Source organism: Leifsonia shinshuensis (assembly GCF_031456835.1).
In the GTDB taxonomy this organism is placed as follows: domain Bacteria; phylum Actinomycetota; class Actinomycetes; order Actinomycetales; family Microbacteriaceae; genus Leifsonia; species Leifsonia shinshuensis_C.
The window spans coordinates 2,360,704-2,417,665 of record NZ_JAVDVK010000001.1 but is presented as its reverse complement, the minus strand read 5'-3'; the positions used below and the strand labels follow the sequence as shown (position 1 = coordinate 2,417,665).

The window sequence follows — 56,962 nt, the reverse complement described above, 5'->3', positions numbered from 1 at the left end:
GATCGTGAAGTCGTTCATCGAGCAGCACGCCGAATACCGGGATCTCGTCGCCGAGGACTGACTCCGGCAACACGCCGCCACGTCCGGGGACTACCGTGGGACGGTGACCACGCCAGATTCCGCCACCGACGAAGCCCACGTCGACGCCGAAGCCGCCGACGACGCGCCGACCTTCTCCTCGCTGGGGCTGGAGGGCGCCGTCCTCAAAGCGCTCAAGGACGTCGGCTACGAGACCCCGTCCGCCATCCAGGCGGCCACCATCCCGCCGCTGCTGCAGGGCCGTGACGTCGTGGGCCTGGCCCAGACCGGCACGGGCAAGACGGCCGCGTTCGCGCTGCCCATCCTGTCCCGCCTCGACCTGTCCCAGAAGAGCCCCCAGGCGCTCGTGCTGGCGCCCACGCGCGAATTGGCGCTGCAGGTGGCCGAGGCCTTCGAGAGCTACGCCACGCACATGAAGGGCGTGCACCTGCTGCCGGTCTACGGCGGGCAAGGATACGGCGTGCAGCTGTCCGCGCTGCGCCGCGGCGTCCACATCGTCGTCGGCACCCCGGGCCGCATCATGGACCACCTGGAGAAGGGGACGCTCGACCTCTCCGAGCTGAAGTACCTCGTGCTCGACGAGGCGGACGAGATGCTGAAGATGGGGTTCGCGGAGGACGTGGAGACCATCCTCGCGGACACCCCGGACGACAAGCAGGTCGCCCTCTTCTCGGCGACGATGCCCGCGCAGATCCGCCGCATCTCGAAGAAGTACCTGCACGACCCCGAAGAGATCACCGTCAAGTCGAAGACGACCACCTCGGCGAACACGACACAGCGGTACCTCGTCGTGTCGTACTCGCAGAAGGTGGATGCGCTCACGCGCATCCTCGAGGTGGAGAACTTCGAGGGGATGATCATCTTCGTCCGCACCAAGAACGAGACCGAGACCCTCGCGGAGCGGCTGCGAGCCCGCGGTTACTCGGCGGCGGCCATCAACGGCGACGTCGCGCAGGCCCAGCGCGAGCGGACGGTCGACCAGCTCAAGTCGGGCAAGCTCGACATCCTGGTGGCGACGGATGTGGCGGCGCGCGGGCTCGACGTGGAGCGGATCAGCCACGTGGTCAACTTCGACATCCCGGTCGACACCGAGTCGTACGTCCACCGCATCGGGCGCACCGGCCGGGCCGGACGCAGCGGCGCGGCGATCAGCTTCGTCACGCCACGTGAGCGTCGGCTCCTGACCGCCATCGAGAAGGCCACGCGCCAGCCGCTCACGCAGATGCAGCTGCCCAGCGTGGACGACGTGAACGTCACCCGCCTCGCCCGCTTCGACGACGCCATCACCCAGGCGCTCGCGGCGGAGGAGCGGATCTCGCGCTTCCGCGAGATCATCGCCCACTACGTCGAGCACCACGACGTTCCGGAGGCGGACGTGGCGGCGGCGCTCGCCGTGGTCGCCCAGGGCGACGAGCCGCTGCTGCTCAGCGAACGCGACGAGCTGGCGCCGCCGGCGGAGCGCGAGGGCCGGGGCGACCGGGCCGGCGGAGCCGACCGCGCGGGCGGCCGGGGAGCGCGGGCCGACCGCGGCGACCGTCCGGGTCGGCGCGAGCGGAACGACACCCCGATGGCGCCGTACCGCCTCGAAGTCGGCAAGCGCCAGAAGGTGGAGCCGCGCCAGATCGTCGGCGCGCTGGCTAACGAGGGCGGCCTGAGCCGCGAGGACTTCGGGCACATCCGGATCATGCCCGACTTCAGCATCGTCGAACTGCCCGCCGACCTCCCCGGCGACACGCTCTCGCGACTCTCCGGCACGCGCATCGGCGGCAAGCTCATCCAGCTGCGCCCCGACCGCGGTCGCGGCGGCCGCGCCTCCTCCTGGCAGAGCGACGACCGCCCGCCGCGCAAGCCGCGCCGCGGCTGACGGCGGCCGCCCCCCTCCCGCACCGTCGAGGGGTCGCGCGCCCATAACGGCGTGTTGCGACCCCTGGATGTCTGGCGGAGGATGGCCGCTCAGCTGGCTGCCGGGGGTACGGCGCCGGTGGCGAGGCCCGGGTAGTGCGTCACCACGCCCAGCTCGTCCGTCACCAGGTCGGCCGTGAAGTCGCCCGACCCGGTTCGGAAGGTGATGACGCCTCCCTGCGATGCGTAGACCTGCTCGCTTCGCACGACGCGGAGTGAAGGCACCTCGACCCACGCCGTCGCGATCCGGGTGGGTGCTACGTCGCCGCGCAGCAGCCCGAGTCGCCGGATCGGCATGGTGTTGGTCACCGGGCACAGCCCGAGATCGCAGTCGACGGCGTCGGCGAGGGATGCGCCGGGCGTGAGACCCGGCGGCTCTGCGGGGCCGCCGGTTGATCTCTCGGGGTGCGCGGCCCACGCGCCGCGCGCATCCATCGTCAGTTCGAGCGAGCGCCGCCACGTGTCCGCGGCGACAGTGACGGTGATCCGGCGCGTGATCCAGCCGGGCCCGACGTCCAGGGTCCACGCCGCCGCGTAGGCGCTCGTGAGCGAGGTGCCCTGCGCCGTCAGCGAGCTCTCACCGAAACGGAGGTCGGCGATGTCGAACCGGGATGCGTCGTCCAGCCCGATCCAGCAGTACCGTCGGGGCGGTTCCGGGCTCATCGCCTGTCATCCTGCGCCGGGACCACGGAACGGAAGCCGATCAGCCCGACCGTGTTGCCCTCGCTGTCGGTGAGGAACGCGTGTACCTCCTCCTGCCCGGCCGGCCCCAGCGTGTCGTCGTCGTGCCGGAAGATCACGTGCGGCTCCGTGGTGATCGTGGCGTGCGGCCGCATTCGTTCTACGGCTGCATCGACGTCGTCCACCTCGAAGTAGATGAGACTGCTGGGCGCGGCCCGATCGATCAGCAGCCGCATCCCGCCGCCAGTGAAGAACACGAGGCCGGGAGGGTCGAACACCGCGGCGACCGGCTGCTCGAGAAGCAGCGAGTAGAAGTGAGCGGCCCTGTCCAGGTCGACGGCCCGCTGGGCGATCTGACGGATGCGCATGACCCGATGGAACCGCGTCGTCGGGCGTGCGGCAAGAGACTCACGCCGTTGGTGGACCGTTCTCAATCATCGGTTGCACCGACGTGCTGGCGGTTGGCAGCGCGCTCGAGCAGCTCCTGAAAACTCGGGAGCGCCGCGGCGTTGCCCCACCCGGAGACGTGATCGGTGTCCACGAAGAGAGGATGGCCGTCATCGTCGTACTGACCGCACCTGTCGTGGGAATGGGGGCACAGAGCATCGAAGACGTCCCAGACCATCACCTCCGGCACTTCTCCCCGCACGGCGCCGATGTTCTGGGTGGCCGGAAGGCCGAGCTTCACTTCTTCGCTGCGCGCCATCGTCGCGGGGAGCCGACAGGCCTTGTTCGCACCGAACCACCAGTCGTCGCACATGTAGGGCGAGTGGGCGAAGAGGGGCTCTGGATTATTGAGGATCACCCTGATTCCGGCATGCGTCAGCCGTGCTGCGATGGGCGTGAACTGTTGAAGTGCCTCCTCGCGCTCCTTCGCGTTCGCCGCAGTCTGAGGAAGGTAGGTCGGCTCGAGCACGCCATTGTCCGCCAGCCGCGGCGAGCGCAGGCCGAGGAACAGGACGACGTCCCCACGCCGGGCGGAGTCGACGGCGTTGCGAATCGGGTCGCACCGGCCGTCGGAGGGCACCGGCGTCAGCAGCGTGTATCCGCAGCCGGAGCGGCTGGCGATCTCGATCGGCATGTCGAGTCTGCGGGCGGCAGTCGTGAGCATGGCCCGATAGGCGTTGGCGTGCGAATCTCCGACCACGATCAATCGCGCCGTTCCCCCAGTCTCCTTCTGCGAGGGTGCTGTATCGGCCCCGAGGTCCGCGCTCGCCCATGCGGCCCGCGCTGTCACCGAGAGGGAGATCGGCGAGTCGCGAAGGAAGCCGTCGTGGCGCCAGCCGACGGCCACGATGAGGGCGAGCGTCGCGGTAACGGCCGTCAGCCCGACCACCAGCTCGCGACGCCGCAGCGGTCGCAGGGCCATGCGTCCACGGAGGATTGGACGTTCCACGACGTAATACGACAGCGCGGCGAACCCGACCGAGACGGCGATCGCGCACGCCACGCCGACCGGCCCCGGATGCCCGAGCAGCCAGACCCAGATCACGATCACCGGCCAGTGCCACAGATACAGCGAGTACGAGACACGGCCCACCCAGCTCATCGGACGCGCCTCCAGCCAGCGTCCGGGTGCGGACCATCCGCTTGTCGCCGGAGCGAACCAGATGAGGATCACGGTCGCCGCAACCGGAAGGAGCGCGGCGGGGAAGGGGCTGTCATGACCGCCCAGGCCGACCATCGCCGCGACGATCGCCGCAGAGGCGACCCAGGCCATGGCGCGGCGGACCCCAGCGCCAGGGAAGCTGCGCGACGCCCATCCGACAGCCTGAAACGCCAGGGCGCCGGCGGCCAATTCCCAGAACCGCGTGGGGAGGAGGTAGAACGACGCCTCGGGCGCCGCCCGCCACATCCAGATGGCGGCCACCAGGGAGAGTGCGGCGAGCAGGCCGAGCAGTACCTGCCCCCGAAAGCGCCCACGCCTGGAGTGACGTGCGACGACGAGCCAGAGGATGAGAGGGAAGACGAGGTAGAACTGCTCCTCGACCCCGAGCGACCAGGTGTGAAGGAATGGATTGAACGCCGTCGTCGCGTCGAAATAGTCCCCCTGCTGACTCCCGAGCAGCACCATATTGGACACTCCGACAGACGCCCCGATTCCCGTCCAGAGAATCGTTCCGGACGAATACCCGCGCGGCTCGAAGAGCGCGAACAGCACCCCCACAACGAGCAGCATCGCCAGCAGGGCCGGTGCGATGCGCCACAACCGTCGGCTGTAGAAGGCCAGTAGCCACGTCCTCATGCGCCCGGGTTCGTCTCTGTGTGCCGCGGTCAGGGAACGGCTGATGACGTACCCGCTGATGACGAAGAAGACGTCGACCCCGAGGAAGCCGCCCGAAAGACCGGGAACGCCGAAATGGTAGAGGATGACCGCGATCACTGCGATTGCTCGGAGTCCATCGATGTGAGAGAGCCGCTGGGACGGCGAAGGGCTGTTGAGTCCCTGCTCCGTGCGCAGCCGAGCCGTCTTCATCGAGCTTCCCTCATCTTTTGAGAGTACTCGGACCACTGACGCCCCGGTCTACCCCCCTTTCCGGGGATACTCCGAGCTGGTCACACCGGCGCCAGCGCCTCCCGCTCGCCGTCCGGCAGCTCGACCCCGATCGCGTCGCCCGGCCGCACCACCCCTCCGCTGAGCACGACCCCCATCACACCCGCCCGGCGGACTGTCGCGCCGTCGGCATCCGTCCCGACCACCTGCTTCAGCAGTCCCGGCTGGAAGCGGTCGATCTGCACGCACGGGTTGCGCAGGCCCGTCACTTCGACGACGGCCTCGTCGCCGAGACGGAGGCGCGCGCCGCGGGGAAGGCCAAGCAGGTCGATGCCCTCGGTGGTGACGTTCTCGCCGAGCTGACCGGGCTCGACGTCGGGCGTGACCTCGTCGAAGAGCTCCGCCTGGATGAGGTGCACCTGCCTGAGGTTCGGCTGCGTCGGGTCGCGGCGCACCCGGGACCGGTGCTGCACGGTGGCGCCGAAGTGCGCATCCCCCTCGACGCCCAGACCGGTGATCAGGGTGATGGATGGGCGCGGCTGCTTCGAGAAGCGGTGCTCGTCGTCGCGGTTCACCGAGGTCACGCGTGCGTCCGTCATGCCACCATCGTGTCGCACGCCGGGGCGCGCATCCACCCCTGGCCGGGCGCGTTGCGCGAGTCGCCCGATCGGTGCCGCACAGCGCATCCCGGCGTCGGCAAGGAGGGCCGCGCACTCACCCCCCCCGGTTCCGTGCACGGCCCTCGCGCCGCCCCGCGGGCGAAGCCTCGGCCCCCGGGTCCGGATGCGCGGTCACCGGCTCCCCTTTTCGCCGTGCTGATCCGCGCTCCTATAGGGGAATGTCCGATACCGGCAGAATGGTTCCATTCGGGTCGGCGGACGGGGGAGAAATGACGCAGGGGAACCGACCGGACGCGTCCGGGCGCCGCTCGCGGTCGTCCGCCGTCGCCGCCGTGCTCTTCGCTCTCGGCATCGCGTGCGCGATCGTCTCCGCGATCCTGTTCGCCGTCCCGCGTACGGTGACGAGTTTCGGCTGGTACGCCTACGCCCCGCTGAGCTCGTCGTACTTCGCGCCCTCCGGTGTGGATGCCGCCCTCCAATGGGCGCTCGGTCTCGCGGCGGCATCGCTCATCCTGGTGGCCGGCACAGTGGGTTGGTGGCTCGGCCGCCGCTCACGAACGAACGCTCAGCCGCGTCCCGCCCACGGGTCGTAGTCGGCCAGCAGCGGGCCCTGCTCCGGGCGGTCGGCCTCCGGGATGTGCTGCAGGTTGATCCGCACGCGGTACCAGAGCGAGCTGGAGCCGCGCATCCCGTCGACGAGCTCGTCCGCGGGATGCAGCTGCGCGGCGGCGTCCGGATGCTCCGCCTTCCAGCGGTCGAGCGCCTCCATCGCCTCGGGCTTCGTCTTGGTGCGCGCGACCTCGATGAGCGGCATCTGCGAGACGCGGCGGCCCGCGCCGTCACCGCCCCGCGGCGGCTTCTCGGCGGGGCCGAGCTGTCGCGTCAGGTCGAGCAGCGCATTCAAGGAGCCGGCGGCGTCGTCGAGCCCGGCGTGCGGGTCGCCGCGCTCGGCGAAGCGCTGCAGCACGGTCGGAACGGTGAACTCCTCGGGGCGCCGTGAGCGGACCTCGTCCCAGTCCAGCGGGGTGGAGACGCGTGCGTCCGGCAGCGCCCGGATGGAGTACGCGGAGGCGACCGTGCGGTCTTTCGCGTTCTGGTTGAAGTCGACGAAGACGCTCTCGCCGCGCTCCTCCTTCCACCAGCGCGTGGTCGCGAGCCCCGGGGCGCGGTTCTCGACTTCGCGCGCGAGCGTCTCGGCGGCCAGGCGCACGTCGGCGAAGCTCCAGCGCGGCTCGATGCGGACCAGGATGTGCAGCCCGCGCGACCCGCTCGTCTTCGGCCAGCCGACCAGTCCGGTGTCCTCGAGCACGTCGCGCGCGATGAAGGCGACGTCGATGATCTGCGACCAGTCGACCCCGGGCATCGGGTCGAGGTCGACGCGCAGCTCGTCGGGATGGTCAAGGTCCTCCGCGCGCACGGGATGCGGGTTGAGGTCGAGGCAGCCGAGGTTGGAGACCCACGCCAGCCCGGCGGCGTTGCGCACGACGGCCTCCTCGGCCGAGGTGCCGCGGGCGTAGTGCAGGGTGGCGGTGTCGATGTAGGCGGGATGCCCCTCCGGCACGCGCTTCTGGAAGAACGGCTCCTGCGTCAGCCCTTTGACGTAGCGCTTGAGCACCATGGGCCGACCGCCCGCGCCGCGCAGCGCGCCGTCCGCCACGGACACGTAGTACCGGGCCAGGTCGAGCTTGGTCAGCCCGGGCTCCGGGAACACGACCTTGTCCGGGCTGGAGATGCGCACCTGCTCGCCGTCGACCTCCAGGAAGGTCTCCGACTTCGACGACGGGCTCATGCCGCCACGCTAACCGGGAAGCGGGTCGCGGAACAGGCCCCGATCAGGATGCGGTGCCGCGTCAGCGCCGTCAGCCGCGAGCGTCAGCCGCGCTCCTCGAGCCTGCGCTCCCAGTCGCGCGGTACGCGGTCCGCCGGTCCCGGCACGGACTGGGTGCTCGGATGGCTCTCCGGGGGAGCGAGCCGCGGGCCGTCGACGAAAGCTTGGGTGCGGTAGTCGTAGAACCAGTCCTCGCCGGGCTCGAAGCTCTGGATGATCGGATGCCCGGTGCTCTGCGCGTGCTTCGTCGCATGCGTGTTCAGCGAGTCGTCGCAGCATCCGACGTGCCCGCACTCGGCGCAGCGGCGCAGGTGCAGCCACCAGCTGCCGGTCTCGCCGCACTCCTCACACCCGGTGCCGGACGGGGCCGCCGCCGGGTCGATCCCGTCGATGCGCGCCGTGCTCATGGCATCCCTCCGCTCTTCTCGCTGCGTCTGTCTCGCGCGGCCATCGCCCGTAGACGCACGAAACGGTAGCCGATCCCGGCGGCGACGACCAGCACCCCGGCCAGGATGGACGTCGGCGGCAGAGTCGCGACCAGCACCGCGCAGCCGATCGCCCCCGCGACGGCGAGGAGGCGCGGGTACCGCCTATGGGGGCGGTCCTGGGTCCAGGCGGAGGCGTTGGCGACCAGGTAGTAGAGCAGCACGCCGAACGACGAGAACCCGATCGCGCCGCGCAGGTCGGTCGTCAGGACGAGAACGCAGACGATCAGGCCGAGCAGGAGCTCCGCCCGGTACGGCACGCGGAAGCGCGGATGCACGGCCGACAGCCACCCGGGGAGGTCGCGGTTGCGGGCCATCGCCAGCGTCGTCCGTCCGATTCCCGCGATCATCGCCAGCAGTGCGCCGAGCGCGGCGGTGGCGGCGCCGATCCGGATGACGACGCCCGGCCACGCCGCACCGCTGGTGGCCGCGACAGTGTCGAGCGGCGCCGGTGACGCGGCCAGCCCCGCCGGCCCAAGTGCGTGCAGGGCCGACACCGCGACGAGGGCGTAGACCACCAGCACCGCCGCGAGGGCGGTCGTGATCGCGCGCGGGATGGTGCGCGCCGGATCCACCACCTCCTCGCCCATCGTCGCCACCCGGGCGTACCCGGCGAAGGCGAAGAACAGGAATCCGGCCGACTGCAGGACCCCGTACAGCGTGACCTCGGGACCCGGCAGCGCGGCGCTCGCCGCGGTGTGCCCGAAGCCGATCGTGATGGCGACCGCCAGAGCGATGAGGGAGACGACGACGAGGACGCGCGTCAGCAGCGCGGTGCGCGTCACCCCGAGCGTGTTCACGACGGTGAGCGCCGCGACGGCCAGCACGGCCACCGGCTTCACCCACGGACCGGGCACCGCGTAGCTCGCGAAGGTCAGCGCCATCGCCGCCGAGCTCGCCGTCTTGCCGACGACGAACGACCAGCCCGCGACGAAGCCGGTCCACTCGCCGAGGCGCTCGCGACCGTAGACGTACGTTCCGCCGGAGGTCGGATACTGCGCGGCCAGCTGCGCCGACGAGGTCGCGTTGCAGAACGCGACGAAGCCCGCGATCACCAGCCCGACCAGCAGCGCGGCCCCGGCTGCTGCGGCGGCCGGCGCGAAGGCGGCGAAGACCCCGGCGCCGATCATCGAGCCGAGGCCGATCGCGATGGCGTCGCCGAGCCCCAGCCGGCGCGCGAGCGACCCGGCCGGAGGGGTGGATGCGCTGCTCACCGGATCCCGACCGTCCTCTCGCCTCTGCGGATGCGGCGTCAGTCTAGGGCGCGCGGGTGACGCACCGGGCACCGGAATGTCACGGGTCGCTGTCGCGTATCCTGTCAAGCCCTCGCACCCGCTGGGCCGCCGACGGAGACTCGTATCGAGCCCGCACGGTCGCGGGCGGTACGACATCGCAGGAGCCGACCATGAGCAGCATCCGCCGCATCGCCCTCCCGGGCGCCACCGACACCACCCCGACGAACCCGCTCGACCTCTGGGGCCGCCGCGTCGCCATCGCGATCGCGGTCCTGGTGGGGCTCCCGACCCTCATTGCGGGGATGGTGGCGCTGATCTCCTGACCCGTCCCGTGGATGCGGTGCATGGACCTCCCGGGCGCGGAGGGGTACCGTCGCGCGGTCAGCACCGAACGGAAGGACGACGCATGAGCGACGAGAACAAGCGACCGGACGCGGACGAGCTGCCCGACGGCTCCGGCTCCGACGGAAGCTCCCCCGAGCCCGGCGAGGACACCGTCTCGGGCGGCGGCCCCGACGAGCACAAGGACACGGACGGCAAGTAGCCGCTCCGCGCCTCCCCCCTCCGCCGAAGTGCACGTTGTTGCGGGCGACACGCCGCGCGGGTGCGCAACGACGTGCACCTCGGCGAAACGGAGCGGGGCGCCCGGCGCCCGGCGAGCGCCGCGCCGCGCGTCAGCGCCGGTGGAACGGGCGCACGCTCAGCGACTCGACCGTGCCGGCGGGCGGCATGTCGACCGCGAGACGCACGGTCGCGGCCACCATCTCGGGCGTGATCGTGTAGGCGGTGTCGTAGTCGTGGCCCTCCCGGGCGACGAGCGCGCGCTGCATGTCGGTGTCCACGCGCCCGGGGTGGATGCTCGTGACGCGCACGCCGCTGGGCCGCTCCTCCTCGCGCAGGGCGTCGGTCAGAGCGCGCAGCGCGAACTTCGAACCCGCGTAGACCCCGCCTCCCGGCCCGCTCGTCAGTCCGGAGCCGCTGTTGATCGCGACCACGAGCCCCTTCGCCGCGCGCAGTGCGGGAAGCGCGACGCGCGTCAGCGCCGCGACCGCGAAGACGTTCACCTCGAAGACGTGACGCCAGGTCTCGGCGTCCGTCTCCGCGATCGTCCCGCCGTCCTCGACGCCCGCCGAGTGCACGAGCACGTCGAGGCGGTCGGGAAGGGACGGCAGGGATGCGCCGCTCGGGTCCGCGGTCAGGTCGGCGACGAAGGGCTCAGCTGACGGCAACTCGGCGACGACCGCCTCGACCGCGGCCGCATCCCGCCCGCCGACGAGGACGTGGTGCGTGCGTCCCAGATCGACCGCGATCGCGCGGCCGATGCCGCGCGACGCTCCGGTGACGAGGGCGATGGGTCGGTCAGAGGGTGCAGCGGCCATACACCGACCCTATGCGTCTCACGCCCGCCGCATCATCCGCAGCCCTGCCGGCACCGACAGCACCGCGATCGCCGCGACGAACACGACCAGCACCGGCACCAGCGGCCACAGGATGAGCGCGACCCCGACCAGCAGCACCGGGAGCGCCAGGCCGATGTATGCGATCAGGAAGATCGCGGCGAGCACCTCGCCGCGGCGCTCCGGCGCGGCCAGCGATGCGGCGACCGCGATCGACGACCGGAACTGCAGCCCGACACCGGCGCCGGCCAGCACGCCGCTGACGATGAACACCGCGAGGGATGCGGCGAGCACGCCCACAGCGAGCCCGGCCAGGCCGACCAGCATGAGCACGAGCGCCAGCACGAGCTGGGTCCGCGTGCTGACCCGCGCGAACACGATCTGCGAGACGGCGGAGGCGGCGAACACGGCGAACGGTACGGCGCCGGCGAGCAGGTGCGACGTCTGGTGCAGGGTCCCGGCGAGGACGCTCGGCGCGAGCGAGGTGAACAGGCCGAAGACCGCGAACCCGGCGAACGCTGCGACAGCGGCCGCCGAGAAGGCGCCGCGCGCCTCCGCGGGCAGCGAGATGCGCTGCGGCCGGTACGCCGGGCGCTCCTCGGCCCGCTCGACTGTCTCGGGTACGAGTGCGACGGCGACCGCCGCGACGGCGAGCAGCACGAGGAACACCGCGTAGGGGAGCAGCAGCGGCGCGGGTAGGAACTGCGCGAACGCGCCGCCGATCAGCGGACCGAGGGCCAGGCCGCCGGTGTTCACGGCGGTGGACACCGTCCCCGCGAGCCGCGGTCCCTCCTCGGGGCGCGCGACGGCGCGCAGCTCGGACAGGTGTGCGGTCGCGCTGGCGGTCAGCGCGCCGACGCCGATCCCGGACAGCGTCCGGGCGACGATCAGGCCGGCCACGTCGTTCCAGACCAGGAAGAGCGCCGCGGACACGATCTCGATGAGCACCGCGATGAGCACCATGCGGCGGCGGCCGGCGAAGTCGCTCAGGTGGCCGATCAGGAAGAGGCTGGCGATGACGCCGACCGCGTAGGCGGCGAAGATGACGGTCACCACCCAGGTCGGGAAGCCGTCGCGCACCTGGTAGAGGGCGTACAGCGGAGTCGGGATGGTCGAGAACGCCATCACTGCGAGGAAGGCGGCGGCGATCACCCAGAAGCCGGCTCCGTGACGGAGGCGGAACGGCCGGCGGCCGATGGCGAGGGATTCGATCGTGGTGGTCATGAGTCGAATATGCTCCTCGTCCAGCATCGAGTCCAACGGAAATAGACGATGCTGAGCATCGACGGATACGATGCACGAGTGGACACGCGCCAGCTCGAATACGTCGTCGCCATCGCGGACGAGCGCAGCTTCACCCGCGCCGCCGAGCGGGTCTTCGCGGCCCAGTCCACCGTCTCCGCCGGCATCCGCGGCCTGGAGCGCGAGCTCGGCGCTCCGCTGTTCGAGCGCGACGCGCACGGAGTCCGGCTCACCGACGTCGGAGAGGCGGTGGTGGCCGAAGCCCGGGCGACGCTGCAGTCGGTCGAGCGGATGCGCGAGCTGGCCGACCGGCAGGGCCCGCTGCGGGGCACCGTCCGCGTGGGCATCTTCACGAACCTGACGACGATCGACCTCCCCGGCGTGATGGGCGAGTTCCATCGGCGCCACCCCGAGGTCGACCTGCGGCTCGGCCCGTCCCCGAGCGGTTCGACCGGTCTCGTCGAGGACGTGCGCCAGGGCCGCCTCGACATCGCCTTCCACGGCCTCCCCGATCCGGTCTCCGACCTCCTGACGCATCCGCTCGCCGACTCGCCGTACGTCGTTGTGCTGCCGGAGGCGCATCCCCTCGCCCGCAAGCGGTCGGTGTCGCTCGCCGACCTCGCCGATGAGACCTGGGTGGATGCGCGCAGCGGCTTCGGCAACCGGGTCACCCTCGACCGCGCCCTCGCGGCGCGCGGCCTGACGCGCCGGGTGCCGACCGAGCTGTCCGACCTGGGCGAGATCCCGCGGTTCGTCGCCGCGGGTCTCGGCGTCGCCGCGCTCCCCGAGCTGACTGTGATCCCCGCGCCCGGCGCAGTGGTGCGTGCTCTGCGCGAACCGGTCGCATGGCGGCTGAGCGCGATCGCGCGCCGACGGCCCGGCCGGGCGGCGGAGGCGATGCTCGCCCTGCTGGAGGAGCGGATATCCGGGCTCTGAGCAGCCGGAGGCCCGCACCGCTTCCCGCAGGGTGGCCGGATGAGCCAGACTCGTCGCCGAGGGGCAGGTGGACGATGACCGACTTCGCGGACGAATTACGGCACGAGCTGCGGCACCGGATCCGGCCGATGCCGGGCCGCGACCCGCGCGAGCGCGGCCGGACCACGACCCCGCTGGAGCTGCTCTACGACCTGACCTACGTGGTCGCGTTCGCCGCCGCCTCCGACCAGCTGGCCGAGCAGCTCGGCCACGGGGACATCTGGCCCGCGATCGGCGCCTACATCTTCGCCGTGTGGGCGGTCAGCTGGGCGTGGCTCAACTTCACCTGGTTCACGTCGGCCTACGGCAACGACGACGCGCTGCTCCGGCTGGCGACCATCGTGCAGATGATCGGCGTTCTGGTGCTGACCTACGGCCTGCCGGTGAGCTTCGAGCGGGCGGCGCACGGCGAGAGCCCCAACAACCTGCTCATGGTGATCGGCTACATCATCATGCGCGTGCCGCAGATCGCCCTCTGGCTGAGGGCCGCTCGCGAGGACCCGGAGCACCGGCGCAACGCGCTCTCGTACGTCGTCATCATCTCCGTCGTGCAGGTCTGCTGGCTGCTGAGCGCGATCGTGCCGTTGCCCACCGCGGTCACCGTCTGGCTGCTGGTCGCACTGGCCCTCTTCGAGATGGTCGCCCCGGCCGTCGCCGCCCGCTGGTACGGCTATTCGCCCTGGAACGCCGGGCACCTCGCCGAGCGTTTCGCACTCCTCACGATCATCACCATCGGCGAGGTCATCGCCGGCACCACTGCCGCGGTCGGCGTGCTCACCCAGGAGAGCGGCTGGTCGCCGGAGGCGGTGCTGATCGCGGCCTCCGGGCTCGTGACGGCCGCCTGCGTCTGGTGGACGTACTTCCTGGTCCCGTCGAGGCTGGTGCTCGAACGGCTGCGGGAGCGCGCCTACGGCTGGCGGTACGCCCACCTGCCGCTGTTCGGGTCGATCGCCGCCATCGGCGCCGGCCTCCACCTGACGACGATCGCGATGGAGAGCGGCGGCGTCTCGCTGCTCGGGATCGCCCTGGCTCTCGCCGTCCCGCTCGCGATCACGATCGTCCTGATCTTCGGCACCTGGAGCGTGCTGCTCCACTCGCTCGATCTCACCCACATCCCGCTGCTGCTGGTCACCTTGACCCCGCTCGCCGCCGCCGTCATCTTCGGCGCGGTGACGCATCCCGGCCAGTCGATCGACCTCGACCGGCCGGGCGAGCTGACCGCTCTGAGCATCGTCATCGGCCTGGTCGCGCTGGGCGCCGTGATCGAGGTCGTCGGCCACGAGCTGGTCGGCTACGGGCACACCCTCCGCGCGTGGAAGCGCGACCCCGAGGCGTCTCGGCTCAACGCTGCGCAGCCTCGCCCGTCGTGACCTCGGCCGGGCGCTCGTTGCGCGTCTTGCGCAGGCTGGCGATCGCGGCGACGGCGATGGTCGCGCCGATGAAGACCAGCGAGAACCAGACCGGGATCTCGGGGATCCACTCCACCGGCCGTCCGCCGTTGATGAACGGCAGCTCGTTGACGTGCAGCGCGTGGAAGACCAGCTTCACGCCGATGAAACCGAGGATGACGGCCAGCCCCTGCGAGAGGTAGACCAGCCGCTCGAGCAGGCCGCCGATCAGGAAGAACAGCTGCCGCAGTCCCATCAGGGCGAACGCGTTGGCGGTGAAGACGATGTACGCCTCGCTGGTCAGGCCGTAGATCGCGGGGATGGAGTCCACGGCGAAGACGACGTCGATCAGGCTGATGGCGATGATCGTGAGGAGCATCGGCGTGACGAAGCGACGGCCGTCCTTCTTCACCGTCAGACGGTCGCGGTGATACTCCTCGGTGACCGGAAGGTGGCGGCGGATGAAGCGCATCGCCCGGTTGTCGGACGGGTCGGAGTCGTGCGCGCCGAACGCCTGCCGCCAGGCCAGCACCAGCAGCAGGGCGCCGAACAGGTAGAACACCCACGAGTAGCTCTCGATCAGGGTGGCGCCGACCGCGATGAACGCGCCGCGCAGCACCAGCGCGATGATGATGCCGATCATCAGCACCTTCTGCTGGTACGCCTTCGGCACGGCGAACGCGGTCATCAGCAGCAGGAAGACGAACAGGTTGTCGACCGACAGTACCTTCTCGGTCAGGTAGCCGGCGAAGTACTGTCCGCCGAAGTCCCACCCGGAGACCAGGCCGATGCCCACGCCGAACAGCAGCGCGAGACCGATGTAGAAGGCGGACCAGCGCGCGGACTCGCCGATGGTGGGCTCGTGCGGCTTGCGCACGTGCGCGAAGAACTCGTAGACGAAGAAGGCGATCGTCACCGCGATGGTGATGATCCAGATGAGCGGGGTGACCTGCACCGGGACTCCAAGGGGTAGGCGTAGCGATTCGCCAAGGTCTCCTCCGCCCCGCGCCGTTGCGGCGTCAGGACCAGCGGCCCGGGATGCGGTGGCGCATCCGTATTGACGGGCTCGCTGCGTGCGGGAGTACTCCCCTTGTTATGTCTATCTTATCGGGACGGATCCTGAGGAAGTCCTCAGAAATCGTCGCTACCGGAGGCTCAGCCCCGTGTGCTGCGCCAGTGCATCCACGAGCCGGTCCTGGAACGCCTCGTCGAGCGCTGCGGGATGCGGCCGCTGCGGCCGCTGGTGGTGCCAGTAGGCGGAGGTGCGCGTCGCCGGGTCCTCGCCTTCGGCGAGCCAGACCTGGGTGCGGTGGCCGAGCTCCAGGTCGTCCGGGGCGTGCGCGCCGCCCATCCGGGTCGGAACCCAGCCGGGATCGACGGCGTTGCTGAAGACGCCGGGTCGGTAGCGGGGGAGCGCCGCCGCCAGGGCGGTGACCATCAGCTTGGTGTCGGAGTAGGTCGCCGTCCTCCGTTCGCCCGACCAGTCGAGTCCGTCGAGCCGCGGGTGCCCACCCCGGTGCATGCCGCTGCTGAGGAACACGACGCGCTCCGCCGGCACCAGCGCCGTCAGAACGTACGGCGCCACCACGTTGACCGGCAGCAGGTCGCGCCCATCGACGACGCCCGCGTTGTGGATCACCGCGTCCACTCCACCGGCCGAGCGCACCTTCTCGGCGAGTGCGCGCACCTGCTCGTCGTCCGCGAGCTCTGCGGCGAGGATGCTGCCGCGGTCGCCGAGCACGGCCCGCAGGTCGTCTGCCCGGTCGAGGCTCCGGACGTGGCCGACCACCGTGTGGCCGTCTTCGACCAGCTCGCGGGCGGCTCCGAACCCCAGTCCGCTGCCCGCGCCCGTCACCAGCACCCGCGCCATGCCGCCTCCTCCGTGTCGAGCACACCATACGCCGGGCCGGCGGCGAAACGGGGCGCACGACCTGTTAGCATCCCGGGTGGGGGGGGAACCATGGTTCACAGGAGAGCGTTCCGGCGGCTCATGCTGCGAACGGTCGCGACGGCCGCGCTCGTCGCGGCGACCGCGGGGTTGAGTGGATGCGCGCTGTTCGGCGGCGACGCGAAGGCGGTGTCTGCGCCGCACCGGACGCCGCACACCTCCGGGACGGCGACCACGCCTCCTCGCAGCACTCCCGGCGTCGGGATCCTGACCGGGTCGCCGACCCCGACGGCCACCCCGACAGCGCCTCCCCCGCCCGCCCCCACGCTGACGCAGGTGCCGGCCGGCACGGTCGTCGCCCAGGGCAGCGTCGCCTCGCCGAAGGGCAGCATCCACTACCGCTACCGCGTCGTGTCCACCGGCGACGGGATGTACAGCGTCGAGTACTCGGGCTTCACGTCGACGGTGCCGGTGCCGGTCTCGGCCACGTTCCTCGAGACACCTCCCAGCGTCGGCGACGGGCTCACCTATCACGGCATCGGCGACCACGCGCTGGGCGGACCGACGACCGCCGCGGCGCCGCAGACCTCCGCGGTGCTGGGCAAGAAGCCCTCCTACCTCACGACGCTCGTCACCTACTCCTCCGTCGCATCGGAGGACGGGGTGCCGGTCGAGCTCGGGCCGAACAAGGTGCTCGCGGTCAACAAGGTGTCGTGGTCGATCCCGCCGCGCCAGTCCAACGTCCACCCGGTGGACGGCGGACCGCTCGTCGGCGCGCGCGGCGCGGTGACGGAGACCACGGCGAGCGGCGCGCCAGCGCGCTACGTCGTCGCGGTCGGCGACACCACGGAGAAGGTCGCGCAGCGGTTCGGCATCCCGGTCTCGTACCTGGTCTGGCTGAACGCCGACCGACAGGTGTTCGACGCGCAGCAACAGCTGTATTCGTCGGTCACGCTGAATCTGAACCCCGACGACCTCTGAGCCGGCGGCCTCTCAGGCGGCGGCTGCGCAGGTACACCTTGCGACGGAGCCGTTCGCTACCTGCGGCCGATCCGTCGCTCCGCCCGGATGCCTAGCGTCGAAGGATGACCGCATCCGTCTCCGTCCACCGCCCGCGCACCGCGTCCGGGCCGCTGCCGGTCGCGCTGTTCGCCGCGTACCTCGTGCTGCTGGTCTGGGCGGTGCTGTGGAAGTTCCACACGCCCGACTTCGGCGGGGAGGGCGTGCGCGCCGTCAAGCTCGTCCCCTTCGTCGCGGGCGAGGGCTTCGGCCAGAACCGGCCGTCCGAGATGCTGGCGAACGTCCTGCTGTTCGTGCCGTTCGGCGTCTACCTCGGCGTGCTCGCGCCGCGCTGGCGGGCGCTCCGCGTCGCCGCCGTCGCGGCACTGGCGAGTTGTGCGCTGGAGGCCGCCCAGTACGTGCTGGCGGTGGGCAGCTCGGACGTCACGGATGTGATCCTCAACACGGTCGGCGCCGTCAGCGGGCTACTCGCTCTCACCGTCGCACGGCGGATGTCGGGTGGACGGGCGGTGCCGGTCATCCTGTGGACCTGCTCGATCGCGACCGTTCTCGCGGCGCTCTGGGGCGCCTCCCTGCTCGGCGGACCGCTGCATCCGCTGCCCCCGATGCCCGCGGTCGGGCGGTAGGCGGCCGCCGCCCGATCTAGAGCTTTCGCCGCCAGGGGACCATACTGCGAGCATGCGCGGGCAGGGGGTCGGGAAGCTGGTCAGCGCGTTCACGGCGCTCGCCGTCGGAGCGCTCCTCGCCCTGGGCGCCGGCGCGGCTCCGGCATCGGCGTCGTTCGCGACGCAGTGCGGAGCTCCGACGCGGGTGCTGGACGCGGGCGCCTCGTCCGTCTCCCTCGCCGCGGGCGAGACGGTGCTCCTCGCCTCCGGAACGTTCGCGGGAGGGGTGGATGCTCTGCCGTCCGGAGCGACCCTGTGCGTCGGGGCGGGCGCCGTCCTCCGTCCCTCCTACGTCAACAACGCATCGGGCGCGCTGGTCGTCGCGCCCGGCGCGCTCGCGGCCTTCCCGTCCATCGCCGTCGGCACGGGCTTCGCCCTCGGCGTCGAGGGCACCGTCGAGTTCGCCGGGCTGAACGTCAACGGCGCATCCACGTTCACGGTCGCCGGCGGCGGATCGCTGACGATCGCGGGAGGCTTCGCGCCCTCCGCGGGAACGTTCGACAACGCGGGGACGATGACCATCTCGGGTCCGCTGAGCCTGAACAGCGGCGCCCGCATCGAGAACTCCAACGACCTGAGGATCGTCGGCGACGCGAACCTCAACGGCCGCTTGCAGAACACGGGCAACGTGGAGATCGCCGGATCGCTGACCGTGAACGGCGGCGGGATGTTCGCCAACGACTGCCGCGTCCGCACGACCGGGGCGCTGTCGAACAACTCCGCGACGTCCGCGAACGCGGGGATCGTCATCACGGGAGGGGTGTTCACCAACAACGGCACCTGGCGGCAGTCGGTGGAGGGCCTGCTCTCGTCCACCGGTCTCACCGACGACGGCGAGGTGAGTGGATTCGGCTCGTACCGGTTCGCCGGACCGACCAGCGTGCAGGGCCGGTTCACCGGCGACTCGCCCGGCACTCCCATCCAGGTGCAGACCCAGGCGCCCGCGGGCAGCATCTTCGACGTGCAGACGGGCGTCGTCGCCAACGTCGTCCGGGTCGCTGCCACCCGCGCGGCCACCCTCGACGCGCCCCTGTCGGGATGCACCGTCAACGCCGTGCCGTTCGCCGACCTCTCCGTCTCGAAGTCGGGTCCGGCGACCGTGCTGCAGAACGGGGACGTGACGTACACGCTCGTCGTGGCGAACGCCGGCCCCGACGACGCCGAGGGCGTGGTGCTGACCGACACGCTGCCCGCCGGGGTCACCGGCGTGGTGGATGCGGGAGGCGGCACGGTCGCGGGCGGAACGATCAGCTGGGCCATCGGCACGCTGGCGCCGGGAGCCTCCACCGCCCGGACGTTCACCGTCTCCCAGGCGGCCGCGGTCGGAACGGTGCTCCATGACGTCGCCTCCGCGATCTCGGACATCGACGACCCCGACCCGTCGAACAGCGACGGGTCGAGCGCGGACAGCCAGGCGGACACCACCGTGGTCGGGGTCGCGCCGCCGCCCAATTCGCCGCCCGTCGCTCAGCCGCTGACCCGTCCCGGGTTCACCGCCGAGCTGCTCTTCGGCCGGGTGAGCGCCACCGACCCGGACACCGGACAGAAGCTGACGTACACGATCACGACTCCGCCCGTCCACGGCCGGGCGCTCATGGTCGCCGGCGGCGGCTTCGGCTACCGCTCGGCGGACGACTTCACCGGTGACGACAGCTTCATCTACACGGTCTGCGACGACGGGACGCCGGTGCTCTGCGACACGGCCACCGTCTCCCTGCCGATCAGCCCGATCGCGGTCGACGACTCCGCCGAGACCTCCGCGGGCGCGCCGGTCGTCATCCCAATCTCGGCCAACGACTCGCTGGGCGCCGCCCTCAGCCCGGCGCTCACGACCCCGCCGTCGAACGGCACGGCCACTGTGGATGCCGTCGCCGGAACGATCAGGTACACGCCCGTCGGCGGCTTCACCGGCCAGGATGCCTTCCAGTACCGCATCTGCTCGCCGACGAACCCGTCCCTCTGCGCCACCGCCACGGTGACCGTCACAGTGCGGCCCCTGAACAACCCGCCCGTCGTCGAGTCCCTCCAACTGACGACGACGGTCGCGACGCCCGTGACCCGCGCCATCCGGGCCACCGATCCCGACCCGGGCCAGACGCTCGCGTTCGCCCGCGGCATCCCTCCCCGCACCGGAACGGCGACGGTGTCCGCCGACCAGACGACGTATCTCCCGCGCACCGTCTTCGCGGGCACCGACCAGTACTCCGTGATCGTCTGCGACGACGGCGTGCCCGTACTGTGCGCGACCGGGCTGGTCGACGTCGACATCTACCCGGTGGCGAACCCGGACAGCGCGACGACGCCCGCCGGAACCGCGGTGAGCATCCCCGTCACGGACAACGACCAGGGCACCGTGGGGCCGCCGACCGTCGCGACGCCACCGGCGCACGGCACGGCGACCGCGAACGGACCGTCCATCGTCTACACGCCCGAACCCGGCTTCTCCGGCAGCGATGCGTTCACCTACACGATCTGCGCCTCCATCGCACCGACGCTGTGCGACACGACGACGGTCACCGTGCAGGTCACGGCTGGAACGGTCGGGCCGCCCGACGGTCCCGGCGGCGGCTCGGGCAGCGCGGCGGCGGGAGGACCGGACGGCGACCTCGCGGCGACCGGCGGCCGCGCCCCTGACGTGCCGGCCGTCTGGCTGGGGCTGGCGGCGATCGCGGCCGGTGCGCTCGTCCTCAGGATCGGGCGCCGTGATCGGCGCTCGGGAACCTTCACTAACGCGCCTCGTAAGTAAAGGTTAGGCCGCAACCTTTACTAACGCGCCTCGTAAGTAAAGGTTAGGCCGCAACCTTCACTATCCCGGTTCAGAACCGCCCGATGCCCTTGCCGATCAGCACGACGCCGATCACCAGGAGCAGGACGGACATGATGGTGGCGTTGTTGTGCACGAGCCAGGTGCGCAGGGCTTCGAGCGGCCGGGCCATCCGCGAGGAGGCGGCCAGGTACGCGATGACGGGCACGGCGACGGTGGACGCGGCGATGACGGTGTAGACGATCACGGCGACGACGGCCTCCCCTGCGTTCTGCGCGTCGGATCCGATCGCGACGCCGGCCGCGACGCCCATCAGGAGGTTCTTCGGGTTGAGGGCGGAGAGGAGGAACCCGAGCACGAGCGCCCGGACCGCGGTCATCGTGTCGATGGCGGCCATCCACTTCGGCAGGGCCGGCTCGGCGCCCGCTGCGGGACGCGACCGCCACTGCCGCACCGCGAGCACGAGCAGCAGCAGGCCCAGGATGATCGTGATCGTCCCCACGACAGGCTTCGACTGCTCGGCGTCGTCGCCGTGCGGGATGACCGTGGAGAGCAGGGTGAAGAGGACCACCGCCACGACGATCCCGAGCACCCAGCCGAGGAGGAAGCCGAGGCTGGTGCCGCGGGCCTTCGGCGACAGCAGCATCAGGATGGCCGCGATGATCGGGATGGGGCTGATCGCGACACCGAGCGCGAGGGGGAGGATGTCTCCGATGACGGGTCCCATGCTGATCCTGCTCTCTGGTTGCGCTAGGGCCCCAGCCTCGGGCACCATCCGCGGTTCGTAATAGACACCGGCATTTCAGCCTTTCGCCGCGTCCCGCAGGAACCCGAGCACGGCCGGAAGCGCGCGGTCGGCGATCGTCGCGTGCGTCGCGCCTGGGACTTCGTGGTAGGTGACGGCGGTCCCGAGCTGCCGCTCATGATCGACGAAGGCGGCCGTCGACTCCGGCCGGACGAGGGTGTCGTCGAGACCCTGAGCCACGAGCAGGGGCACCGGCAGTCGCGCACTCCCGGGCGTGTTCTGGCGCAGGAGAGTGGCCCATGGTTCGGTGGTCTCCGGGTCGCCCGTCACGAAGCGGCCGATCAACGGCTTCGCCACCGCGTGGAGGGCGTCGTTCTGGGTGATCAGGCAGAAGCCGTTGATCGTCGGCAGCGCCGCGACGGCGGCCGGGGTGAGGATGGTGCCGACGTCGGCGCCGTAGACCTGCGCGTACGCCGCGAAGGCGTAGGAGCCGATACTGACGCCGGAGAGGTCGCCGATGTCCGCGCGGAGCAGTGACGCCAGGTCCGCGGCGGGGGCGGCGACCGCGACGCCGCGCAGGTCGAGCTCCGGGGCGTATTGCTTCCACAGCTCGGTGGCGAACAGGACCGCCTGCCCGCCCTGCGAGTGCCCCCACAGCAGCAGGCGGTCGCTCGCATCGGTGCCGAGCACGTTGCGGGCGGCGCGGGCCGCGTCCAGGACGTTGCGGCCCTCGGTCGCGCCGACCAGGTACGAGTCGGGGCCCGGCACGCCCATCCCGGTGTAGTCCGTGGCCACCACGGCGTATCCCTGAGCGAGCAGGTCGGGCAGCCCCTCCATCCAGAAGTACGGGTCGACGGATCGTGACGGTGCGCACTTCTCGGCGCTTCCGGTCGTCGGGTGCCCCCACGAGACGATGGTGCGGCCGCCGAGGGGCGCCGCGCCGTCCGGGACGACGAGCATGCCGCTGTTGAGCACCGTCCGCCCGTCAAGCTCGGTGGAGCGGAACAGGATGCGCCATGCGGTCGAGCCCTCGGGCGCACCCGGCGTGATCTCGGCTCGGACAACTGTGCCGGGCGTTCCGGTCGCGCTCGGCGGGTCATCGTAGAACCTGCCGGTGTAGGGCCGGGCCAGCAGATCCTCTTCGACGCGGGGAGCCTGCGAGCAGCCGGTCAGCACGCTCGCGACCAGGGCGAAGGCCAGAGCGGCAGCGCCGACGCGTGCCCCCTTGCCCATCCCACGCCACCGACCCCGCATGCGGCCATCTTCCCGCACGTGGGCCGGAGATGGCACCGACGCCACCGTGGCACAGCCCGGACGTGATTTCACCCCGGCTTCACCCCGCTGGGCCATCGCTCTGCACGCCCGGTGCCCGCTAGCGTTCTCTCAGTCCGCGCCTCGCAGTGGAGCGCTGCCCCGCGCCCGGAGGACGATGCCGGCGGGTGTGAGGAGCAGTACGTGAAGCGACGTCGGATGGTGGCCTCCAGCGCGGGACGGGTGCGCCGTTCCCTGTCGGGTCTGCTGGCAGTCGTCCTCGTGGCGGCCGGGCTGGTTCTCGGCGCCTCGACGCTCGCAGCGTCGCCGGCTGCCGCCGCCTCCAGCGGGTGCGGATACGCGAACTCGTCGGCCGGCAACGGCAAGTACGCATCCACCGTCTGCTGGTTCGACTTCACCCCGTTCGATCAGACCGCGGCACGCCAGCCGGCCGGCCAGCAACTCCAGATCGCGCTCGATGGCGGCCTCGTCGCGAACTTCACCGTGAAGGTCACCGACGTGCCCAACAAGGTGCCGATGAGCTTCGAGAAGCGGTCGACACCGCTGGAGACGCGCTTCGCGTTCGGCACGGACGCGTACCGCGGCATCCCCGGTCTGAACGCGCTGTACAGCCTCGGCTCGCCGGCGGGCAGCAAGGCCGCCACCATCACCTTCGACGACATCCGGGTCACCGACGCGCTCGGGCAGCCCGTCGCCGGGTATTCGTTCGTCGCCGCAGACGCCGAGGACAACGTGGCGGGGGAGAGCTTCGCCTGGAATTCGGACAAGCCGCTGAAGGAGATCGAGCGGCTCGCTCCGAATGGTGGATGGGGATGCAAGAACCCGATCGGGTTGGCCACCACCTCCGTCTCCTGCGCAGGGACGGGCGCCGGCGGCACCACGACCGCGGGCGGCAAGTCGACGGCGCTGCTCGTCGCGGCCGACTCGCCGACCTCCTTCGCCACGACGTGGACGACGAGTGCTCGCTCCGCGATCGCGATCGGGGTGCAGACGGCCAAGCTCACCGTCGTCAAGCAGGTGAACGGCCGTATCGCTCCGGTCGACGCCTTCACGGTGACGGCGACCAACTCGTCCGGCGTCGTCGTCGGGCAGGCAAGCACGGGCACCTCCGGCACCGCCACGACGGGCGCACTCGTGGTCCCCCCCGGCAGCACGTACATGGTCGGTGAGGCCGCAGCCGCCGGATCGCCCGCGAACCTCGCTAACTACAGCCCGTCGTGGGCGTGCGTGAACAACGCTCCCGCCAGCCCGACCGTGCTGCCCTCCGGCCCGGGGCTGACGCAGAGCGTGGTCCCGGCCGCGGGCGACGACATCGTCTGCACCGTCACCAACACGGCGAAGAACACCGGCATCTCGCTGCAGAAGGTCGCCGCGCCGCCGGTCGACGTTAACGGCAACGGGATCACCGATGCGGGCGACAGGATCGCGTACTCGTTCACGATCACGGACATCGGTCAGACGGACATCGACACCGTCGCGGTCTCCGACGCCAAGGTCGGCGCTGTCGCCTGCCCCTCGGGCACGGTCGCTCCCACGGCTGCAGTCACGTGCACGGCCGCGGCCCCGTACGTGATCACGGCGGGGGATGTGACGGCCGCCGCCGTCGTCAACACGGCGACCGCCACCGCTCATCCGTCCGGTTCCACCGCGGTGCTGACCTCGAACACGTCCTCCACCAGCACCCCGACGACAGCGCCGGCGCCCGCCCTGACCCTCACCAAGTCCGCGACGCCGTCGTCGGCGGCTGCGTACGTCGTCGGGCAGCAGATCACCTACAGCTTCGTCGTGCGCAACACCGGGAACGTACCGGTCGGCGGCATCGCGATCGACGACAGCGGATTCAGTGGAACGGGGACGTTCGGCGCTCTGGACTGCCCGACGGGATTCGGGACACTCTCCCCGAACACGGAGGCCACCTGCACGGCGACCTACACGCTCACCCAGGCGGATGTCGACGCGGGCCACGTGACCAACTCGGCCACGGCGACCGGCGTGCCGAACGGTGGCCCGCCCACGATCACCACGACGCCGTCCACAGCGACCATCCCGGTCGCCCCCGCCGCCGGCGTCAGCCTGACCAAGCGGGCGACACCGAGCACCGCGACGTTGCCCGGCGACGTGATCACGTACGAGTTCGACGTGACCAACACCGGGAACGTGACGCTCAGCGCTGCGGCCGTCACGGAGACCGCGTTCTCGGGCACCGGACCACGACCGGCGCCCACCTGCCCGGCCGGTTCGTTCATCCCCGGCCAGACCGTGACCTGCACCGCTGCGTACACCCTCACGCAGGCCGACGTGAACGCGGGGACGCTCACGAACACGGCCACCGCCTCCGCCGTCGCGCCGGGTGTCGGCACACCGGTGTCGGCCCCGTCGACGGCGACCGTCTCCATCCCCTCCGCTGCCTCGCTCGATCTCGTGAAGACGGCCGCCGTCGCGGGTTCCGGCGTAGCCGGTGACGTCGTCACCTACTCGTTCCAGGTCACCAACACCGGAAATGTCACTGTCACCGGTGTCGCGGTCCAGGAGACGGCGTTCAGCGGGACCGGCACGCTCAGCGCCATCGTGTGCCCGGCCTCAACGCTGGACGCAGGGGAGGCGACCACGTGCACCGCGACGTACCCGCTGACCCAGGCAGACGTGAACAGCGGAGGCCTGACCAACACGGCGACCGCGAGCGCCACGCCGGTCGGTACGCCGACGCCCATCGTGTCGCTCCCGTCCCAAGCGCTCGTCACCACGGCCTCGAACGCGGGCATCTCCCTGCAGAAGTCGGCCACTCCCGCGAGCGCCACTTCGGCAGGGACGGCGATCACCTATTCGTTCCTCGTCACGAACACCGGGACGGTCGACCTCGCCAACCCGGCCATCGACGAGACGGTGTTCACAGGCACAGGTTCGGCTCCGACCGTGACCTGTCCGCCGGTGCTCTTCCACCCGCAGGAGTCCGCCACGTGCACCGCGTCCTACGCCCTGACGCAGGCGGACGTCGACGGAGGCTCGATCGTGAACACCGCGACCGCCACCGCCACGGCTCCCGCGGGCATGACCGCACCCGTGTCGACGCCGTCCTCCGCGACGGTCGCGATCCCGGCCGCGCCGGCCCTGACGCTGGTGAAGTCCGCGTCCCCGAGCGGTTCCGCCGACTTCACGGCCGGCCAAGTGGTCACCTACTCGTTCGTCGTGACCAACACCGGGAACGTGACGCTCACGGACGTCGGCGTCGTCGAGGGCGCCTTCACCGGAAGCGGTGCCCTGCCCGCGCCGGCCTGCCCCGCCGGCGCCGGTTCGCTGGCGCCCGGGCAGCAGCTGGTCTGCACGACCGACTACACCCTGACGCAGGACGACGTGGATGCCGGGTCCGTGACGAACGCCGCCACGGCGACAGCGCGCCCGGCGGGAAGCGCGACCCCGCGCACGTCGCCGAGCTCGTCTGTCACCATGCCGCAGCTGGCGAAGCCGGCTCTGACTCTGGTCAAGAAGACGTCGACGACGGCGATCACGACCGCCGGACAGGTCGTCGATTACAGCTTCACGATCACCAACATCGGCAATACGACGCTCAGCGGGCTGACCGTGATCGAAGGCTCGTTCAGCGGCGCGGGGAAGGTCTCCCCACCGGATTGCCCGACGGCGTCGACCCCGTTGGCGCCGGGACAGATCACGGTCTGCACCGCGTCCTACACGGTTCAGCCGAGTGACCTCACGGGTAAGCCGCTCGTGAACACCGCGACCGCGTCCGCCATCGACCCGGGTGGCGCGCCGGTGGCCTCCGGCCCGTCGACGGCGCGTGTCGTCGACGTGCGCGACGTGCCGTCGGCCACCGGTCCGACGGGCGCCGGGCTCGCCTCCACCGGACTCGCGATGGGGGGCACGGCCGTCGCCGGGGCGGCGCTCCTCCTGGCCGGCTTCGCGCTCCTCGCCGCTCGCCGCCGGCGCAGGGCGGCGTAAGTCTTACGCCAGGGCGAAGTCGATCGCGGCTGCCGCGTGCAGTGCGGTGGTCGGGAGGGTCGGCACCGGTGAATCCTCGGGACGCACGAGCAGCTCGATTTCGGTGCAGCCGAGGATGACGCCCTCCGCGCCACGGGCGACGAGCTCGTCGATGGCGCTGCGGTAGACCGCGCGCGACTCCTCGCGGACGACCCCGAGCACGAGTTCGCCGTAGATGATCTCGTTGAGCGACGCCTGGGCGTCGGGGTCCGGAACGAGGACGCGCAGTCCGGCCGCCTCGAGGCGGTCGCGGTAGAACGACTCGCGCATCGTGAAGCGGGTGCCGAGCAGCGCGACCGTGCCCATCCCGGCGTCGAGCGCGGCCGCGGCGGTCACATCCCCCAGGTGCAGCAGCGGGATGCGCAGATCGCGGGAGACCCGGTCGGCGACCTTGTGCATGGTGTTCGTGCAGAGCACGACGCACTCCGCTCCGGCGCTCTCGAGCCGCTGCGCCTCGGCGGCCAGGATCTCACCGGCGCGGTCCCATTCGCCGGCGGTCTGGAGCCGCTCGATCTCGGCGAAGTCCACCGACACCAGCACGAGGTCGGCGGAGTGCAGGCCGCCGAGCCGCTCGCGGATCCCTTCGTTGAGCAGCGAGTAGTAGAGCGCGGTGCTCTCCCAGCTCATCCCGCCGAGCAGGCCGATGCGTCTCATGGCGTCTCCTCCCGTCCCCCAGTGTGCCGCACGGACCGCGGGATGCGCGCGAGCGTCACGAGGCTCGCCAGCCCGTCGGGCGTCCCCGGCCAGTTGCGTTCGAGCGCCTCGTAGCCGGCGTGCTTGGCGGCGAAGCGCAGAGCGAGGACGGTGATGATCGCGTCGTCGGCGTAGCCGATGCCGGGGAGGAAGTCGGGGATGAGGTCGATCGGGACGATCAGGTAGGCGAGCAGCCCGTACAGCCACCAGCGGGTGCCGCGCGGCACCGACGGGTCCGTCGCGAGGCGCCGGATCAACCGGATCACGTCGGGCACCAGCCGCAGGACGGCACGCCAGTCCACGTCTCGCCCCGCCCGCCGCTGCTGGACGAGCAGGACGGCCACGAGGGCGATCCAGATGACGGCCAGGCCGATGAGCACTCCGACGACGGGCCGCATCCACTCGGGCACGGTCACTCCCGGAAGATGTGGACGGCCTCGCGCACGGCGTAGGCGACGATCACGAGTCCGGCCACGGGATCCGCCCACCACCAGCCGAGGAGTGCGTCGAGGGCGATGCCCAGCAGGACCGCGGTGGCGAGGATGCCATCCACGAGCGTCACGCGGCCCTCCGTGGTCAGCACCGGGTTGCCGAGCCGACGGCCGGTGCGGGCTTTGCCGAAGGCGAGTGCGAACATCACCAGCGCGGTCACGGCCGTCCAGCCGACGCCGCCGGGGGCGGGCGCGGCGTGATGGCCGACGATGAGTGCGACGACCGCCTGGACGAGGAGGTACGCGGCCAGCAGGAGGAACGCCACGCCGATCAGCCGCAGCGCACGCCGCTGGCGACGCTCGCCGGCACCGGTCAGCTCCCAGATCACGACGACGCTGGCGAAGATCTCGATCAGGCTGTCCAGCCCGAAGCCGAGCAGCGCGACCGAGGCGCTCCGGTAGGCGAGGACGGCGAGCACGATCACCCCGACGACGTTCCAGGCGAGGGTGAACGCCTCCAGGCCGATGCCGAACCGAGTCAGCCGGAGCCGGGCGTCCTCGGCCAGCCGGGTGTCCGTCATCGCGCCGGGTCGATGCTCGCGGGCACCAGTTCGAGCTGGAGGTCGTCCAGGTTGCGGAGGTGCGTCGTCGCATGCTGCCGAGCGGCCTCGGCGATGCGGTGGGCGTCCGTGAGGTTGGGGGTGTCGACGACCAGCCGGGCGCTCCCGTGCAGCCGGTGACCGATCCAGCGCAGCTGCACGCGCGGCACCGCGACGACACCGCTCGTCTCGGCCAGTGCGTGCTCCAGCTGGTCGACCAGGTGCGGTTCGATGCCGTCGAGCAGCCGTCGGCCGATGCTGCGGACGGTTCCCCAGAGCAGCACGATGATCGCGGCGGAGATGAGCAGGCCGACGATCGGGTCGGCCAGGGGGAAGCCGAGCATGACGCCGAGCGCGCCGAGGACGACCGCCAGCGAGGTGAAGCCGTCGATCCGCGCATGGACGCCGTCCGCGACGAGTGCCGCGGACCCGATGCGCTGTCCGACGCGGATGCGGTAGATCGCGACCGCCTCGTTGCCGGCGAATCCGATCAGGCCGGCGACGATCACCCAGCCCAGGTTCTCCAGCGGGTGCGGGTGGAAGAGCCGGTCGATCGACTGCCAGGCCGCGACGACGGCGGACAGCGCGACGACGGCGATGATGAACAGCCCGGAAAGGTCCTCGGCGCGTCCGTACCCGTAGGTGTACCGGCGGGAGGCGGCCCGGCGCCCGAGGACGAAGGCGATCCAGAGCGGTACGGCCGTCAGCGCGTCCGAGAAGTTGTGAACCGTGTCGGCGAGCAGCGCGACCGAACCGCTGAAGGCGACGATCACCGCCTGCAGCAGGGTCGTCCCGAGCAGCACGAAGAGGCTGATCTTCAACGCCCGCACGCCCTCGGTGCTCGCCTCCATCGCGTCATCGATCGCGTCGGCGGCGTCGTGCGAATGCGGGACGAAGAGGCCGTAGAGGAAGCCCTTGAAGCCGGTTGGGTGGTGGTGGCCGTGATCGTGGTCGTGCGGGTGCCCGTGGTCGTGCGGGTGGTCGTGGTCGTGGTCGTGTGGATGTCCGTGACCGTCGTGCGTGTGCGCCTCGTGGGTCACGCGGTCGCCTCTTCGTCCACACCAGCCGCCGCGTGGTGGTGCCGCGGCGTGCCGCCCAGGGAGTGCTCGGCCTGGAAGATCGCGTCGCTCACCAGACGGCTCGCGTGCTCGTTCTCGAGCCGGTAGAAGACCCGCTGGCCGTCCTGCCGCGTGGCGACGATCCGCGCCAGCCGCAGCTTCGCCAGATGCTGAGACACGGCCGCGGGCTGCTTGTCGAGGATGTCCGCGAGGTGGTTCACCGACAGCTCGCCCGCATCCCGCAGCGCCAGCACGATGCGCACCCGGGTCGCATCGGCGAGCATCGCGAACACCTCCACGGCGAGTTCGACGTACTGGCTGTCGGGAAGGCGTCCGCATATCGGCTTATCTGCGTGCATACGCAGATTAAAACCCTTCCAGCCTCCGGTGCAAAATCCTCCTCCGTGGTGTGAACACGTCGTCCCTAGCCGCCACCGCCACGCAGGCGCTAGGAACGTGACGAGTCGTGCGCAACGAACGGAGCGTGGATGTCCGAATACAGCCGATCCCCATCGACCGCCCTCCCCTCGTGGAGGGACGGCGTGGCCAGGCAGACCATCGTCGACTTCGTGGGCTGCATCGCGGGCGACGGCCGCGACGCCGTCCCCGTCGAAGGGCGCGTGGCCGTGTTCGACAACGACGGAACTCTGTGGACCGAGAAGCCGATGCCGACGCAGCTGCATTTCATCGTGCAACAGTGGGCGGCAGCGGCCCGCGCCGATCCGTCGCTGGCGGAGAGCGAGCCGTACCGCTCGGTCGTCGCGGGGGACTTCTCGTGGCTCGGCGCAGCCATCGACAAGCACTACGCCGGCGATGACGCCGACCTCCAGGTGGTCATCGGCGCTCTTCTGAAGCTGACGGCCGGGATGAGCGTCGAGGTGTACGAGGACGCGGTCGACGCGTTCTTCAGGGAGGCCCAGCATCTGACGTTGGGCCGGCCCTACAGCAGCGTGGTCTACCAGCCGATGGTGGAGCTGTTGAGGTACCTGGAGGCCAACGGATTCACCTGCTACATCGTGTCCGGCGGCGACAGGGATTTCATGCGACCGATGACCGTCGCGAACGACGGCATCCCGCCCGAACGCGTCGTGGGGTCCGCCGTCGGCCTCATCTACGAAGACGGCGAGGTGCGTTACAGCTCGACGTTCGGCTTCCTCGACGACGGACCGCAGAAGCCGGTGCGGATCTGGAGCCGGATCGGCAGGCGGCCGCTCGTCGCGGTGGGCAACTCCGACGGCGACGTGCCGATGCTCCAGTACGTGCAGAAGCACCCCCTGAGCCTGAGTCTGCTGATTCATCACGACGACGACACGGGCCGCGGCGACCTCCCCTACGACAAGGGCGCCGAGGAAGCGCTCGTAGGCGCCGCCGCGAACGGCTTCACGGTGGTGAGCGTGAGGGACGACTGGGCTCGTGTCTTCCCCGAGTGAGGCCGCCGGGCGGCATCCTGCGTCGGGCCGTATGCTCGTCGCGAGGATGGGGGCTGATGGAAGAGTTGCTGGCCGGGGGCAATACGACCGAGGGCGTCGTAAGAGCAGGCCGAACCGTTCGACGCCCGCGCGACCATCGTTCGACGTTCGCGAGCGAAGTCCTTCGTGCGTTGAATGAGGCCGGTTTCGTGTGGGCGCCCGCCTATCTCGGCATCGACGAGGAAGGCCGCGACACCTTCTCCTACATTCCCGGGGCGACCACCGATCACCCCTCACAGCGCGACGAGCGCTGCTACGCGGCCATCGGAGGGATCCTGTGCGAACTTCACGACTTCAGCCGCGGCATCCCGCTCGCGTCCGGCGCCGAGTGTCTGGTTCACGGTGACCCCGGTCCGTTCAATGTGGTCATGTCGGCGGGGATGCCGGTGGCGCTGATCGACTGGGACAGCGTCCATCCCGGTGACCCGATGGAGGACGTCGGTTATGCGGGATGGACGTGGTGCATCTACGCCACGGGGAACGTGCCTGTTGCCGACCAAGCGCGACGGCTGCGGCTGCTCGCAGACGGTTACGACCCGCAGATGGGCGCCGACGCCCTGATCGAGGCGGTCTTTCGGTGCCAGGACGCGATCATCCGAATCGAGGGAGCGAACGCCGTCGATGAGCGCCTCAGCGACCAGCGTCGTCACCACGCACGCGCCGCCGTCGAGTGGGCCGGCAGCTGCCGGAACGTGTTGAGCACGAACCTCGAGGTCTTCGCCGAAGCGCTCCAGCGCGATCGACGATGAGAACAACGGTGAAAGCGACGCTCCTGATGTCGAGCGCTATAGCGGTCGTCGTGTGGTCAGAGGTGGTGCATGCGCGGGCATCCAGACGCAGACTGAATTCGGTCGTGAGGGCTGTCCCCAACCGTGAAGCGGTTGTGGTGCTCGGGTACAGGAATCGGGGACCGCGCGCGAACTACGTCAACCGGTGTCGGGTTCGCGCCGGCCTCCGTTCGTTCGACGATCGCGCTCGTGACCGGCTTCTCGTTCTCTGCGGCGGACCGGTCGCGGGCGACACCGCTGAGGCGACGCTCTTGTATGACTACGCACGTGAGAGGGGCTACACCGACGCCTTCGTACTCGATACGGACAGCCTCACCACGCGGGAGAACATCACCAATGCGATTCCGTTTCTCGAAGGCGCGGACTCGATCAAGATCGTCTCCAACTCGCTGCATGCCGAGAAGGGTCGAGCGTACTTGTGGCAGTTGCGCCCGGACCTCGCCGCGCGACTGCGCCGCGGGGCTGACTACCGCTTCGGTGAGATCATCTTCCTCAAGCCGATCGCAGCAGTGATCGGGCTCCGGGGGCTTCGCCGTCTCACAAGAAGCAAAGCGCCGCTACAGTCCCGGGCGCTTGACCCAGACCGCGGTGTACCGCCAGAACAGCCGCTGCCGCATCCGGACACCGGGAAGTAGCGCGGCGGCGACTGCGCGGATCTCCGTGAACGACTGGCTGGCCTCCGCTGTCGGGGCCCGCATGTGCCGGGGCATCTCGTGCGCTCGATGCGGGTGGCGAATCAGACCGATGATCGGGTTGAGGAGCACCGAGATCCAGGAGCGCAGGGCATCTGCGCTCGTCTCTTTCGCCACTCCGATGATGACCAGACGGCCGCCGGATCTGAGCGACGCCCGTGCTGTGTCGAGCGCTTCACGTAGGGGCATGTGGTGGAGCGAGGCGGCGAACACGATCACGTCGTACGCCTGCACCGGTTCATCGCCGAATCGGCGCTGCTCGATGCGGACGTTGGGCACGTCGCTGAAGCGCTCAGCGGCGACTGCTGCGGTACCTCCGTCCGGCTCCAAGCCGACCGCCGAAGGGAACACTTCGGATAGTCGAGCCAGCAGGTTTCCTGTCCCGCAACCCACATCCAGCGCCGCCGTACCGCCGCGACGGTGGACCGATCGGGCATGCCGCAGGACGAACCCGGCGTAGGCGTCGTTATGCGACCACGGGTGTGCTGCGCTCGCCCGTGCGAGCGCGGCGAGGAGACCCATGTTGGACAGCCTAAGATCCCGAACGAGGGATCCGTGCGGCTGCCTCAGTCTGACGGCACGTAGCGACCGTTTCCACAGAAGGGGTGACGTGTGAACCAGCAGCGGATCGACGATGCCATCCAGGCGTTCTACGGCGGGGTCTTCGATGAGGATGCGCGGCTCACGAGCCGCTCAGCGCAAGGACGCCTCGAGTTCGAACGGACGCAGGAGATCGTGCGCACCGCAACACCCACGCCCGCTCGCATCCTGGATGTGGGCGGCGCGACCGGCGTTCATGCGGCCGCTCTGGCCGCCGACGGATACGAGGTGGTGCTGGTCGACCCCGTCGAGAGTCACGTCGCAGCGGCTCAGCGGGTGGGCACCTTTCGGGCCGTCGTCGGTGATGCGCGTCAGCTCGACTTCCCGGACGGCACCTTCGACGCGGTACTCATGGCGGGGCCCCTCTACCATCTCGCCTCCCGAGAAGATCGATTGCTCGCTTTGCAGGAAGCGCGCCGTGTGAGTCGGGTGGGTGGATTCGTGCATGCTGCGGCGATACCTCGGCTCACTGCGTTCGCGGCGGCGGCTCTGGACCCGGCGTTGCTGGACGAAGCACCGGACGCCTGGCTGAACCTGCTCCGGCACGGCACGCCGGTTCCATCGCTGCGTTTCCCCGCAGGGCATTTCCACACCCCTCACGAGTTGCATGAAGAGCTGTCAGCAGCCGGACTCACCGATGTGCGGGTGATCGGGCTGGAGGGGCCGGCGGGACTCGCCCTCGAGACCACTGCAGAAGTGTCCGCCTCGGACTACGAAGCAGCAAAGCGTCTCGCTTACACCTTCGAAGAAACGGCGGACATCCGTGACTTCAGCAACCACCTCCTCGGTACGGGGCGGGTCGAACGCCGCCGCTAGGGTCGTGGTGTGTCGACGACGATTCCCTTCCAGGCCATCCCCGTGGATCAAACCGACGTCGTCTACGAATACGGTCCGGATTCGGTTCCCGACCCCGCCGTGCCGGCGAGCCACATCGAGGAAATCCGCCTGACGGACAGCGTCATCTACCCGGGGACGACGAGGACCATCTGGATCCACCGACCCGCTGACCTGCCTGCCGACGTCGAAGCCGGGGTGATGTTCTTCAACGACGGCTGGTGGTACCTCGACCCGGACGGCGACGTCCGCGGCGGCATAGTGCTCGATCACCTGGCCGCCACGCGTGCGATCCCGCCGCTCATCGGTGTGTTCATCGACCCGGGCGTCAGCGAAGAAGGCGGGCAGGCGATCAAGAACCGCAACGTCGAGTACGACGCTGCCGACAGCCGGTACGCGAACTTCCTCATCGACGAGGTTCTCCCGCTCGTCCGCTCGCGGCACCGGATCTCCGAAAACCCGTCGATGCGGGGCATCTGCGGTGGGAGCAGCGGCGGGAACGCGGCGTTCACTGCAGCGTGGAACCGACCGGATGCGATCGGGCGAGCGATCGCATTCAATGGGAGCTTCGCGCAGATGCCGGATGGCAACCCCTACCCGACACTGCTCGCCAGCGAACCCCGACGGAACCTCCGCGTGTTCATTCACGCGGCGCACCGAGACCTCAACTGGGACCACCCCGAGGACAACTGGTTCGCAGAGAACCTCGAGACGGCTTCAGCGCTGGCCCGGGCCGGATACGACTTCCGGCTCGTCGTCGGTGACGGAGGTCACAGCCCGAATCACGGTGGGGTGCTTCTTCCTGAGGCGCTGCGATGGCTGTGGAACGGTCCCGTCTCGGCCTAGGTGTCCACGTCTGCTCGGTCGAGAGGCGAGTTCGCTATGGCTTCGCGAAGCATGGCGACGGCGGCGCCGCGAGCCCAGTCGTAGAAGGTGTGGCGGCGGACGACGAGACGGCAGTTCGCGGCTGCGCCGAACGCGTGCGCTTGGAACTCCTCGCGGAACCGGCGCTCGTACAGGTCGTAATCCATGACGCCCTCGCCGGCGATGAGAACGACTTCCGGCCCGAACAGGTTCACCGTGGCAGCCAGTGCGTCGCCGACCGCCGTCCCCGCACGCTCGAACGCCTCCACGGCGCTCGGGTCGCCCTCATGGGCGAGCCGGATCGCGTCCGTCATTTCGAGGCCGGAGTCACCATGCCCGCGCCGGACCGCCTCGAGGATGGCATGCGAGGAGGCCACGGCCTCGACGCATCCCCGTCTGCCGCACACGCAGATCGCGTCCGAGGACGCGAGGGGAAGGTGCCCGATCTCGCCGGCCACACCGTGGGACCCGGTCACGACGTCGCCGTTGACGTAGATGCCGCAGCCGATGCCCGCGCCGATAGTGACGATCGCGAACGAGGTCGCGTCTCTGCCCACCCCGAACCAGTGCTCCGCCTTGGCCAGCGCGCGGACGTCGTTCTCCACGGTGACCGGGAGGCCGAGCAGCGACTCGAGCCGGTCTCCCAGCGGCACCTGGGACCAGTCGAGCAAGGGCGAATGGCGGACGGTTCCCGTGCTCGTGTCGATGTCGCCGGACACGGAGACTCCGACGCCGACGAGATTCGCTGCGTCGGCGCCGAGCTGTGCGATCAGCGCGTCGACCGAAGCGACGATCGCGTCCGTCACCGACTCGGGGTCGTGGCTTGCCAGTACGCGGTGCGTCGAGCCCAGCACGTCATTGCGGAGATCGACGGAGACGGCGAAAAGCTCGCCCTCATTGACCTTGACCCCGATGGCGATCATCGAGCTCGGCACCGCACTGAGCGGCCGCACCGGCCGACCGGGGACCGAGTGCTCGGCATGCTCGCCCACCTGGACGTACCCGCTCTCGATGAGCGGGCTGACCGTCTTCGTGACCTTCGCCTGCGACAGCCCTGTCATGCGCCCGATGTCCAGTCTGCTGACGGGGCCGTGGGTGATGATGCGGGTGAAGATCTCTGCGGACTTCGCCGTGCCGAGCGCAGGCCGGCGCGCCGTGATGGCACTCCGCCCGGCCCGGACGCTGTCGTCTCGCACATATCGAGGTTAGTGCACGGCGGAGATTCTTTGATGCCGTGGCCTAATTGTCAGGGGTCGATTTTCGAGGCATCCGCGGCGGTCGCCATAAATTATTGACAACGGCAAAAAAATACGTTTTGCTGTAACTCAATCCGGATCGGCCGGATGGATCTAGTGGAGTCTTCGATGACGAAGGTGAGCAGTACCAACGAGAGGCGCGTCGCGTGACGAGCGCACCGCCCGTATCCAGCGCACCCCCCGTGGCCGCACCGGCGGGACAGCCCCGGTCGACCGTCACGCGAGGTGCGACGACCACAACGAGACGCAAGAGGAGCCTCGGCCAGCGCTGGAAGATCGCGCTGCGGCGGCACTGGCAGCTCTACCTGCTGACCATCCTCCCGCTCGCGTACTTCGTGATCTTCAAGTACGTCCCGATCTCGAACGCGATCATCGCCTTCAAGGACTACAGCCCCGTCCTCGGGGTGTGGGGCAGCCCGTGGACCGGCTGGACCAACTTCGAACTCTTCCTGCAGAACCCGCAGTTCCCGACGCTTCTCTCGAACACGCTCATCCTGTCCGGCTACGCGGTGCTGGCGAGCTTCCCCATCCCGCTCATCCTGGCACTGGCGCTCAACGAGGTGCGCCACCGCTGGTTCCAGAAGACCGTGCAGATGATCACGTACGCTCCGTACTTCATCTCGACAGTCGTCGTGGTGTCGATGCTGATCCTCATCATGGCTCCGCGGCTCGGCATCCTCAGCGAGGTGTTCGGCTTCTTCGGCGTCCCGTCGCCCGACTTCCTCGGCGACCCCGACTACTTCCGGCACGTGTACGTGTGGTCCGACGTCTGGCAGACGGCCGGCTACTCCGCGGTCATCTACATGGCGGCGCTCTCCGGCATCGACCCGTCGCTCTATGAGGCGGCGAGGGTGGATGGCGCCTCCCGGCTCCGCAAGATCTGGCACGTCGACATCCCCGGCATCATGCCCACGGCGATGATCGTGCTGATCCTGAGCGTCGGCAACATCATGGCGATCGGGTTCGAGAAGGCGTTCCTCCTGCAGAACCCGCTGAACCTCGGCCAGTCCGAGATCATCGCGACCTACGTCTACAAGCTGGGCATCCTCAACGCCGACTTCGGGACGGCGACCGCCGTCGGCCTCTTCAACTCCGTGATCAACCTCGTGCTGCTCCTCGTCGTCAACTGGGTCGCACGCCGAGTGAGTGGGAGCGGACTGTGGTGACCCTCGACCGCCTGGCCGACAGCAGGACGACGCGCGCGAACGCGAACTGGAAGCCGCGCACGAAGAAGCCGCGCCGCATCCGCGAGTCGCCCGCGGACCGCGCCCTGCTCGTCCTGATCTACCTCGGGCTGACGCTCGGAGCGCTGTTCGTCATCCTGCCGCTCCTCTACATCCTCGCGAGTTCGTTCTCGTCCCCGCACGCCGTCACGGCGGGGGAGGTGTTCCTCTGGCCGGTCGACTTCACGCTGAAGGGCTACCAGACGGTCCTCTCCGACCCGCAGGTGCTTTTGGGGTATGCGAACTCCCTCTTCTACATGGTCGCGGGGACGCTGATCAGCACGACGCTGACCGTGTGCATCGCCTGGCCGCTGTCCCGGCGGACCTTCATGGGACGCAACGTGATCATGTCGCTCCTGCTGTTCACGATGCTGTTCAGCGGCGGCCTCATCCCGACCTACATGGTCGTGCAGAACCTGGGGATGCTCGACACCCGCTGGGCGCTGCTGCTCCCGCAGGCCGTCGCCGTCTGGCAGGTGATCATCGCGCGGACCTTCTTCCGCTCCGCGATCCCGGACGAGCTGGTCGAAGCGGCGGAGCTCGACGGCGCGAGCGACTGGCGCTTCCTCTGGACGATGGTGCTCCCGCTGTCCAAGCCGCTCATCGCCGTGATCGCGCTGATGTACGCGATCGGTCAATGGAACGGCTACTTCGACGCCCTCCTCTACCTGAAGAGCTCCGACCTGTTCCCACTCCAGCTGGTGCTGCGCAACATCCTCGTGCTCAACGCGACGAACGGCGGCACCAACGACCTGGCGGCTCAGGCTCAGAACCAGGAACTCGTCAACCTGCTCAAGTACTCGCTCATCGTCATCACGAGCGTGCCGGTGCTCATCATCTACCCCTTCGTCGCCCGGTACTTCAGCAAAGGGGTGCTCATCGGATCGGTCAAGGGCTGAGCCCGGCCGACGCGATCACACCCCTCCCCGAACCCACCACTGCACACCCGTCACGCAATCCCAGTTCCAAAGGAGGAACGAACCATGTTTTCCATCACGGACAGCCGCGCCCGCCGGCGCCGGCGCTCGGCGACGCTCGCCGTCGCGGTGAGCGGTGCGGCGCTGCTCGCGCTCTCGGCCTGCACGCCCTCGCAGGGCAACGGCGCGGACGACAAGATCGGCGGCACCGCGAACCTCAGCGTCTTCGCGCAGCAGGGGACCGGGCAGGACCTCGCCACCAACGCCTTCACCAAGGAGGTGGCCAAGAAGTTCAACATCAAGTTCAACTGGCAGACCACCACGCAGGACTCGTCGGTGGCGCCGGAGAAGCGCCAGATCCTCATGGCGAGCGGCGACTACCCGGACGCGTTCCTGCTCATCCCGTGGGTGGACCAGTTCAACCAGGTGGATGTCGAGAAGCTCGCGAAGCAGGGCGTCGCCGTTCCACTGAACGACCTCATCAAGCAGTATGCGCCGGACATCCAGAAGGTGCTCGACAGCAACCCGGACTACAAGGCGATGGCGACCTCGCCGGACGGCAAGATCTACGGGCTGCCGCAGCTCGCCGAGACGCTGCACATCCAGTACCCGTCGAAGCTCTGGATCAACACCGACTGGCTGAAGAAGCTGGGCCTGCAGATGCCGAAGACGACGGACGACATGACGAAGGTCCTCGAGGCCTTCAAGAACGGCGACCCGAACGGCAACGGCAAGAAGGACGAGATCCCGCTGAGCGGCGACTCGCACGACACGCTGATCCCGTACTTCATGAACGCCTTCATCTACGACCCGCAGAACCCCGACAAGGGCATCCAGTCGACGACGGTCCTCAACAAGGGCAAGGTCGACATCCAGGCGAACAAGGACGGCTGGCGCGAGGGACTGAAGTACATCAAGTCGCTGTGGGACGCGGGCCTCATCGACAAGGGCGCCTTCACGCAGAACCCCGCGGCGCTCGCCCAGGAGGGCAACAACGAAGGTCCCGTGCTGCTGGGAAGCGCCAGCTCGCTGCACCCGTACATCTTCGTCAGCCCGGGCGCCAAGGACGGCCGTGACAAGCAGTACGACGCGGTGCCGCCGCTGACCGGCCCGGACGGCGCGGACTACGCGACGTACGCCTTCGGAAGCACCCCCGGCGCCACCTTCCTGCTGACGAACAAGGCCTCCAAGAACGACCAGGTCGCCGCGATCAAGATGGTGAACTACCTCTTCACGGAGAAGGGCCAGCTCGACGGCAACTTTGGTCCGGAGGGCAAGGGCTGGGCCAAGGCCGGCGCCGACGACAAGGCCCTCGACCCGAACGAGAAGGCGGCGTTCGTCAACCTGCAGCTCGACCAGGATGCGGCCAACGCCGTGCAGTGGGGCGCGCTGTCGACCTACAACCAGAACGAGGCGTTCCGCGGGTCGCAGGCGGTGCCGACCGACCTCTACGACCCCTCGGGCTACGAGCGACGGCTGTTCGACGCGACCCTGCTGTACAAGGGGCACGAGCCGAAGGACCAGGTGTACCCGTCATGGCGGGTGTGGCCGGACCCGTCCAAGGCCACCCAGGTCGCCACGGAGCAGACGAACATCGACAACTACGTGACCCAGAACGCCCTGGCCTTCATCACCGGGTCGAAGAACCTCGACACCGATTGGGACGCGTACGTGAAGGGCTTCGACGGCCTCGGCCTCAAGGACTACCTGAGCACGCTCCAGACGGCGTACGACAAGTCGAAGAACTGACCAACTGAAGAAAGAACCCGGGCCGAGCCTCCGTCAGGAGCTCGGCCCGGGTTCTTTCGCGTCCGGCGGCCTAGCGGACTTCGGGGAACTCGCGGACCTCGCGGACGGGCTCGGGGTCGGCACGGACCGTCGCGCGGCGCCGCGATTTGGCACAAATCGTGGTTATCGCGCGCTCATAACCGCGATTTGGCACAAATCGTGAGCCACCGCCGCCGTGAAAGGGGGTCGGGCGGGGCGACATTCGGCACGAATGTCTGCCCGATCAGGCGTCGGTGTCCTGCCGGACGGGCTCGGGGTCGCGGCGGAGGGGCTGCAGCCGGGTGAGTTGCGTGACGTGGTGCGGGCCGAGTTCGGCGAGCGAGGTGACCTGGAGGAGTTTCATGGTGCGGATGAGCTGGTCGGTGAGGATCTGGATGGTGCGGTCGACGCCCGCGCGGCCGCCGGCCATCAGGCCGTAGAGGTAGGCGCGGCCGATCAGGGTGAACTTGGCGCCCAACGCGTAGGCGGCGATGATGTCGGCGCCGTTCATGATGCCGGTGTCGATCGCGACCTCGGTGTGATGCCCCACCTCACGCACCACCGAGGGGAGGAGATGGAAGGGGATGGGGGCACGGTCCAGCTGCCGTCCGCCGTGGTTGGAGAGAACGATCCCGTCCACCCCGTGATCCACCAGGGTGCGGGCGTCTTCGACGTTCTGCACGCCCTTGATGACGAGCTTCCCCGGCCACATCTCCCGGATGATCGCCAAATCATCGTAATTGATCGACGGATCCATCGCCGCGTTCAGCAGGTCGCCCACCGTCCCTCCGGTGGAGGACAGGGACGCGAACTCGAGTTTCGGAGTGGTCAGGAAGTCGTACCACCACCACGGCCTGGGGATCGCGTTCAGAATGGTGCCGAGGGTGAGCTGGGGTGGGATGGAGAACCCGTTGCGCTTATCCCGCAACCTCGCCCCCGCGATCGGCGTATCGACCGTGAAGAACAGCGTGTCGAACCCCGCCTGCGCCGCCCGCTCCACCAGCCCGTAGCTGATTTCGCGTTGCCGCATCACATACAGCTGGAACCAGTTGCGCCCGTTCGGGTTCGCCGCCTTCACCCCCTCGATCGACGTCGTCCCGAGCGTGGAGAGGGTGAACGGGATGCCCGCCGCACCGGCAGCGCCGGCTCCGGCGGTCTCCCCCTCGGTCTGCATCAGCCTCGTGAACCCGGTCGGGGCGATCCCGAACGGCAACGCCGAGGGACCACCCCAGATCTCGCAGGACGTGTCGACAGTGGACACGTCCCGCAGGATCGAGGGGTGGAACTCCACATCCTGGAACGCCTGCCGCGCCCGCGCCAACGACAGCTCCCCCTCGGCGGCACCCTCGGTGTAGTCGAACGCCGCACGAGGTGTGCGCCGGCGGGCGATCCGCGCCAGGTCCTCGATCGTCAGCGCCGACTCCAGCCGCCGCTTCTTCAGGTTCAGCTCCGGCTTCTTGAACTGCATCAACTCCAGCAGCTCGGCCGGACGCGGCGCCTGCCGGGTCACCACGAGGTCACCCGGTGGTCCCGCAGCGACTCGGCCCGCATCTCCATGCCGTTGCCGGGTGAGAGCGGCGCCCGGTAGCGTCCGCCCTCGACCACGGCCGGCGCGACCATGTGCTCGTGCAGATGCGTCGTGTACTCGATCATGCGGCCTTCCATCGAGCCGGAGACGGCCACGAAGTCGAACATCGAGAAGTGCTGCACAGCCTCGCACAGGCCCACCCCGCCGGCGTGCGGGCAGACCCGGACGCCGAACTTGGCGGCGAGGAGCAGGATGGCGACGTTCTCGTTCACCCCGGCGACCCGCGTTGCGTCGATCTGGACGATGGAGGCGGCGCGCGCCTGCAGCAGCTGTTTGAACAGCACGCGGTTCATCCCGTGCTCCCCGGTCGCGATCGGCACCGGAGCGACCGCGTCGGCGATGGCCGCGTGCGCCAGGATGTCGTCCGGGCTGGTCGGCTCCTCCACCCAGGCGAGGTCGAACGGCTCGAGCGCGCGGATCCACTCCACCGCCTGGTCGCGATCCCAGCGCTGGTTCGCGTCGACGGCGATCCGGATGCCGGGGCCGACCTCGTCGCGGGCGATGGCCAGGCGGCGGAGGTCGTCTTCCAGCCGGTCGCCGACCTTCAGCTTGATCTGGGCGAAGCCGTCGTCCACCGCCTCCCGCGCGAGCCGGCGCAGCTTGTCGTCCGAGTACCCCAGCCAGCCGGGCGTGGTCGTGTAACCGGGGTAGCCGGAGGCGAGCAGTTCCGCCTCGCGAGCGGCGCGCCCGGGCTCGGCGGCGCGGAGGATGTCGAGCGCCTCCTCCGGGGTGAGGGCGTCGGTGAGATAGCGGAAGTCGACGAGCGCGACCAGCTCCTCCGGCGTCATCCGCCCGAGGAGCTGCCAGAGCGGCAGACCGGCGCGCTTGGCCTTGAGGTCCCAGTACGCGTTGACCACCGCGCCGATCGCCATGTGCATGACGCCCTTCTCCGGGCCGAGCCAGCGCAGCTGCGAGTCGTGGACGAGCTCTCGCCAGAAGCCTCCCAGGTCGGCGAGGTCCGCCTCCAGGTCGCGCCCGACGACGCGCTCGGCGACCGCCTCGATCGCCGCCACCTGGACGTCGTTGCCGCGGCCGATCGTGAAGACGAATGCATGGCCCTCGTGCCCATCGGCGGCGTCCGTGCTCAGCCGGAGGTAGGCGGCGGAGTAGTCGGGGTCGGGATTCATGGCGTCGGACCCGTCCAGCAGGGCGGATGTCTCGAAGCGGACGTCGACGGTGTCGAATGCGGTAACGGTGCTCATCGGAGGCCTTCCTCGGCTCGTGTCGGCTATATCCTATAGGATCGCTGCTCAAGCGAGAAGGGGATGCCGTCTCCGTGCCGTGGCTTCAGCCGGCGTTCTCCGAGAGGCTGGCCGAGATGCGCGCATACGACCGGTCGATGTGGTCCCGCATCGCCCGATCGGCCCGATCGGCGTCGTTCGCCCGGAGTGCCTCCAGCACCGCCAGGTGCTCTTCCGAGGTCTCGTCGACGACGCCGTGACGGAAGTAGATCCGGTACTGGTGGGTGTGCGCCCGGAGCCGAGCGATCGCATCCCCCAACAGGGCGTTGCCGGAGTGTTGGGCGATCAGCCGGTGGAACTCCGCGTCCTGCTCCGCGAACTCCTTGTAGTCCTCGAACCGGTCGTCGCCGCTCTGCGTCGCCCGGCCGCTGCGCTGCATCGCGTCGCAGACCTCTCCCAGGCGGTCGAGCGTCCCGCCGTCGAGCTCGGTCGCCGCGCGCCGTGTCGCGTACGGCTCTAGCAGCCGCCGCATCTCGAAGAGCTGCCGCAGGCCGTCCTCGTCGAGCAGCGCCGCTGCCGTGTAGCCCTTCAGCGCCTGCTTGACCACGAGGCCTTCCGACTCGAGCCGCGCGAGCGCCTCGCGGACCGGGGTGGGGGAGACGTTCAGCTGACGGGCGATCCCGTCGATGCTGGCCCGGCTGCCCGGCTCGATGACCTGGTCCATCAGGAGGCCGAGCACGGCGTCGTAGACGTCGTCGGCCAGCGCCCGCCGTGCGGGCAGGAAGCGCTCCCCGGAGTGGATGGTCATGCGCACATCCTAGGTCGGCCTCCGGGCGCTCACGCGACCCGGAGGTCGTCGACGGCGTCGAGGTCCCACTCGATCCCGAGCCCGGGGGCGGACGGGGCGAGCGCGCGTCCCGCCTCCACGACCAGCTCCGACCGGGTGACGGCGCGCAGCTGCGGGATGTGCTCCAGGTAGAGCGCGTTCGGGACGGCGCAGCACAGCGAGACGTGCAGCTCCATCAGGAAGTGCGGGGCGACGGCGACGTTGAACGCCTCGGCCAGGTGCGCGACCTTCAGCCACGGCGTGATGCCGCCGATGCGTGCCACGTCGACCTGCACGATCGACGCCGCCTGCGACTGCAAGTACTCGCGGAACTGTCCGACCGAGTACATGGACTCGCCGACCGCGACCGGTACGCGCGTGCTGGCCGCCAGGCGGCGATGCCCGGCGATGTCGTCGGCCGGCAGCGGCTCCTCGAACCAGAAGATGTCGAGCTGCTCGAACAGGGCGGCGCGACGGATGGCCTCGGCCGCGGTCAGCGACTGGTTGGCGTCCACCATGATGTCCATCGTGTCGCCGACGGCCGCACGGACCGCCGCCAGCCGCTCGAAGTCCTCGCGCGCCCGCGGCTTGCCGACCTTGACCTTCACCCCGCCGAGGCCGCGCCGCTGGGATTCGAGGGCCTGGGCGACCAGCTCGTCGGTGTCGAAGTGGAGCCAGCCTCCCTCGGTGTCGTAGAGGGGGATGGAGGGCTCCGCGCCGCCCGCCGCGACCCAGAGCGGCAGCCCCGCCGCGCGGCAGCGCGCGTCCCAGACGGCGGTGTCGACGGCCGCGAGCGCGAGTGACGTGATCACGCCGACCGTCGTGGCGCGGGTCGTCGAGTGGAGGGCGCGCCAGACGTGCTCCGGCCGGTTCGCGTCCAGTCCGAGCAGCGCGGGCAGCAGTGTCTCGCGCAGCAGGCTGAGGACGGCGCGGCCGCCGGTGCCGATCGTGTAGCTGTAGCCCAGCCCCTCGATCCCGTCGGCCGTGCGGAGCCGGACGAAGACCGTCTCCTGCTTGAGAAACGACTGCATCGCATCGGTCCGGACGGTCTCCACCTCGAGGTCGCTGAGCCAGGCTTCGGCGCTGACGATCGTGCCGTCCACGGTCGGGATGGCGAAGGTGTCGGTCATCGGTTCTCCGATCAGCCGGGCGGAATGCTATTGCCTATAGGATATGGCAGTGACCATCGATGCGCACCTCCACCTCTGGGACCTCGAGCACGGCGTGTACGGCTGGCTCTCGGACGCGGTCGCGCCGATCAACCGCACGTTCCGCCTCGCCGACGCCGAGCCGCACCTGGATGCCGCCCGCGTCGAGCAGGCCATCCTCGTGCAGGCGGCGGACGCGGAGGCGGACACGCGAGCCATGTTCGCCGTCGACGCTGGTTCGCCGCGGGTCGCCGGCGTCGTCGCCTGGGCGGACCTGCTGAATCCCGACGGGCTCGGCGCGACGTTGGACGAGTACGCGGCGTCGGGTCCGCTCGTGGGGCTGCGCCACCTCATCCACGACGAACCGGATCCGGAATGGCTGGCACAGCGCGCGGTCCATGAGTCGCTCGCGCAGCTGGCGGCTCGGGACCTCGCCTTCGATGTGATCGGCGTGCTGCCGCGCCACCTCGTGCATGCGCTCGTCCTCGCCGACGAGCTTCCCGGGTTGCAGCTCGTGGTCGACCATCTCGGCTCGCCGCCGGTCGGCGCAGGCGCGAACGAGGTCTCGATCTGGCGCGAGCTGATCCTCGAGCTGGCCGAGCGGCCGAACGTCGCCGTCAAGCTCTCCGGCCTCACCACGCTCGGCCCCTCCGGGCGGGCGTCCGCGGATGACCTGCGTCCGTTCAGCGACACCGTGCTCGGGGCGTTCGGGCCGGGCCGGGTGCTGTTCGGCGGCGACTGGCCCGTGTCGACGCTGGCGACGACCTACGCGGAGACGATGGGGTTCACCCTCGCGCTGCTGTCCGGAGTGGATGCGGACGGGACGCGCGAGGTGCTCGGCGGCACCGCGCGGCGCGTGTACCGCCTGCCCTGACCTCAGCGCCGCGGACGCAGCGAGAACATCCCGCCGTCGACCGGCAGGATGACGCCGGTGCTCGACCCGGAGCTCGGCGACGCCAGGTAGGCGACCGCCTCCGCGACCTCCTGCGGACGCACCAGGCGACCGCTGGGCTGCCGGGCCTCCAGCGCCGCACGCTCCGCCTGGGGGTCGGCGGCGGAGTCCAGCAGCCGGCTCACCCAGGGAGTGTCGGCGGTGCCGGGGGCGACGGCGTTGACGCGGATGCCGAGCGGCAGGCAGTCGGCGGCGATCGCGAGTGTCATCGCCGAGATCGCGCCCTTCGAAGCCGAGTACAGCACGCGCTGCGGCAGCCCGGCCCACGCGGCGATGGAGCTGGTCAGCACCACGGCGGGGGACGGCGACAGCCGCAGGTGCGGCATGGCGTGCCGGACGGTACGGGCCGAGCCGATCACGTTGACGTTGAGCACGCGCATCCACTCGGCGTCGTCGTTCGCCTCGACGTCGCCTTGCGCGCCGATCCCGGCGTTCGCGATGACGATGTCGAGACGTCCGGACTGCGCGACGACCTCGGCGATCGCGTCGCGGACGCTGACGTCGTCGCCGATGTCGCAGCGGATGCCGGTGTGCGGCGCCGCCACCGCATCGGGGTCGAGGTCGAGCGCGAAGACGCGGGCGCCGTGCGCGGCGAGCTCGTCGGCGATGGCGCGGCCGAGACCGGAGGCGCCGCCGGTGACAGCGGCGACGAGTCCGTCGAAGTGGGACATGGGGGTCTCCTTACAGGTCAGGGCGCGGGGCGGACGACCGAGCGCTGTTCGCCCAGCCCGTCGATGGTCACCTCGACGACGTCGCCGGCGCCGAGGTAGGGGAAACGGCCGGAGAGACCGACGCCCTCCGGGGTCCCGGTGTTGATGAGGTCACCCGGCTCCAGCACCATGAAGCGACTGAGCCGGTAAATGATGTCCGCGATGCCGAAGACGAGGTCGCTGGTGGACGAGTCCTGCCGGGGCTCGCCGTTCACCCACGAACGGATGCCCAGGCCGGAGCCGTCGCCGACCTCGGCGGCCGGGACGAGCCACGGCCCCAGCGGGTTGAAGGTCTCGAAGCTCTTGCCCTTGCTCCACTGGCCGAGGGAGCGCTGCAGCTGGTACTCGCGCTCCGAGACGTCGTTGGCGACGGCGAAGCCGGCGACGTGCGCCAGCGCCTCCTCGGGCGAGTCCAGGTAGCGGGCACGGCGCCCGATCACGACGGCCAGCTCCACCTCCCAGTCGGTGGTCGTCGAGCCGGGCGGCAGCAGGATGTCGTCATACGGGCCGACGACGGTGTTCGGGTGCTTGTAGAACACCACGATGTCTCCCGGCGGCTCGGAGCCGGACTCGCGCGCGTGCGCCGCGTAGTTCATCCCGATGCAGACCACAGCCTGTGGGCGGGCGATCGGTGCGCCGACACGGAGCCCGGACGGGTCGAGCGGCGGCAGGTCTCCCGCACGCGCGGCGGCCTCCGCCCGGGCGAGCCCGTCGGCCGCGAGGAAGGCGCCGTCGATGTCGGCGGTGAGCGGACGGAGGTCCCAGGTGCCGTCGCCGTCGCTGACGGCCGGGATCTCGGCACCGGGGGCGCCGAGGCGCAGAAATCGCATGGGGTTCCTTTCAGACGACGAGGGAGCGGATGGCGCTGGCCGCGGCGCCCCGCGCCCAGTCCTCGAAGGTGTGCGGGCGGACGACGATGCGGCAGCGGTCGGCGGAGCCGAAGACGTGCTCAGCATAGGACCGGCGGAGCGGCCCCTCGAAGAGATCGAAGTTGGCGACGCCTTCGCCGCCGATGATGACGAGCTCGGGGCCGATCATGTTGACCACGCTGGCGATCGCCGCGCCGATGACGGTCCCCGCCTCGGCGAAGGCGCCCGCGGCGGCGGAGTCGCCTGCGCGAGCGAGGTCGACGGCCTCGCCGATGGGGACCGCCCGGCCGTGCGCGGCGGAGACGGCGGCCACGATCGCGTCCGTCGCGGCGACCGCCTCCACGCAGCCGCGGCGCCCGCACGCGCACAGGCGGTCGCGGGAGGTGAGCGGCAGGTGACCGATCTCGCCCGCGACGCCGTAGGCGCCCTCGACGACTTCGCCGTTGAGGTGCAGGCCGCTGCCGATGCCGCGACCGATCGTCACGATCGCGAAGGAGCCGGTGCCGAGTCCCACCCCGAACCAGTGCTCGCCGATGGTGAGGGCGCGGACGTCGTTCTCCACGACGATGGTCACCCCCAGCCGCTCGCGGAGGAGCGCGCCCAGGTCGACGCCGCGCCAGCCCATCAGGGCGGAGTCGCGGACCATGCCGGTGTCGCTGTCCACGTCGCCGGACACGGAGACGCCGATGCACGCCAGCCGCGCCTCCAGGCCGCCGAGCCCCTCCTGCAGGCGGTCGCACATCGCGACGATGGCGTCGGCGACCGCGACCGGATCGTGCGAGAGCAGCGGGAGGCGGTCGGACGTGATGATCCGGGTGGTGAGGTCGGTGGCGACACCGACCAGTTCGTCGACGTTCACCTTGACCCCGAGCGCCACGACGGCATCCGGCACCACGGCGACCGGGCTGACCGGACGGCCGGGAAGGCCCGTCGGGGTCGGGTCGAGGGAGTCGTTGACGAGGCCGGCGGCCACGAGAGGTGTCACGGCCTTGGTGACGGCGGCCTGCGACAGCCCGGTCAATCGGGAGACGTCGGTCCGGCTGATCGGGCTGCGGGTGAGGATGGTGGTGAACACGCGGGTCGCCGCGTCCGAGGAGGCCCCGAGCAGCGTCGTCCGCGTCAGCGTCTCGTCGTTCATGCGGTGCCGGCCGTGTCGGGCGCGAGCTGGATGGCGTGCTCACCCCCGGCGGACAGGAGCACCTCCGCCTCGGCGCTCCCGTAGCGGACGCGGATCGCCCGCGGCTCGGTCCCCGGATTGTGCACGACCGCGGACTCGAGGCGTCCGCCCGACCACGCCAGATCCACCCGGAGTCCGCCGCGCGCGCCGAGCCCGGTCACGCGGCCCTCGGGCCAGGCCTCGGGCAGCGCGGGCAGCAGATGGACGGCTCCCGCGTGGCTCTGCAGGAGCAGTTCGGCGATCGCGGCGGGGAAGCCCAGGTTGCCGTCGATCTGGAACGGCGGATGCGTGCTGAACAGGTTCGGCAGGAGGCCGCCCCATTCCGAGCCGTCGACCGGTCCGTGGCGCCGCGCATCCCCGTCGTAGGGGGTGAGCGCCTGGGTGAGCAGGTCGTGCGCGGCCTCGCCGTCGCCGAGGCGGGCGCGGAGGGCGATCTTCCACGCCCACGACCAACCCATCGCGCCGGGTCCGCGCGCATCGAGGAAGCGACGGGCGGCGTCGGCTGTCTGCGGCGTGCCCTCCGGGGTGATCAGGTCGAGCGGGTACAGGCCGACCAGCGCGGAGAGGTGGCGGTGCGCCGGCTCGTGCTCCGGCACCTCCTCCGACCACTCCAGCAGACGCCCGTCGCTGCCGATGCCGAGCTCCGGGAGGAGTGCGAGCGCCGCCTCCAGCTCGTCGCGGAGCGGATCGGCGAGCTCCAGCAGCTCGATCGCGTGGAGCGCGCGCTGGAACAGGGAACGGATCAGCTCGAGGTCCATCGTCGCCGTGAGCCCGAGTGCCCGGGGGACCCCGTCGGCGTCGAGGTAGGCGTTCTCGGGGGAGGTGGACGGCGCGAGGAAGACACGGCCGTCGGCGTCGACCTGCAGCCAGTCGAGGCAGAACTCGCTCGCGCCGCGCAGCAGCGGCCAGATCCGTTCGCGCAGCGTGCGACGGTCGTCGGAGAACTCCGAGTGGTCCCAGAGGGAGTGGGTGAGCCAGACGCCGCCCATCATCCAGATCGCCCAGCTGGGCGCGCCGTGTCCCATGCCGACGGGGAGGCTCCAGCCCCAGAGGTCGGTGTTGTGGTGCGCGACCCAGCCGCGGCAGCCGTAGAGGTCGCGGGCGACATCCCGCCCATTCGCTGCGAGGCGTTCGACGAGCGAGATCAGCGGCTCCGCGTGCCGGGTCACGCCGAGCGGCCCGGCCGCCCAGTAGTTCATCTGCGTGTTGATGTTGATCGTGTAGTTCGAGGACCAGGCCGGGCGCAGTTCGCCGTTCCAGATGCCCTGCAGGTTCGCCGCCGGGCCACCGGCGCGCGACGACGACGTCAGAAGGTACCGGCCGTACTCGGCGGCGACGGTGGCACGGAGGGCGTCGTCGTCTCCACGGAGGATGTCGGACTCCACATCCCAGCGCCCCTCGCGGCGGCCGCCGATCGCGAACCGCGCGGGGTCGGCAGCGGGCGAGACGTCGTCCCGGCCCGGGACCGTGTTCGCGGCGATGGCGCCGCGCGCACGGTCCCGGGCGCGGTTCCGGATCGTCTCCGTGGAGACGGTCCGCCACTCGTCGTCCACGCCGGCCCACCACGACTCAGCGCGGGTCGACGACGAGAGGGAGATGAGCACCCGACGGGCGCCGCGGATGGTGAGACCGGGGTCCCCGGCATCCGTCGTGCCGTCGCTCCGCACCGCCAGGGCCGCGGCGGCGAAGCCGTCGTAGGTGCCGTCGCCCGGCTCCGCATAGCGGAGCGGCGGGACCACGGACTGCTCATGAAGGGGGGCGCCGTCGATCGGGACGGCGATGTCGAGCGTCAGCATCCCGTCCGTCGCGGTGCGCGCGTGCTCGCGGAGCGGTGTGCTCAGCGCGAGCCGGATCTGGGGGAGGGGCGCGTCCGCGACCAGCTCGACCAGCAGCACGCCGTCGTGGACGCGGGAGACGCGATCGATCCGGATGCCGTCGGCGACCAGCGACTCCTCCACAAGGGAGCGGTCGAGGTCCAGCACGCGCGCGGGCGAGCCGTCCCGAGGCGCGGCCCCGGGGATCTCCACCCGGAGGTCGACGAACGGCAGGAACTCCTGGCTGTAGCGTCCCTCGAAGGTCATCAGCAGGGCTTCGGCGCGCGCGAGGTCGCCGTCCGCGAGCGCTGCGCGGACCTCGCCGAGGCGCTCCGGCCCGGCGCCGCCGGCGAGCACGCGACGCAGTTCCTCGGCCGGGATGCCGGGCGTCCCGGACCACACCGTGGCGTCGTTCACCTGGTAGCGACCGGTCTCGCCGCCGAACACCATCGCGCCGAGACGGCCGTCCCCGAGGGGGATGGCCTCCTCCCAGTGCGCCGCGGGCTCACGCCACGCGAGCTGGAGGGTTCGATCGCCGGAGATCGTCATTGGTCTTCCTTCTCGAGGTTGCAGTCGACACCTTAGGCATGGTTAATTGACACTGTCAAATAACCGACATCCGCTAGGAGCTCCTTCATGCTCGACGGCTATGGCGCCGTTCTGGCCCTGCGCGCAGCAGGCACATCCCTCGTGATCGACACGGCGGGACGCGTGCCGCGCGTCCTGCACTGGGGAGCCGATCCCGGACCCCTCGACGACGCCGCCGCGGAAGCCCTGCGCGAGACGGCCGGGCCCGCGCTCCTCAACAACTCGCCCGACATCCCGCGAACGTTCAGCCTGTGGCCGACGGAGTACGAGGGCTGGGCGGGCACACCCGCGCAGGAGGGCCACGCCGCCGGGACCGCGACGACGCCGCGCCCTCGCACCGAGGCGGTCCGCTACGACGACGGCGGCGAGCACGGCGGCCGGATCGAGATCGACCTCGCCGACGAGATCACCGGCCTCCGCTCGACCATGACCATCGTCCTGGACGCATACGGTGTGCTGTCGGTCGACATCGCCCTGGTGCGGGACGCGTCCCTCGCCCGCGACGGCGCAGCGCTCCCGTACACGCTCGACGCCCTGCGCGTGCTCCTCCCGGTGCCGGAGCGCGCCGTCGACGTGCTCGACTTCACCGGCAAGTGGTGCCGGGAGCGGGCGCCGCAGCGCGGGCCGCTGTTCTTCGGCAGCCACGTGCGCCGCGCGCACCGCGGCAAGCCCGGGCACGACGCACCGTTCCTCGTCGTCGCGGCCACCGAGGACCTCGGTTTCAGCCGCGGCGAGGCGTGGGCGACGCACCTGGCCTGGAGCGGCGACGCCGAGTACGTCGTCGAGCGGCTGACCGAGGGCGCCGGCGCCTTCTCGGCGGTGCTCGGAGCGGGCGAAGGCCTGGGGCCGGGTGAGATCGCACTCGAGGCGGGCGACCGCTACGTGGCGCCCACCGCCCTGTTCGTCTGGTCCGGCGAGGGCCTCGACGGGATCGCCGACCGGCTGCACCGCCGCCTGCGTGCCCGGCCGTCGCATCCCCGCACACCGCGTCCCCTCACCCTGAACTCCTGGGAGGCGGTCTACTTCGACCACGACCTCGACCGGCTGACGGCGCTGGTCGGGCGCGCCGCGCGGGTCGGTGTGGAGCGCTTCGTGCTCGACGACGGCTGGTTCCACGACCGTCGCGACGCCAACGCCGGCCTCGGCGACTGGGTGGTCGACCGCACGGTGTGGCCGGACGGGCTCACCCCGCTGGTCCAGGAGGTGCGGGCGCACGGGATGCAGTTCGGCATCTGGGTGGAGCCCGAGATGGTCAACCTCGACTCCGACCTGGCGCGCGCGCATCCGGAATGGGTGCTCGGCCCGCGAGAGCTCGGGGCCGCAGCGCGCGACCAGTACGTGCTCGACCTGACCCGGCCGGAGGCCTACGAGCACGTGCTCGGGCAGATCAGCGCGATCGTCGACGAGTACGCGGTCGATTACATCAAGTGGGACCACAACCGGGACCTGTCGGAGGCGGTCAGCGGGTACGCGGGCATCGACCGCCCCGCCGTCCACGAGCAGACCCTGGCTCTCTACCGGATGCTGGACACGCTCCGCGAGCGGCACCCGCACCTCGAGATCGAGACCTGCTCCGGCGGCGGTGGACGTGTCGACCTCGGCATCCTGCAGCGGACGGACCGGGTCTGGGCCTCGGACTGCAACGACCCGGTCGAGCGCCTGCAGATCGAGCGCTGGACCCGGATGCTCGTGCCGCCGGAGCTCATCGGCTCGCACCTCGGCGCCGCCAGGTCGCATACCACCTCGCGGCGCACCGACCTCTCCTTCCGGCTGGTCGTCGCGCTCACCGCGCACGCGGGCATCGAGTGGGACCTGCAGGAGGCGGACGACGACGAGCTCGAGGCGATCGCCCGCTGGGGTGCGGTCTACCGCGAACTGCGCGAGCTCATCCACAGCGGGCGGGTGGTCAACGCCGACCTCGCCGACGACGCCGCCGCGCTGACCGGCATCATCGCCCAGGACGGCGGCCGCGCGGTCTACACCTGGGCGCGTCTCGCGACGTCGGCGCCGGGCCAGTCCGGCCGGGTCCGGTTCCCCGGCCTCGACGCGGGAGCGCGCTACACCGTCCGCATCCGGGACGAGTTCGGCGTCGCCAGCCGGCACCAGAGCGCAGACCCCTCCTGGATCACCGCCGCCCTGAACCCCGAGGGCATCGCACTGCCCGGCTCCGTGCTCGCGACGGCCGGTGTTCCGATGCCCACCCTCAATCCGCAGCAGGGGATGCTGTTCGACCTGGTCCGGGAGTGACCCGGCCGGACGCACTCCCGCTCCCATAGACGGCCCACCGCATCACCGCCTGACGCCGAGCGCCGGGCTCTTCAGAGAGGAAGAACGCATGACCCGCATGACACGTGCGCGTCGCGGCCTGCAGGCTGCGGCCGTGACGGTCGCGGCGCTGGGACTGGTGGCGGCCGCCGCGCTGCCCGCCACCGCGTCGCCGACGCCGCCGCCCACGACGACCGCGACACCGACGCCGACCGAGTCGCCGACGGCGACGCCGTCGCCGACCGGAACCCCGTCGCCCACCGCATCACCGACCGCGAAGGCGTCCACCAAGGCGTCCGCCAAGTCCGCCGACGTCCCCACCCCCATCCAGCCTCCTGCCACGACCGGCGACCCCTGGGCGCAGAAGCCCTACATGGGCTGGAGCAGCTACAGCATGCAGGTCTACACGAACGGGCAGTGGATCACCGGCGACCAGCTCATCGCCCAGTCCGACGCCATGCACGCGAAGCTGCAGAAGGCCGGCTACGACCACATCAACGTCGACGCCGGCTGGAGCGACGGGGTCGACGGGAACGGCCGCCCCACCCCGAGCGCCAAGCTCTACCCGCAGGGCCTGCAGAAGGTGATCGACCACGTCCACGCGAACGGCCAGAAGTTCGGCGTGTACCTGATCCCGGGCATCTCCCCGGCCGTGTACGAGAAGGCGTACCCCATCGCGAACGCCCCGGGCTGCACGACCCACGACATCGTGAAGCAGCCGCTGCAGCAGGCCGACTACTGGAAGATCGGCTACCGCATCGACTTCACGAACCCGTGCTCCCAGAAGTACGTCGACTCCATCGTCGACCAGCTCGCCTCCTGGGGCGTGAACTTCGTCAAGTTCGACAGCGTCACCCCCGGTTCGGGCATCAGCGACGGATCGGTGGACGCACGCGACGACGTCGCCGCGTGGTCGAAAGCGCTGAAGGCGCACAAGATCTGGTTCGAGATCTCGTGGGCGCTCGACATCAACTACGCCGACTACTGGAAGCAGTACGCCAACGGCTGGCGCGTGGAGTGGGACGTCGAGTGCTACTGCGGCGGAGAGGCGCTCACCCAGTGGGACAACATCAACCGTCTGTTCCCGCGCGCGGCCGACTGGTGGCGTCACGCCGGACCCGGCGGGTGGAACGACTTCGACTCGCTCGACGTCGGCAACGGCAAGATGGACGGCCTGACCCCGGACGAGCGGCGGACGGCCACCACGCTGTGGGCGATCTCTGCGGCGCCGATGTACACCGGCAACGATCTGACGAACCTCGACCAGTTCGGGATCGACCTGCTGACCAACCCCGAAGTGGTGGCCGTGGACCAGGCCGGTGTGCCCGCGCGTCCCGTCTCCACCACCTCCAAGCAGCAGGTCTGGTACGCCCTCAACGCGGACGGCAGCTACACCGTCGCCCTGTTCAACCTCGGGCGATCGGAGTCGGACGTGAGCGCGAAGTGGTCCGACATCGGGCTGAAGGGGTCGGCGACGGTCCGTGACCTGTGGGCGCGCAAGAACCTCGGCAAGGCCGCCACCGGCTTCACCGCCTCCGACGTGCCGATCCACGGCGTCCGGCTGCTGAAGGTGACGCCCGACAAGGGAGCCACCGTCACGGTCAACGACGACGCGCTCGGCATGAAGTACGGCGGCGACTGGACCCGCAACGGCGGGGCCGAGGTCGCCTCGACCTCCCAGCCGCTGACCGTGAACGTGACGGACACGGGCTCGCCCGCGCCCTCCACGCCCACCGGCCCGACCCGCACCACGACCGTCAACGACACCGACCCCGGGATCACGTACTCCGGGCAGTGGGGGTACAGCAACGGGCGCAACTTCGGCGACTACCAGGACGATGTCCACTACGCCGAGCACCCGGGCAGCGACTCGTTCTCGTACACCTTCACCGGGACCGGCATCTCGTACTACACCGAGCTCGACTCGTCCGAGGGCGACGCGGACGTGTACATCGACGGGCAGCTGGTGAAGACGGTCAGCGCCAACATCCCGACCGCTTCGCACACCGCGCAGCAGGTCGTGTTCACGACGAACGACCTGACCAACGGGCAGCACACGCTGCGCGTGGTCATGAAGTCCGGGCAGTTCATGCTGATCGACCGGCTCGACGTGATCCAGCCGAACCTGATCGACCCGTCCTCCGTGTCGTTCGACACCAAGGCGCCGGCCGCGGCCAGCTTCGGTGTCCTCCGCGACCCGGACGAGTTCACCGGCATCACGGCGAACGGCAAGGCGCTCACGAAGGGCACCGACTACACGGTGTCCGGGTCGACGGTCACGCTGAGCACGACGTACCTGGCGACGCTGCCCGTCGGAGCGACCACGCTGAACGTCGGGTTCCGCGGCGACTACCTGGACGACGTCCACTCGACGAAGACCGCGGGCGCCTCGGTGTCCTACGTCTTCACCGGGACAGGTGTCGACTGGATCGGCGCGACCGCTCCCGACCAGGGCGTCGTGGACGTGTACATCGACGGCAAGCTCGTCAAGCGCGTCGACACTCACAGCGACACCCGCCGCACCCAGCAGACGCTGTTCAGTGCGACCGGGCTCCGCGCCGGGCCGCACACCTTCATGGCGGTCAAGGAGTCGGGTGACGTGATGCGCACCGACGCCGTCCGCTACTCCGTCCGCTGATCCACCGGGTGGGCCGGGACTCCGCGTCCCGGCCCACCCCATCCCTGGAGCTCTCGATGAAGATCACCCACGTGGAGGCGTTCCGCGTCGCCGTGCCTCCCGCCGACCCGCCGTTCCGGTGGCGGGACGGCCTCAGCGGCAGCCCGGCGACCGGTGACGGCGCGGTCCTCAGGATCGGCACCGACGCGGGTGCGGAGGGGGTCGCCTTCCTCTCCCGGCCGGGGGCGTGGGCAGTGCTCTCGTACCTGGCGGAGAACGTCTTCCGCCCCGAGCTGCTCGGAGCGGACCCGCTGCAGCGCGAGTGGCTGTGGCACCGCGTGTGGGAGCTCGACCGCATCCACGAGCTCCCGCTCTACGTGCTCGGGCTGGTGGACACGGCGCTCTGGGATCTGGCGGGCCGTGTGCAGGGCGAGCCGGTCTGGCGCCTGCTCGGCGGCTTCCGCACCGAGATCCCGGCCTACGCCTCCACGAGCACGTTCGCCGACATCCCCGAGTTCCTCGACGTCGCCGACCAGGCCCTCGCGCTCGGGTATCGCGGCGTCAAGCTGCACGCGTGGGGCGACGCCCGCCGGGATGCGGAGCTCGCGCTCGCGCTGCGGGAGCACGTCGGCGACGCGGTCCCCCTGATGTACGACGGCTCCGCGGGCTTCGACCTGCCCGACGCGATCCGTCTCGGCGACGCGCTCGCCGACGCCGGATACCTCTGGTACGAGGAGCCGATGCGCGAGTTCAGCGTGGGCGCCTACGCGGCACTGGCCCGCTCCGTCCGGATCTCGCTGCTCGTCGGGGAGACCTCGGACGGCGCGCACTTCGACTCCGCCGACTTCATCCGTGCCGGCGCCGCCACCTTCGGCGTCCGCACGAGCACGAACCTGCGTGGCGGCATCACCGGCGCCATGCGCACCGCACACCTCGCCGACTCGTTCCTCCTGCGCGCCGAGGTGCACGGCTCGGACATCCCGACCCATCATCTGTGCATGGCGATCTCCAACACGACCTATTACGAGTCGCTCGTCACATCGCACCCGGTCCGCCGTGAGCCCGCCGTGGACGCCGACGGGATGCTGCACGCACCGACAACACCGGGCATCGCCCTTCCCGCCGGGCTCGAGTACCCGGCCGACCTCGAGAGGTTCGCCGCATGAGCCGTCCCGCCCACCCGTCCGTGCTCGGCCACAAGCCGCTGCCGACCCCCGACGACTACAGGGAGTTCTGGGACGAGGCGCTCGCCGGCGCCCGCCGCCATCCGCTCGACCTGCGCCTGGCACCCGTCGACACCGGCCTCACCGCCGTCGACGTCTTCGACATTTCCTTCTGCGGGTACGACGGCCGTCGCGTCCGCGGCTGGCTACGGCTCCCGCATCACCGCACGGAGCCCCTGC

At 70.4% G+C, this 56,962-nt stretch carries 52 protein-coding genes (2 of these 52 running past the window's edge); 24 read left to right on the top strand and 28 right to left on the bottom strand.

Annotated features, from left to right (window positions below):
• Together J2W45_RS11750 and J2W45_RS11745 are read left to right on the top strand one after the other, a co-directional pair.
• Positions 1-61, top strand: partial view of a GNAT family N-acetyltransferase gene (locus tag J2W45_RS11750; protein ID WP_310132037.1) — the 3' end only. It extends 356 nt beyond the left edge of the window; 61 of the gene's 417 nt are visible here — the last part of the coding sequence; its start codon lies off the left edge, out of view; the stop codon is at positions 59-61.
• Positions 62-103: 42 nt separating this feature from the next.
• Positions 104-1,903: a DEAD/DEAH box helicase gene (locus tag J2W45_RS11745; RefSeq protein ID WP_310132035.1), complete on the top strand. Its 1,800-nt coding sequence runs from the start codon at positions 104-106 to the stop codon at positions 1,901-1,903.
• An 89-nt stretch (positions 1,904-1,992) separates the two neighbouring features.
• On the opposite strand, the gene J2W45_RS11740 is transcribed toward J2W45_RS11745, so the two are convergent.
• From J2W45_RS11740 to J2W45_RS11725, 4 genes are all read right to left on the bottom strand, one after another.
• A complete protein-coding gene (locus tag J2W45_RS11740) occupies positions 1,993-2,604 on the bottom strand; it encodes a putative glycolipid-binding domain-containing protein (RefSeq protein WP_310132032.1) in 612 nt (203 codons plus the stop codon).
• Positions 2,601-2,990 (bottom strand): VOC family protein, encoded by a 390-nt coding sequence (locus J2W45_RS11735; RefSeq protein WP_310132030.1) that lies wholly within the window; start codon positions 2,988-2,990, stop codon positions 2,601-2,603. Before J2W45_RS11735 ends, J2W45_RS11740 begins: the two co-directional genes overlap by 4 nt.
• A 62-nt stretch (positions 2,991-3,052) precedes the next feature.
• Positions 3,053-5,098: an acyltransferase family protein gene (locus tag J2W45_RS11730; RefSeq protein ID WP_310132027.1), complete on the bottom strand. Its 2,046-nt coding sequence runs from the start codon at positions 5,096-5,098 to the stop codon at positions 3,053-3,055.
• Between the two features lie 80 nt (positions 5,099-5,178).
• The gene (locus J2W45_RS11725; RefSeq protein WP_310132025.1) at positions 5,179-5,715 is read right to left on the bottom strand and encodes an MOSC domain-containing protein; all 537 of its coding nucleotides are present in this window, start codon (positions 5,713-5,715) and stop codon (positions 5,179-5,181) included.
• Between the two features lie 290 nt (positions 5,716-6,005).
• On the opposite strand from J2W45_RS11725, the gene J2W45_RS11720 reads away from it, so the two are divergent.
• Positions 6,006-6,329 carry a hypothetical protein gene (locus J2W45_RS11720; RefSeq protein ID WP_310132022.1) on the top strand — a complete coding sequence of 108 codons (324 nt, stop codon included), beginning with the start codon at positions 6,006-6,008 and terminating at the stop codon, positions 6,327-6,329.
• Here J2W45_RS11720 and ligD read toward each other — a convergent pair.
• From ligD to J2W45_RS11705, 3 genes are all read right to left on the bottom strand, one after another.
• Positions 6,302-7,525, bottom strand: a complete 1,224-nt coding sequence (gene ligD / locus J2W45_RS11715) for a non-homologous end-joining DNA ligase (protein WP_310132020.1) — start codon at positions 7,523-7,525, stop codon at positions 6,302-6,304. The genes J2W45_RS11720 and ligD overlap by 28 nt on opposite strands.
• A gap of 83 nt (positions 7,526-7,608) precedes the next feature.
• Positions 7,609-7,971 carry a UBP-type zinc finger domain-containing protein gene (locus J2W45_RS11710; RefSeq protein ID WP_310132017.1) on the bottom strand — a complete coding sequence of 121 codons (363 nt, stop codon included), beginning with the start codon at positions 7,969-7,971 and terminating at the stop codon, positions 7,609-7,611.
• Complete coding sequence (locus J2W45_RS11705; RefSeq protein ID WP_310132013.1) at positions 7,968-9,263, bottom strand: APC family permease; 1,296 nt, start codon at positions 9,261-9,263, stop codon at positions 7,968-7,970. The genes J2W45_RS11710 and J2W45_RS11705 overlap by 4 nt, the downstream gene beginning before the upstream one ends.
• Before the next feature lie 191 nt (positions 9,264-9,454).
• Here J2W45_RS11705 and J2W45_RS11700 point away from each other — a divergent pair, with 191 nt between their 5' ends.
• Together J2W45_RS11700 and J2W45_RS11695 are read left to right on the top strand one after the other, a co-directional pair.
• Positions 9,455-9,607, top strand: a complete 153-nt coding sequence (locus J2W45_RS11700) for a hypothetical protein (protein WP_310132009.1) — start codon at positions 9,455-9,457, stop codon at positions 9,605-9,607.
• 83 nt (positions 9,608-9,690) lie between these two features.
• Positions 9,691-9,828, top strand: a complete 138-nt coding sequence (locus J2W45_RS11695; protein WP_310132006.1) for a hypothetical protein — start codon at positions 9,691-9,693, stop codon at positions 9,826-9,828.
• 130 nt (positions 9,829-9,958) lie between these two features.
• Here the strand turns inward: J2W45_RS11695 and J2W45_RS11690 are convergent, their stop codons facing one another.
• On the bottom strand, positions 9,959-10,663 hold the full coding sequence (locus J2W45_RS11690) for an SDR family oxidoreductase (RefSeq protein ID WP_310132003.1): 705 nt from the start codon (positions 10,661-10,663) through the stop codon (positions 9,959-9,961).
• 18 nt (positions 10,664-10,681) lie between these two features.
• A complete protein-coding gene (locus J2W45_RS11685) occupies positions 10,682-11,905 on the bottom strand; it encodes an MFS transporter (protein WP_310132000.1) in 1,224 nt (407 codons plus the stop codon).
• A gap of 78 nt (positions 11,906-11,983) precedes the next feature.
• On the opposite strand from J2W45_RS11685, the gene J2W45_RS11680 reads away from it, so the two are divergent.
• The gene (locus J2W45_RS11680) at positions 11,984-12,859 is read left to right on the top strand and encodes a LysR family transcriptional regulator (RefSeq protein WP_310131997.1); all 876 of its coding nucleotides are present in this window, start codon (positions 11,984-11,986) and stop codon (positions 12,857-12,859) included.
• A gap of 74 nt (positions 12,860-12,933) precedes the next feature.
• Positions 12,934-14,268, top strand: coding sequence for a low temperature requirement protein A (locus J2W45_RS11675; RefSeq protein ID WP_310131994.1), 1,335 nt, complete (start codon positions 12,934-12,936; stop codon positions 14,266-14,268).
• Here the strand turns inward: J2W45_RS11675 and J2W45_RS11670 are convergent.
• Entirely contained in the window at positions 14,240-15,241 is a 1,002-nt protein-coding gene (locus J2W45_RS11670; protein WP_310131991.1) for a TerC family protein, read from the bottom strand. The genes J2W45_RS11675 and J2W45_RS11670 overlap by 29 nt on opposite strands.
• 189 nt (positions 15,242-15,430) lie before the next feature.
• Positions 15,431-16,156, bottom strand: coding sequence for an SDR family NAD(P)-dependent oxidoreductase (locus J2W45_RS11665; protein ID WP_310131989.1), 726 nt, complete (start codon positions 16,154-16,156; stop codon positions 15,431-15,433).
• A gap of 90 nt (positions 16,157-16,246) precedes the next feature.
• Between J2W45_RS11665 and J2W45_RS11660 the strand changes: the two genes are divergently transcribed.
• The 3 genes from J2W45_RS11660 to J2W45_RS11650 all read left to right on the top strand — a co-directional run bounded on the left by J2W45_RS11660 (position 16,247) and on the right by J2W45_RS11650 (position 20,605).
• Positions 16,247-17,155: a LysM domain-containing protein gene (locus J2W45_RS11660; protein ID WP_310131987.1), complete on the top strand. Its 909-nt coding sequence runs from the start codon at positions 16,247-16,249 to the stop codon at positions 17,153-17,155.
• Between the two features lie 104 nt (positions 17,156-17,259).
• Entirely contained in the window at positions 17,260-17,820 is a 561-nt protein-coding gene (locus J2W45_RS11655; RefSeq protein ID WP_310131985.1) for a VanZ family protein, read from the top strand.
• A gap of 52 nt (positions 17,821-17,872) precedes the next feature.
• Positions 17,873-20,605, top strand: coding sequence for an Ig-like domain-containing protein (locus J2W45_RS11650; RefSeq protein WP_310131983.1), 2,733 nt, complete (start codon positions 17,873-17,875; stop codon positions 20,603-20,605).
• A gap of 70 nt (positions 20,606-20,675) precedes the next feature.
• Here the strand turns inward: J2W45_RS11650 and J2W45_RS11645 are convergent, their stop codons facing one another.
• Together J2W45_RS11645 and J2W45_RS11640 are read right to left on the bottom strand one after the other, a co-directional pair.
• Positions 20,676-21,350 carry a GAP family protein gene (locus J2W45_RS11645; protein WP_310131981.1) on the bottom strand — a complete coding sequence of 225 codons (675 nt, stop codon included), beginning with the start codon at positions 21,348-21,350 and terminating at the stop codon, positions 20,676-20,678.
• A 75-nt stretch (positions 21,351-21,425) separates the two neighbouring features.
• The gene (locus J2W45_RS11640; RefSeq protein WP_310131979.1) at positions 21,426-22,622 is read right to left on the bottom strand and encodes an alpha/beta fold hydrolase; all 1,197 of its coding nucleotides are present in this window, start codon (positions 22,620-22,622) and stop codon (positions 21,426-21,428) included.
• Between the two features lie 201 nt (positions 22,623-22,823).
• Here J2W45_RS11640 and J2W45_RS11635 point away from each other — a divergent pair, with 201 nt between their 5' ends.
• Entirely contained in the window at positions 22,824-26,594 is a 3,771-nt protein-coding gene (locus tag J2W45_RS11635; protein ID WP_310131977.1) for a DUF7507 domain-containing protein, read from the top strand.
• Between the two features lie 3 nt (positions 26,595-26,597).
• On the opposite strand, the gene J2W45_RS11630 is transcribed toward J2W45_RS11635, so the two are convergent.
• From J2W45_RS11630 to J2W45_RS11610, 5 genes are read right to left on the bottom strand one after another with little or no spacing between them, the layout of a single operon-like run.
• Positions 26,598-27,287, bottom strand: coding sequence for an aspartate/glutamate racemase family protein (locus tag J2W45_RS11630; protein WP_310131974.1), 690 nt, complete (start codon positions 27,285-27,287; stop codon positions 26,598-26,600).
• On the bottom strand, positions 27,284-27,742 hold the full coding sequence (locus tag J2W45_RS11625) for a YkvA family protein (RefSeq protein ID WP_310131971.1): 459 nt from the start codon (positions 27,740-27,742) through the stop codon (positions 27,284-27,286). Before J2W45_RS11625 ends, J2W45_RS11630 begins: the two co-directional genes overlap by 4 nt.
• Positions 27,739-28,338 (bottom strand): cation efflux transmembrane domain-containing protein, encoded by a 600-nt coding sequence (locus J2W45_RS11620; protein ID WP_310131968.1) that lies wholly within the window; start codon positions 28,336-28,338, stop codon positions 27,739-27,741. Before J2W45_RS11620 ends, J2W45_RS11625 begins: the two co-directional genes overlap by 4 nt.
• Positions 28,335-29,396, bottom strand: coding sequence for a cation diffusion facilitator family transporter (locus J2W45_RS11615; RefSeq protein WP_310131964.1), 1,062 nt, complete (start codon positions 29,394-29,396; stop codon positions 28,335-28,337). Before J2W45_RS11615 ends, J2W45_RS11620 begins: the two co-directional genes overlap by 4 nt.
• The gene (locus J2W45_RS11610; RefSeq protein ID WP_310131961.1) at positions 29,393-29,773 is read right to left on the bottom strand and encodes an ArsR/SmtB family transcription factor; all 381 of its coding nucleotides are present in this window, start codon (positions 29,771-29,773) and stop codon (positions 29,393-29,395) included. The genes J2W45_RS11615 and J2W45_RS11610 overlap by 4 nt, the downstream gene beginning before the upstream one ends.
• A 183-nt stretch (positions 29,774-29,956) precedes the next feature.
• On the opposite strand from J2W45_RS11610, the gene J2W45_RS11605 reads away from it, so the two are divergent.
• From J2W45_RS11605 to J2W45_RS11595, 3 genes are read left to right on the top strand one after another with little or no spacing between them, the layout of a single operon-like run.
• Complete coding sequence (locus tag J2W45_RS11605) at positions 29,957-30,844, top strand: HAD family hydrolase (RefSeq protein ID WP_310131960.1); 888 nt, start codon at positions 29,957-29,959, stop codon at positions 30,842-30,844.
• A gap of 56 nt (positions 30,845-30,900) precedes the next feature.
• Positions 30,901-31,632 carry an aminoglycoside phosphotransferase family protein gene (locus J2W45_RS11600; RefSeq protein ID WP_310131959.1) on the top strand — a complete coding sequence of 244 codons (732 nt, stop codon included), beginning with the start codon at positions 30,901-30,903 and terminating at the stop codon, positions 31,630-31,632.
• 8 nt (positions 31,633-31,640) lie between these two features.
• A complete protein-coding gene (locus J2W45_RS11595) occupies positions 31,641-32,306 on the top strand; it encodes a YdcF family protein (protein WP_310131956.1) in 666 nt (221 codons plus the stop codon).
• On the opposite strand, the gene J2W45_RS11590 is transcribed toward J2W45_RS11595, so the two are convergent.
• Positions 32,229-32,885, bottom strand: a complete 657-nt coding sequence (locus tag J2W45_RS11590; RefSeq protein WP_310131954.1) for a class I SAM-dependent methyltransferase — start codon at positions 32,883-32,885, stop codon at positions 32,229-32,231. The two genes, J2W45_RS11595 and J2W45_RS11590, sit on opposite strands and share 78 nt — an antisense overlap.
• A 90-nt stretch (positions 32,886-32,975) precedes the next feature.
• Between J2W45_RS11590 and J2W45_RS11585 the strand changes: the two genes are divergently transcribed.
• A complete protein-coding gene (locus J2W45_RS11585; RefSeq protein ID WP_310131952.1) occupies positions 32,976-33,779 on the top strand; it encodes a class I SAM-dependent methyltransferase in 804 nt (267 codons plus the stop codon).
• A gap of 9 nt (positions 33,780-33,788) precedes the next feature.
• Positions 33,789-34,643 (top strand): alpha/beta hydrolase, encoded by an 855-nt coding sequence (locus J2W45_RS11580; RefSeq protein WP_310131950.1) that lies wholly within the window; start codon positions 33,789-33,791, stop codon positions 34,641-34,643.
• On the opposite strand, the gene J2W45_RS11575 is transcribed toward J2W45_RS11580, so the two are convergent.
• Positions 34,640-35,857, bottom strand: coding sequence for an ROK family protein (locus J2W45_RS11575; protein WP_310131948.1), 1,218 nt, complete (start codon positions 35,855-35,857; stop codon positions 34,640-34,642). The two genes, J2W45_RS11580 and J2W45_RS11575, sit on opposite strands and share 4 nt — an antisense overlap.
• Before the next feature lie 206 nt (positions 35,858-36,063).
• Here J2W45_RS11575 and J2W45_RS11570 point away from each other — a divergent pair, with 206 nt between their 5' ends.
• The 3 genes from J2W45_RS11570 (at position 36,064) to J2W45_RS11560 (ending at position 39,806) form a co-directional block, all read left to right on the top strand.
• On the top strand, positions 36,064-37,083 hold the full coding sequence (locus J2W45_RS11570; RefSeq protein ID WP_310131947.1) for an ABC transporter permease: 1,020 nt from the start codon (positions 36,064-36,066) through the stop codon (positions 37,081-37,083).
• Positions 37,077-38,039, top strand: a complete 963-nt coding sequence (locus tag J2W45_RS11565) for a carbohydrate ABC transporter permease (protein WP_310131945.1) — start codon at positions 37,077-37,079, stop codon at positions 38,037-38,039. Before J2W45_RS11570 ends, J2W45_RS11565 begins: the two co-directional genes overlap by 7 nt.
• Positions 38,040-38,123: 84 nt before the next feature.
• On the top strand, positions 38,124-39,806 hold the full coding sequence (locus J2W45_RS11560; protein ID WP_310131943.1) for a type 2 periplasmic-binding domain-containing protein: 1,683 nt from the start codon (positions 38,124-38,126) through the stop codon (positions 39,804-39,806).
• Positions 39,807-40,068: 262 nt separating this feature from the next.
• Here the strand turns inward: J2W45_RS11560 and J2W45_RS11555 are convergent, their stop codons facing one another.
• The 4 genes from J2W45_RS11555 to J2W45_RS11540 all read right to left on the bottom strand — a co-directional run bounded on the left by J2W45_RS11555 (position 40,069) and on the right by J2W45_RS11540 (position 44,549).
• Positions 40,069-41,337 (bottom strand): alpha-hydroxy acid oxidase, encoded by a 1,269-nt coding sequence (locus tag J2W45_RS11555; RefSeq protein ID WP_310131942.1) that lies wholly within the window; start codon positions 41,335-41,337, stop codon positions 40,069-40,071.
• Positions 41,331-42,614 carry an enolase C-terminal domain-like protein gene (locus tag J2W45_RS11550; protein WP_310131940.1) on the bottom strand — a complete coding sequence of 428 codons (1,284 nt, stop codon included), beginning with the start codon at positions 42,612-42,614 and terminating at the stop codon, positions 41,331-41,333. The genes J2W45_RS11555 and J2W45_RS11550 overlap by 7 nt, the downstream gene beginning before the upstream one ends.
• A gap of 85 nt (positions 42,615-42,699) precedes the next feature.
• Positions 42,700-43,401, bottom strand: coding sequence for a GntR family transcriptional regulator (locus J2W45_RS11545; protein ID WP_310131938.1), 702 nt, complete (start codon positions 43,399-43,401; stop codon positions 42,700-42,702).
• 29 nt (positions 43,402-43,430) lie between these two features.
• A complete protein-coding gene (locus tag J2W45_RS11540) occupies positions 43,431-44,549 on the bottom strand; it encodes a mandelate racemase/muconate lactonizing enzyme family protein (RefSeq protein WP_310131937.1) in 1,119 nt (372 codons plus the stop codon).
• 49 nt (positions 44,550-44,598) lie between these two features.
• Here J2W45_RS11540 and J2W45_RS11535 point away from each other — a divergent pair, with 49 nt between their 5' ends.
• A complete protein-coding gene (locus tag J2W45_RS11535; RefSeq protein WP_310131936.1) occupies positions 44,599-45,441 on the top strand; it encodes an amidohydrolase family protein in 843 nt (280 codons plus the stop codon).
• Between the two features lie 2 nt (positions 45,442-45,443).
• On the opposite strand, the gene J2W45_RS11530 is transcribed toward J2W45_RS11535, so the two are convergent.
• Genes J2W45_RS11530 through J2W45_RS11515 form a run of 4 tightly spaced genes read right to left on the bottom strand, consistent with a single transcriptional unit; the run spans position 45,444 to position 50,638 of the window.
• Entirely contained in the window at positions 45,444-46,190 is a 747-nt protein-coding gene (locus J2W45_RS11530; protein WP_310131935.1) for an SDR family NAD(P)-dependent oxidoreductase, read from the bottom strand.
• Between the two features lie 17 nt (positions 46,191-46,207).
• The gene (locus tag J2W45_RS11525) at positions 46,208-47,059 is read right to left on the bottom strand and encodes a fumarylacetoacetate hydrolase family protein (protein ID WP_310131933.1); all 852 of its coding nucleotides are present in this window, start codon (positions 47,057-47,059) and stop codon (positions 46,208-46,210) included.
• Positions 47,060-47,069: 10 nt separating this feature from the next.
• Positions 47,070-48,236 carry an ROK family protein gene (locus tag J2W45_RS11520; protein WP_310131932.1) on the bottom strand — a complete coding sequence of 389 codons (1,167 nt, stop codon included), beginning with the start codon at positions 48,234-48,236 and terminating at the stop codon, positions 47,070-47,072.
• The gene (locus tag J2W45_RS11515; RefSeq protein WP_310131930.1) at positions 48,233-50,638 is read right to left on the bottom strand and encodes a glycosyl hydrolase family 95 catalytic domain-containing protein; all 2,406 of its coding nucleotides are present in this window, start codon (positions 50,636-50,638) and stop codon (positions 48,233-48,235) included. Before J2W45_RS11515 ends, J2W45_RS11520 begins: the two co-directional genes overlap by 4 nt.
• An 87-nt stretch (positions 50,639-50,725) precedes the next feature.
• Between J2W45_RS11515 and J2W45_RS11510 the strand changes: the two genes are divergently transcribed.
• The 4 genes from J2W45_RS11510 to J2W45_RS11495 form a co-directional block, all read left to right on the top strand.
• Positions 50,726-52,924 (top strand): alpha-galactosidase, encoded by a 2,199-nt coding sequence (locus J2W45_RS11510; RefSeq protein WP_310131928.1) that lies wholly within the window; start codon positions 50,726-50,728, stop codon positions 52,922-52,924.
• Positions 52,925-53,012: 88 nt separating this feature from the next.
• The gene (locus tag J2W45_RS11505) at positions 53,013-55,580 is read left to right on the top strand and encodes a X2-like carbohydrate binding domain-containing protein (protein ID WP_310131927.1); all 2,568 of its coding nucleotides are present in this window, start codon (positions 53,013-53,015) and stop codon (positions 55,578-55,580) included.
• A 56-nt stretch (positions 55,581-55,636) separates the two neighbouring features.
• Positions 55,637-56,725, top strand: coding sequence for an enolase C-terminal domain-like protein (locus J2W45_RS11500; protein WP_310131926.1), 1,089 nt, complete (start codon positions 55,637-55,639; stop codon positions 56,723-56,725).
• Positions 56,722-56,962, top strand: the 5' portion of a protein-coding gene (locus J2W45_RS11495; RefSeq protein ID WP_310131925.1) for an acetylxylan esterase. Its footprint extends 689 nt past the window's final position; the window shows 241 of its 930 coding nt (coding positions 1-241); the start codon lies at positions 56,722-56,724; its stop codon lies off the right edge, out of view. The genes J2W45_RS11500 and J2W45_RS11495 overlap by 4 nt, the downstream gene beginning before the upstream one ends.

Bases quoted from the DNA above. Each gene is read 5' to 3' on its own strand.
- J2W45_RS11540 (WP_310131937.1), bottom strand. From the start codon at position 44,549: ATGACCGACACCTTCGCCATCCCGACCGTGGACGGCACGATCGTCAGC.
- J2W45_RS11560 (WP_310131943.1), top strand. From the start codon at position 38,124: ATGTTTTCCATCACGGACAGCCGCGCCCGCCGGCGCCGGCGCTCGGCG.
- J2W45_RS11740 (WP_310132032.1), bottom strand. From the start codon at position 2,604: ATGAGCCCGGAACCGCCCCGACGGTACTGCTGGATCGGGCTGGACGAC.
- J2W45_RS11735 (WP_310132030.1), bottom strand. From the start codon at position 2,990: ATGCGCATCCGTCAGATCGCCCAGCGGGCCGTCGACCTGGACAGGGCC.
- J2W45_RS11550 (WP_310131940.1), bottom strand. From the start codon at position 42,614: ATGAGCACCGTTACCGCATTCGACACCGTCGACGTCCGCTTCGAGACA.
- J2W45_RS11520 (WP_310131932.1), bottom strand. From the start codon at position 48,236: ATGAACGACGAGACGCTGACGCGGACGACGCTGCTCGGGGCCTCCTCG.
- J2W45_RS11620 (WP_310131968.1), bottom strand. From the start codon at position 28,338: ATGACGGACACCCGGCTGGCCGAGGACGCCCGGCTCCGGCTGACTCGG.
- J2W45_RS11730 (WP_310132027.1), bottom strand. From the start codon at position 5,098: ATGAAGACGGCTCGGCTGCGCACGGAGCAGGGACTCAACAGCCCTTCG.
- J2W45_RS11690 (WP_310132003.1), bottom strand. From the start codon at position 10,663: ATGGCCGCTGCACCCTCTGACCGACCCATCGCCCTCGTCACCGGAGCG.
- J2W45_RS11530 (WP_310131935.1), bottom strand. From the start codon at position 46,190: ATGTCCCACTTCGACGGACTCGTCGCCGCTGTCACCGGCGGCGCCTCC.
- J2W45_RS11590 (WP_310131954.1), bottom strand. From the start codon at position 32,885: ATGGGTCTCCTCGCCGCGCTCGCACGGGCGAGCGCAGCACACCCGTGG.
- J2W45_RS11700 (WP_310132009.1), top strand. From the start codon at position 9,455: ATGAGCAGCATCCGCCGCATCGCCCTCCCGGGCGCCACCGACACCACC.
- J2W45_RS11645 (WP_310131981.1), bottom strand. From the start codon at position 21,350: ATGGGACCCGTCATCGGAGACATCCTCCCCCTCGCGCTCGGTGTCGCG.
- J2W45_RS11545 (WP_310131938.1), bottom strand. From the start codon at position 43,401: ATGACCATCCACTCCGGGGAGCGCTTCCTGCCCGCACGGCGGGCGCTG.
- J2W45_RS11600 (WP_310131959.1), top strand. From the start codon at position 30,901: ATGGAAGAGTTGCTGGCCGGGGGCAATACGACCGAGGGCGTCGTAAGA.
- J2W45_RS11610 (WP_310131961.1), bottom strand. From the start codon at position 29,773: ATGCACGCAGATAAGCCGATATGCGGACGCCTTCCCGACAGCCAGTAC.
- ligD (WP_310132020.1), bottom strand. From the start codon at position 7,525: ATGAGCCCGTCGTCGAAGTCGGAGACCTTCCTGGAGGTCGACGGCGAG.
- J2W45_RS11500 (WP_310131926.1), top strand. From the start codon at position 55,637: ATGAAGATCACCCACGTGGAGGCGTTCCGCGTCGCCGTGCCTCCCGCC.
- J2W45_RS11630 (WP_310131974.1), bottom strand. From the start codon at position 27,287: ATGAGACGCATCGGCCTGCTCGGCGGGATGAGCTGGGAGAGCACCGCG.
- J2W45_RS11505 (WP_310131927.1), top strand. From the start codon at position 53,013: ATGACCCGCATGACACGTGCGCGTCGCGGCCTGCAGGCTGCGGCCGTG.
- J2W45_RS11655 (WP_310131985.1), top strand. From the start codon at position 17,260: ATGACCGCATCCGTCTCCGTCCACCGCCCGCGCACCGCGTCCGGGCCG.
- J2W45_RS11510 (WP_310131928.1), top strand. From the start codon at position 50,726: ATGCTCGACGGCTATGGCGCCGTTCTGGCCCTGCGCGCAGCAGGCACA.
- J2W45_RS11650 (WP_310131983.1), top strand. From the start codon at position 17,873: ATGCGCGGGCAGGGGGTCGGGAAGCTGGTCAGCGCGTTCACGGCGCTC.
- J2W45_RS11685 (WP_310132000.1), bottom strand. From the start codon at position 11,905: ATGACCACCACGATCGAATCCCTCGCCATCGGCCGCCGGCCGTTCCGC.
- J2W45_RS11695 (WP_310132006.1), top strand. From the start codon at position 9,691: ATGAGCGACGAGAACAAGCGACCGGACGCGGACGAGCTGCCCGACGGC.
- J2W45_RS11675 (WP_310131994.1), top strand. From the start codon at position 12,934: ATGACCGACTTCGCGGACGAATTACGGCACGAGCTGCGGCACCGGATC.
- J2W45_RS11525 (WP_310131933.1), bottom strand. From the start codon at position 47,059: ATGCGATTTCTGCGCCTCGGCGCCCCCGGTGCCGAGATCCCGGCCGTC.
- J2W45_RS11710 (WP_310132017.1), bottom strand. From the start codon at position 7,971: ATGAGCACGGCGCGCATCGACGGGATCGACCCGGCGGCGGCCCCGTCC.
- J2W45_RS11720 (WP_310132022.1), top strand. From the start codon at position 6,006: ATGACGCAGGGGAACCGACCGGACGCGTCCGGGCGCCGCTCGCGGTCG.
- J2W45_RS11665 (WP_310131989.1), bottom strand. From the start codon at position 16,156: ATGGCGCGGGTGCTGGTGACGGGCGCGGGCAGCGGACTGGGGTTCGGA.
- J2W45_RS11725 (WP_310132025.1), bottom strand. From the start codon at position 5,715: ATGACGGACGCACGCGTGACCTCGGTGAACCGCGACGACGAGCACCGC.
- J2W45_RS11515 (WP_310131930.1), bottom strand. From the start codon at position 50,638: ATGACGATCTCCGGCGATCGAACCCTCCAGCTCGCGTGGCGTGAGCCC.
- J2W45_RS11660 (WP_310131987.1), top strand. From the start codon at position 16,247: ATGGTTCACAGGAGAGCGTTCCGGCGGCTCATGCTGCGAACGGTCGCG.
- J2W45_RS11640 (WP_310131979.1), bottom strand. From the start codon at position 22,622: ATGCGGGGTCGGTGGCGTGGGATGGGCAAGGGGGCACGCGTCGGCGCT.